General features: G+C 67.8%; 55 protein-coding genes, 1 tRNA gene, 1 rRNA gene and 1 pseudogene (1 of these 58 running past the window's edge). 33 read left to right on the top strand and 25 right to left on the bottom strand.

Annotated features, from left to right (window positions below; all coding sequences use genetic code 11):
- Positions 1-2,670: the 3' portion of a DUF4159 domain-containing protein gene (locus LOS8367_RS12060; RefSeq protein WP_085896775.1), read on the top strand. 162 nt of this gene lie to the left of the window's left edge; the window shows 2,670 of its 2,832 coding nt (coding positions 163-2,832); its start codon lies beyond the left edge, outside the window; the stop codon is at positions 2,668-2,670.
- Positions 2,667-4,742, top strand: coding sequence for a hypothetical protein (locus tag LOS8367_RS12055; RefSeq protein ID WP_085896774.1), 2,076 nt, complete (start codon positions 2,667-2,669; stop codon positions 4,740-4,742). The genes LOS8367_RS12060 and LOS8367_RS12055 overlap by 4 nt, the downstream gene beginning before the upstream one ends.
- 116 nt (positions 4,743-4,858) lie before the next feature.
- On the opposite strand, the gene LOS8367_RS12050 is transcribed toward LOS8367_RS12055, so the two are convergent.
- Positions 4,859-5,551: a DUF599 domain-containing protein gene (locus LOS8367_RS12050; RefSeq protein ID WP_085896773.1), complete on the bottom strand. Its 693-nt coding sequence runs from the start codon at positions 5,549-5,551 to the stop codon at positions 4,859-4,861.
- Positions 5,552-5,655: 104 nt separating this feature from the next.
- Between LOS8367_RS12050 and LOS8367_RS12045 the strand changes: the two genes are divergently transcribed.
- From LOS8367_RS12045 to LOS8367_RS12025, 5 genes are all read left to right on the top strand, one after another.
- Positions 5,656-7,086, top strand: coding sequence for an FAD-linked oxidase C-terminal domain-containing protein (locus LOS8367_RS12045; protein WP_085896772.1), 1,431 nt, complete (start codon positions 5,656-5,658; stop codon positions 7,084-7,086).
- Complete coding sequence (locus tag LOS8367_RS12040; RefSeq protein ID WP_085896771.1) at positions 7,083-8,192, top strand: FAD-binding protein; 1,110 nt, start codon at positions 7,083-7,085, stop codon at positions 8,190-8,192. The genes LOS8367_RS12045 and LOS8367_RS12040 overlap by 4 nt, the downstream gene beginning before the upstream one ends.
- A gap of 10 nt (positions 8,193-8,202) precedes the next feature.
- Positions 8,203-9,492 carry a glycolate oxidase subunit GlcF gene (glcF, locus tag LOS8367_RS12035; RefSeq protein WP_085896770.1) on the top strand — a complete coding sequence of 430 codons (1,290 nt, stop codon included), beginning with the start codon at positions 8,203-8,205 and terminating at the stop codon, positions 9,490-9,492.
- An 82-nt stretch (positions 9,493-9,574) separates the two neighbouring features.
- Positions 9,575-10,393 (top strand): trypsin-like serine peptidase, encoded by an 819-nt coding sequence (locus LOS8367_RS12030; RefSeq protein ID WP_085896769.1) that lies wholly within the window; start codon positions 9,575-9,577, stop codon positions 10,391-10,393.
- 146 nt (positions 10,394-10,539) lie between these two features.
- Entirely contained in the window at positions 10,540-11,010 is a 471-nt protein-coding gene (locus LOS8367_RS12025) for an Hsp20 family protein (RefSeq protein ID WP_085896899.1), read from the top strand.
- Positions 11,011-11,216: 206 nt separating this feature from the next.
- Here LOS8367_RS12025 and LOS8367_RS12020 read toward each other — a convergent pair whose 3' ends face one another.
- The 3 genes and pseudogenes from LOS8367_RS12020 to LOS8367_RS12010 form a co-directional block, all read right to left on the bottom strand.
- Positions 11,217-11,708: a pyridoxamine 5'-phosphate oxidase family protein gene (locus tag LOS8367_RS12020; protein WP_242665577.1), complete on the bottom strand. Its 492-nt coding sequence runs from the start codon at positions 11,706-11,708 to the stop codon at positions 11,217-11,219.
- An 84-nt stretch (positions 11,709-11,792) separates the two neighbouring features.
- On the bottom strand, positions 11,793-14,588 hold the full coding sequence (polA, locus tag LOS8367_RS12015; protein ID WP_085896768.1) for a DNA polymerase I: 2,796 nt from the start codon (positions 14,586-14,588) through the stop codon (positions 11,793-11,795).
- 167 nt (positions 14,589-14,755) lie between these two features.
- Positions 14,756-14,929: pseudogene (locus LOS8367_RS12010) on the bottom strand (zinc-finger domain-containing protein); the annotation flags it as partial.
- A gap of 108 nt (positions 14,930-15,037) precedes the next feature.
- Between LOS8367_RS12010 and LOS8367_RS12005 the strand changes: the two are divergent.
- Together LOS8367_RS12005 and LOS8367_RS12000 are read left to right on the top strand one after the other, a co-directional pair.
- On the top strand, positions 15,038-15,988 hold the full coding sequence (locus LOS8367_RS12005; RefSeq protein ID WP_085896766.1) for an ABC transporter ATP-binding protein: 951 nt from the start codon (positions 15,038-15,040) through the stop codon (positions 15,986-15,988).
- A gap of 30 nt (positions 15,989-16,018) precedes the next feature.
- The gene (locus tag LOS8367_RS12000) at positions 16,019-17,026 is read left to right on the top strand and encodes a mechanosensitive ion channel family protein (protein ID WP_085896765.1); all 1,008 of its coding nucleotides are present in this window, start codon (positions 16,019-16,021) and stop codon (positions 17,024-17,026) included.
- Positions 17,027-17,090: 64 nt separating this feature from the next.
- Here LOS8367_RS12000 and LOS8367_RS11995 read toward each other — a convergent pair whose 3' ends face one another.
- Positions 17,091-17,456 (bottom strand): HIT domain-containing protein, encoded by a 366-nt coding sequence (locus tag LOS8367_RS11995; protein WP_085896764.1) that lies wholly within the window; start codon positions 17,454-17,456, stop codon positions 17,091-17,093.
- A 10-nt stretch (positions 17,457-17,466) separates the two neighbouring features.
- Positions 17,467-19,038: a DUF5928 domain-containing protein gene (locus tag LOS8367_RS11990; RefSeq protein ID WP_085896763.1), complete on the bottom strand. Its 1,572-nt coding sequence runs from the start codon at positions 19,036-19,038 to the stop codon at positions 17,467-17,469.
- A 142-nt stretch (positions 19,039-19,180) separates the two neighbouring features.
- On the opposite strand from LOS8367_RS11990, the gene LOS8367_RS11985 reads away from it, so the two are divergent.
- Both LOS8367_RS11985 and LOS8367_RS11980 read left to right on the top strand, forming a co-directional pair.
- The gene (locus LOS8367_RS11985; RefSeq protein ID WP_085896762.1) at positions 19,181-19,999 is read left to right on the top strand and encodes a sulfotransferase family protein; all 819 of its coding nucleotides are present in this window, start codon (positions 19,181-19,183) and stop codon (positions 19,997-19,999) included.
- A 45-nt stretch (positions 20,000-20,044) separates the two neighbouring features.
- Positions 20,045-20,770, top strand: a complete 726-nt coding sequence (locus LOS8367_RS11980; protein WP_085896761.1) for a phosphatase PAP2 family protein — start codon at positions 20,045-20,047, stop codon at positions 20,768-20,770.
- On the opposite strand, the gene LOS8367_RS11975 is transcribed toward LOS8367_RS11980, so the two are convergent.
- Both LOS8367_RS11975 and nth read right to left on the bottom strand, forming a co-directional pair.
- On the bottom strand, positions 20,767-21,750 hold the full coding sequence (locus LOS8367_RS11975) for an adenosine kinase (RefSeq protein ID WP_085896760.1): 984 nt from the start codon (positions 21,748-21,750) through the stop codon (positions 20,767-20,769). The genes LOS8367_RS11980 and LOS8367_RS11975 overlap by 4 nt on opposite strands.
- Entirely contained in the window at positions 21,747-22,391 is a 645-nt protein-coding gene (nth, locus tag LOS8367_RS11970; RefSeq protein ID WP_085896759.1) for an endonuclease III, read from the bottom strand. The genes LOS8367_RS11975 and nth overlap by 4 nt, the downstream gene beginning before the upstream one ends.
- Positions 22,392-22,612: 221 nt before the next feature.
- Between nth and LOS8367_RS11965 the strand changes: the two genes are divergently transcribed.
- The 4 genes from LOS8367_RS11965 to LOS8367_RS11950 all read left to right on the top strand — a co-directional run bounded on the left by LOS8367_RS11965 (position 22,613) and on the right by LOS8367_RS11950 (position 25,440).
- Positions 22,613-23,443: a methylated-DNA--[protein]-cysteine S-methyltransferase gene (locus LOS8367_RS11965; RefSeq protein ID WP_085896758.1), complete on the top strand. Its 831-nt coding sequence runs from the start codon at positions 22,613-22,615 to the stop codon at positions 23,441-23,443.
- 152 nt (positions 23,444-23,595) lie between these two features.
- A complete protein-coding gene (locus LOS8367_RS11960) occupies positions 23,596-24,255 on the top strand; it encodes a YiaD family glycine zipper/OmpA-like lipoprotein (RefSeq protein ID WP_085896757.1) in 660 nt (219 codons plus the stop codon).
- A gap of 111 nt (positions 24,256-24,366) precedes the next feature.
- On the top strand, positions 24,367-25,140 hold the full coding sequence (locus LOS8367_RS11955) for a FadR/GntR family transcriptional regulator (protein ID WP_085896756.1): 774 nt from the start codon (positions 24,367-24,369) through the stop codon (positions 25,138-25,140).
- 60 nt (positions 25,141-25,200) lie between these two features.
- Positions 25,201-25,440, top strand: coding sequence for a hypothetical protein (locus tag LOS8367_RS11950; RefSeq protein ID WP_085896755.1), 240 nt, complete (start codon positions 25,201-25,203; stop codon positions 25,438-25,440).
- Between the two features lie 79 nt (positions 25,441-25,519).
- On the opposite strand, the gene LOS8367_RS11945 is transcribed toward LOS8367_RS11950, so the two are convergent.
- The 5 genes from LOS8367_RS11945 to LOS8367_RS11925 all read right to left on the bottom strand — a co-directional run bounded on the left by LOS8367_RS11945 (position 25,520) and on the right by LOS8367_RS11925 (position 28,138).
- Positions 25,520-26,080, bottom strand: coding sequence for a F0F1 ATP synthase subunit B (locus LOS8367_RS11945; RefSeq protein ID WP_085896754.1), 561 nt, complete (start codon positions 26,078-26,080; stop codon positions 25,520-25,522).
- Positions 26,077-26,634 carry a F0F1 ATP synthase subunit B' gene (locus LOS8367_RS11940; RefSeq protein ID WP_085896753.1) on the bottom strand — a complete coding sequence of 186 codons (558 nt, stop codon included), beginning with the start codon at positions 26,632-26,634 and terminating at the stop codon, positions 26,077-26,079. The genes LOS8367_RS11945 and LOS8367_RS11940 overlap by 4 nt, the downstream gene beginning before the upstream one ends.
- Before the next feature lie 76 nt (positions 26,635-26,710).
- Positions 26,711-26,947 carry a F0F1 ATP synthase subunit C gene (locus LOS8367_RS11935; RefSeq protein ID WP_085896752.1) on the bottom strand — a complete coding sequence of 79 codons (237 nt, stop codon included), beginning with the start codon at positions 26,945-26,947 and terminating at the stop codon, positions 26,711-26,713.
- Between the two features lie 71 nt (positions 26,948-27,018).
- Complete coding sequence (locus tag LOS8367_RS11930; RefSeq protein WP_085896751.1) at positions 27,019-27,795, bottom strand: F0F1 ATP synthase subunit A; 777 nt, start codon at positions 27,793-27,795, stop codon at positions 27,019-27,021.
- Positions 27,796-27,799: 4 nt separating this feature from the next.
- Entirely contained in the window at positions 27,800-28,138 is a 339-nt protein-coding gene (locus LOS8367_RS11925) for an AtpZ/AtpI family protein (protein WP_085896750.1), read from the bottom strand.
- A gap of 220 nt (positions 28,139-28,358) precedes the next feature.
- Between LOS8367_RS11925 and LOS8367_RS11920 the strand changes: the two genes are divergently transcribed.
- On the top strand, positions 28,359-28,724 hold the full coding sequence (locus LOS8367_RS11920) for an ArsR/SmtB family transcription factor (protein WP_085896749.1): 366 nt from the start codon (positions 28,359-28,361) through the stop codon (positions 28,722-28,724).
- A 148-nt stretch (positions 28,725-28,872) separates the two neighbouring features.
- Here LOS8367_RS11920 and LOS8367_RS11915 read toward each other — a convergent pair whose 3' ends face one another.
- Entirely contained in the window at positions 28,873-29,748 is an 876-nt protein-coding gene (locus LOS8367_RS11915; RefSeq protein WP_085896748.1) for a LysR family transcriptional regulator, read from the bottom strand.
- Between the two features lie 234 nt (positions 29,749-29,982).
- Between LOS8367_RS11915 and ffh the strand changes: the two genes are divergently transcribed.
- The 11 genes from ffh to LOS8367_RS11860 all read left to right on the top strand — a co-directional run bounded on the left by ffh (position 29,983) and on the right by LOS8367_RS11860 (position 36,496).
- Positions 29,983-31,479 (top strand): signal recognition particle protein, encoded by a 1,497-nt coding sequence (ffh, locus tag LOS8367_RS11910; protein WP_085896747.1) that lies wholly within the window; start codon positions 29,983-29,985, stop codon positions 31,477-31,479.
- Positions 31,476-31,994, top strand: a complete 519-nt coding sequence (locus LOS8367_RS11905) for a GNAT family N-acetyltransferase (RefSeq protein ID WP_085896746.1) — start codon at positions 31,476-31,478, stop codon at positions 31,992-31,994. Before ffh ends, LOS8367_RS11905 begins: the two co-directional genes overlap by 4 nt.
- Positions 31,991-32,287 carry a chorismate mutase gene (locus LOS8367_RS11900; RefSeq protein WP_085896745.1) on the top strand — a complete coding sequence of 99 codons (297 nt, stop codon included), beginning with the start codon at positions 31,991-31,993 and terminating at the stop codon, positions 32,285-32,287. Before LOS8367_RS11905 ends, LOS8367_RS11900 begins: the two co-directional genes overlap by 4 nt.
- A gap of 42 nt (positions 32,288-32,329) precedes the next feature.
- Positions 32,330-32,692, top strand: a complete 363-nt coding sequence (rpsP, locus tag LOS8367_RS11895) for a 30S ribosomal protein S16 (RefSeq protein ID WP_085896744.1) — start codon at positions 32,330-32,332, stop codon at positions 32,690-32,692.
- Complete coding sequence (bluB, locus tag LOS8367_RS11890; protein ID WP_106535069.1) at positions 32,692-33,342, top strand: 5,6-dimethylbenzimidazole synthase; 651 nt, start codon at positions 32,692-32,694, stop codon at positions 33,340-33,342. The genes rpsP and bluB overlap by 1 nt, the downstream gene beginning before the upstream one ends.
- Before the next feature lie 61 nt (positions 33,343-33,403).
- Positions 33,404-33,913 (top strand): ribosome maturation factor RimM, encoded by a 510-nt coding sequence (gene rimM / locus LOS8367_RS11885; RefSeq protein ID WP_085896742.1) that lies wholly within the window; start codon positions 33,404-33,406, stop codon positions 33,911-33,913.
- An 83-nt stretch (positions 33,914-33,996) separates the two neighbouring features.
- Positions 33,997-34,161, top strand: coding sequence for a DUF1328 family protein (locus tag LOS8367_RS11880; RefSeq protein ID WP_017929173.1), 165 nt, complete (start codon positions 33,997-33,999; stop codon positions 34,159-34,161).
- A gap of 66 nt (positions 34,162-34,227) precedes the next feature.
- Positions 34,228-35,058, top strand: a complete 831-nt coding sequence (trmD, locus tag LOS8367_RS11875) for a tRNA (guanosine(37)-N1)-methyltransferase TrmD (RefSeq protein WP_085896741.1) — start codon at positions 34,228-34,230, stop codon at positions 35,056-35,058.
- Between the two features lie 52 nt (positions 35,059-35,110).
- Complete coding sequence (rplS, locus tag LOS8367_RS11870) at positions 35,111-35,503, top strand: 50S ribosomal protein L19 (RefSeq protein ID WP_085896740.1); 393 nt, start codon at positions 35,111-35,113, stop codon at positions 35,501-35,503.
- An 11-nt stretch (positions 35,504-35,514) separates the two neighbouring features.
- Positions 35,515-35,736, top strand: a complete 222-nt coding sequence (gene rpmE, locus LOS8367_RS11865; protein WP_085896739.1) for a 50S ribosomal protein L31 — start codon at positions 35,515-35,517, stop codon at positions 35,734-35,736.
- Positions 35,737-35,983: 247 nt separating this feature from the next.
- Positions 35,984-36,496 carry a hypothetical protein gene (locus tag LOS8367_RS11860; protein ID WP_085896738.1) on the top strand — a complete coding sequence of 171 codons (513 nt, stop codon included), beginning with the start codon at positions 35,984-35,986 and terminating at the stop codon, positions 36,494-36,496.
- Between the two features lie 59 nt (positions 36,497-36,555).
- Here the strand turns inward: LOS8367_RS11860 and LOS8367_RS11855 are convergent, their stop codons facing one another.
- A complete protein-coding gene (locus LOS8367_RS11855) occupies positions 36,556-37,830 on the bottom strand; it encodes a DEAD/DEAH box helicase (protein ID WP_085896737.1) in 1,275 nt (424 codons plus the stop codon).
- 374 nt (positions 37,831-38,204) lie between these two features.
- On the opposite strand from LOS8367_RS11855, the gene LOS8367_RS11850 reads away from it, so the two are divergent.
- Both LOS8367_RS11850 and LOS8367_RS11845 read left to right on the top strand, forming a co-directional pair.
- Entirely contained in the window at positions 38,205-39,014 is an 810-nt protein-coding gene (locus tag LOS8367_RS11850) for a division plane positioning ATPase MipZ (protein ID WP_085896736.1), read from the top strand.
- Positions 39,014-39,514: a GNAT family N-acetyltransferase gene (locus LOS8367_RS11845; protein ID WP_085896735.1), complete on the top strand. Its 501-nt coding sequence runs from the start codon at positions 39,014-39,016 to the stop codon at positions 39,512-39,514. Before LOS8367_RS11850 ends, LOS8367_RS11845 begins: the two co-directional genes overlap by 1 nt.
- Before the next feature lie 45 nt (positions 39,515-39,559).
- Here the strand turns inward: LOS8367_RS11845 and LOS8367_RS11840 are convergent, their stop codons facing one another.
- Complete coding sequence (locus tag LOS8367_RS11840; RefSeq protein WP_085896734.1) at positions 39,560-40,414, bottom strand: SDR family oxidoreductase; 855 nt, start codon at positions 40,412-40,414, stop codon at positions 39,560-39,562.
- Between the two features lie 190 nt (positions 40,415-40,604).
- Between LOS8367_RS11840 and LOS8367_RS11835 the strand changes: the two genes are divergently transcribed.
- Positions 40,605-41,909, top strand: coding sequence for a dihydrolipoyl dehydrogenase family protein (locus LOS8367_RS11835; RefSeq protein WP_085896733.1), 1,305 nt, complete (start codon positions 40,605-40,607; stop codon positions 41,907-41,909).
- An 81-nt stretch (positions 41,910-41,990) separates the two neighbouring features.
- Here LOS8367_RS11835 and glgX read toward each other — a convergent pair whose 3' ends face one another.
- The 3 genes from glgX to treZ form a co-directional block, all read right to left on the bottom strand.
- The gene (gene glgX / locus LOS8367_RS11830) at positions 41,991-44,156 is read right to left on the bottom strand and encodes a glycogen debranching protein GlgX (RefSeq protein ID WP_085896732.1); all 2,166 of its coding nucleotides are present in this window, start codon (positions 44,154-44,156) and stop codon (positions 41,991-41,993) included.
- A gap of 177 nt (positions 44,157-44,333) precedes the next feature.
- The gene (treY, locus tag LOS8367_RS11825; protein ID WP_085896731.1) at positions 44,334-46,742 is read right to left on the bottom strand and encodes a malto-oligosyltrehalose synthase; all 2,409 of its coding nucleotides are present in this window, start codon (positions 46,740-46,742) and stop codon (positions 44,334-44,336) included.
- Positions 46,739-48,502 carry a malto-oligosyltrehalose trehalohydrolase gene (gene treZ / locus LOS8367_RS11820; protein ID WP_085896730.1) on the bottom strand — a complete coding sequence of 588 codons (1,764 nt, stop codon included), beginning with the start codon at positions 48,500-48,502 and terminating at the stop codon, positions 46,739-46,741. Before treZ ends, treY begins: the two co-directional genes overlap by 4 nt.
- Before the next feature lie 152 nt (positions 48,503-48,654).
- Here treZ and LOS8367_RS11815 point away from each other — a divergent pair, with 152 nt between their 5' ends.
- Positions 48,655-49,449 carry an SDR family NAD(P)-dependent oxidoreductase gene (locus LOS8367_RS11815; protein WP_085896729.1) on the top strand — a complete coding sequence of 265 codons (795 nt, stop codon included), beginning with the start codon at positions 48,655-48,657 and terminating at the stop codon, positions 49,447-49,449.
- 55 nt (positions 49,450-49,504) lie between these two features.
- Here the strand turns inward: LOS8367_RS11815 and LOS8367_RS11810 are convergent, their stop codons facing one another.
- Together LOS8367_RS11810 and LOS8367_RS11805 are read right to left on the bottom strand one after the other, a co-directional pair.
- Complete coding sequence (locus LOS8367_RS11810; protein ID WP_085896728.1) at positions 49,505-49,876, bottom strand: rhodanese-like domain-containing protein; 372 nt, start codon at positions 49,874-49,876, stop codon at positions 49,505-49,507.
- Between the two features lie 76 nt (positions 49,877-49,952).
- Positions 49,953-51,134 carry an ammonium transporter gene (locus tag LOS8367_RS11805; RefSeq protein WP_085896727.1) on the bottom strand — a complete coding sequence of 394 codons (1,182 nt, stop codon included), beginning with the start codon at positions 51,132-51,134 and terminating at the stop codon, positions 49,953-49,955.
- A gap of 244 nt (positions 51,135-51,378) precedes the next feature.
- Here LOS8367_RS11805 and LOS8367_RS11800 point away from each other — a divergent pair, with 244 nt between their 5' ends.
- Entirely contained in the window at positions 51,379-52,530 is a 1,152-nt protein-coding gene (locus LOS8367_RS11800; protein WP_085896726.1) for a THUMP domain-containing class I SAM-dependent RNA methyltransferase, read from the top strand.
- A gap of 6 nt (positions 52,531-52,536) precedes the next feature.
- On the opposite strand, the gene LOS8367_RS11795 is transcribed toward LOS8367_RS11800, so the two are convergent.
- Positions 52,537-52,926 (bottom strand): hypothetical protein, encoded by a 390-nt coding sequence (locus LOS8367_RS11795; RefSeq protein ID WP_085896725.1) that lies wholly within the window; start codon positions 52,924-52,926, stop codon positions 52,537-52,539.
- A gap of 254 nt (positions 52,927-53,180) precedes the next feature.
- Here LOS8367_RS11795 and LOS8367_RS11790 point away from each other — a divergent pair, with 254 nt between their 5' ends.
- On the top strand, positions 53,181-53,591 hold the full coding sequence (locus LOS8367_RS11790) for a hypothetical protein (protein WP_085896724.1): 411 nt from the start codon (positions 53,181-53,183) through the stop codon (positions 53,589-53,591).
- 11 nt (positions 53,592-53,602) lie between these two features.
- Here the strand turns inward: LOS8367_RS11790 and LOS8367_RS11785 are convergent, their stop codons facing one another.
- The 3 genes from LOS8367_RS11785 to rrf form a co-directional block, all read right to left on the bottom strand.
- The gene (locus tag LOS8367_RS11785) at positions 53,603-54,091 is read right to left on the bottom strand and encodes a putative pterin-binding protein (protein WP_085896723.1); all 489 of its coding nucleotides are present in this window, start codon (positions 54,089-54,091) and stop codon (positions 53,603-53,605) included.
- Positions 54,092-54,630: 539 nt separating this feature from the next.
- A tRNA-Met gene (locus tag LOS8367_RS11780) sits at positions 54,631-54,707 on the bottom strand.
- A 50-nt stretch (positions 54,708-54,757) separates the two neighbouring features.
- Positions 54,758-54,848: ribosomal RNA gene (gene rrf / locus LOS8367_RS11775) — 5S ribosomal RNA — on the bottom strand; the annotation flags it as partial.

The following is a 54,848-nucleotide window of genomic DNA, read 5'->3' as shown; positions in this document are numbered from 1 at the left end:
CAGTCCGACCGCACGCCGTGGTGGCTCCTGCTGCTGCGCATCCTTGCCGTCGCCGCCGCGATCATCGGTTTCGCGGGGCCGGTGCTGAACCCGTCCGAGCGCGCCGCGCCGGGCAGCGGTCCGCTGCTGATCCTCGCCGACGCCACATGGGCCGATGCGCGTGACTGGCCGGCCCGCGCGGCCCGGATCGAAGCGCTGCTGGGCGAGGCGCGCCGCGCCGGTCGCCCCGCCGCTTTGGTGGCGCTGACCGATCCGCCGCCCGAGACGCGATTCGATCCCGCGGAAGCGGTGCTGGCCAGCCTGCCCGGCGTCGCGCCGCGGCCATGGCAACCCGATCCGGCCGCGCTCGCTGACTGGGCCGAAACGCTGGAGGGGCGGTTCGAGACGGTCTGGCTCTCCGACGGTCTCGCCCGTGGCAGCCGCGACACCCTTCTGACCGTGCTTGAAACGCATGGCCCGGTCCGAGTGATCCAGACCCCGCGCCGGATCGCGGCGCTGCGGCCGCCGCAACTCGACGGCACCGCCATCGCGCTGGAGGCCGTGCGCACGCCAAGCGGCGGCGCCGAGAGCGTGACCGTCGCCGCGCATGGTCTCGACCCGGCCGGGATCGAGCGCCGCCTCGCCGCCGCTACGCTCGACTTCGCACCCGGCAATGCGGTGGCGCGAGCCGATCTGTCGCTGCCGCCGGAACTGCGCAACCGCGTCACCCGCTTCGAGATCGATGGCGCGCGCTCCGCCGCCGCGGTGGCGCTCACCGACGATGCGCTCCGGCGGCGCGAGATCGGCCTCGTCGAAAGCCGCGAGTCGCGCGAATCCACCGAGCTGATGTCGCCGCTGCATTACCTGCGCGTGGCCTTGGAGCCGCAGGCCGATCTTGTCTCGGGCGACCTGCCGGCGCTGATCCCCGCCAATCCGGACGTGATCGTCCTCGCGGATGCCGGCAGCCTGCCGCCCGCCGAGGCCGAGGCGCTGCAGGCATGGGTGGAGGATGGCGGGCTGCTGCTGCGCTTTGCCGGGCCTAGGCTCGCCGCCTCGGATGCGGGCCGCGACGGCGACGATCCCCTGATGCCGGTGCGGCTGCGCGCTGGCGGCCGCTCGGTCGGCGGCAGCATGAGCTGGGGCGAGCCCAAGACCATCGCCCCCTTCGCGGCCGACAGCCCGTTCCATGGCCTCGCCGTGCCCGACGACGTGACCGTACGCGCGCAGGTCGTTGCCCAGCCTGGCCCCGATCTGGCCGCCCGCGTCATCGCCCAGCTTTCGGACGGCACGCCACTGGTCACCCGCAAGCCGCTCGGCGACGGTCAGGTGGTGCTGATGCATGTCACCGCCAATGCCGAGTGGTCATCGCTGCCACTGTCGGGGCTGTTCGTGTCGATGCTCGAGCGGCTCGCCATCTCGGCCCGGGCCGATGCGGACGCCGGCGCGGACCTCGCGGGGACGACCTGGCAGCCGGTCGAGGTGATGGACGCCGAGGGCCGCCTGACCGGGACCGACACCCGCGCCGCCGTGGCGGGCGAGGATCTCGCGAAGGGCGATCTGGGTTCCGAATTGCCGCCGGGCCTCTACGAGGGCGAGGCTGGGCGCTACGCGCTCAACGTCACCCGTGCCGACACCACGCTCGCGCCGGCCCGCTGGCCCGCCCGCATCGCGGTCGAGGGGCTCGACCGCCCGGCCGAACGGCCGCTGGGCGGGCTGCTGCTGGCGCTGGCCGTGGCGCTGATGGCCATCGACGCCGTCGCCTCGCTGCTGGTCGGCGGCCGGCTGCGCGGCCTGCGGGCCGCATCCGTGGTGCTGGCACTGCTGCTGGCGCCGGTCCCGCCGGCCGAGGCACAGGAGGGCACCGCCCCCGCAACGCCGCCGGTCAACACGCCCCCTTCCGGCTCCGCCGCCGCCGAACCACCGATGGACCCGCAGGCCGAAGACTTTGCCCAAGCCGCCACCGGCTCCGTCGTGCTGGGGCACATCCTGTCCGGCGATCCGGCCGTGGACGATATTGCCCGCGCTGGGCTCGAAGGGCTCGGCCGAACGCTGTGGCAGCGCACCTCGGTCGAGCCCGCCGCCCCGATGGCGGTCGATCCCGAGACCGACGAGCTGGCCTTCTTCCCCCTACTCTACTGGCCGATCACTGCTACGACGCCCATTCCTTCGGGGGCTGCCTATGACAAGCTCAACGCCTATCTGCGCGGCGGCGGGATGATCGTCTTCGACACGCGCGACGCCGGAATCGCGGGGCTCGGCACGACCACGCCCGAGGGCCGCCGCCTCCAGGCCATCGCCCGCCCGCTCGACGTGCCGCCGCTCTCGCCGGTGCCAGAGGACCACGTGCTCACGCGCACCTTCTACCTGCTGCAGGATTTCCCGGGCCGCCATCAGGGCCGCGACGTCTGGGTCGAGGCGGCGCCGGACGAGGAGCCGACCCCCGGAATGCCGTTCCGCAACCTCAACGACAACGTGACCCCTGTGGTGATCGGTGGCAATGACTGGGCCTCGGCCTGGGCGATGGACGAGATCGGCATGCCGCTCTACCCGGTCGGGCGCGGCATGGCAGGCGAGCGCCAGCGCGAGATGGCCTATCGCTTCGGGGTGAACCTCGTGATGCATGTGCTCACCGGCAACTACAAATCCGATCAGGTCCACGTGCCGGCGCTGCTCGAGAGGCTTGGCCAGTGAACGGCACGGTGATCTTCGACCCGCTGCTGCCATGGCCTGCGCTTTGGGCGCTTGCGGCGCTGACCGTTCTCGTGGTCGCGCTGGCGCTGTGGCGCGGCCTGCCGGGATGGTGGCTGCGGGCGCTCGCCGGGCTCGCTCTGCTGGCGGGTCTCGCCAACCCGGCGCTGCAGCGCGAGGAGCGCCAGCCGCTCTCGGACATCGTGATCGCCGTCGTGGACGAAAGCGCGAGCCAGACCCTGTCGGATCGCGCCGAGCAGACCGAGGCCGCACTCGAGGCGCTGCAGGGCCGGATCGCGGCACGCGAGAACACCGAGCTGCGCGTGGTGCGCCTCGGCGACGCCCCGGAGGATGGCGGCACCAAGCTGATGACCGCGCTCTCCGAGGCCTTGGCCGAAGAGCCCGCGGGTCGGGTCGCGGGCATCGTCATGCTGACCGACGGGCGGCTGCACGACGCCGCCCGTGCCCCCGACCTGCCCGCCCCCGCGCATGTGCTGCTGTCGGGGCGCGACAGCGACTGGGACCGCCGCGTCGTGGTGCGCAACGCCCCGGCCTTCGCGATTCTCGGCGAGGAGGTGGAGCTGACCCTGCGGGTCGAGGATAGCGGCGCGGCGCCACAGAGCGCCGGGCCGGTGCCGCTCACCATCGCCATCGACGGCGGCGAGCCGATGCGTTTCGAAGTACCGCTCGGGCGCGACATCCGGCTTCCGGTCGCGCTGCCGCATGGCGGCATGAACGTGCTGCAATTCGCCACGCCGGAGGTCGAGGGCGAACTGACCGTGCGCAACAACGAAAGCGTCGTGCAGATCAACGGCGTGCGCGACCGGCTGCGCGTGCTTCTGGTCTCGGGCGAGCCCTATGCGGGCGAACGGACCTGGCGCAACCTTCTGAAATCCGACCCTTCGGTCGATCTGGTGCATTTCACCATCCTGCGCCCGCCCGAGAAACAGGACGGGGTGCCGGTCGAGGAGCTGTCGCTGATCGCCTTTCCGACCCGCGAGCTGTTCATCGAGAAGATCGACGAGTTCGACCTGATCGTCTTCGACCGCTACCGCAGACGCGGCATCCTGCCCTCCGACTACTTCGCCAACGTCGCGCGCTACGTCGAAGAGGGCGGCGCGGTGCTGGTCACCGCCGGGCCGGAATATGCGGGCGCCGACAGCATCTATCGCAGCCCGCTGGGCTTCGTCCTGCCCGGCATGCCCAGCGCCCGCGTGGTCGAGCGCGCCTTTCGCCCCGAGTTGACCGAGCTGGGTGCGCGCCATCCCGTCACCTCCGGCCTCGCCGACCCGTGGCTCGAGGCCGGGGCCGATCCGCTCGCCCCCGACTGGGGCCGCTGGTTCCGGCAGATCGAGATCGAGCCGACCCAGAGCGCCACCATCGCCCTGACCGGGCCGGGCGAGCGGCCGCTTCTGGCGCTTGATCGGGTCGGCGAGGGTCGCGTCGCGCTCCTGGCCTCGGATCAGGTTTGGCTCTGGGGGCGCGGCTATGATGGCGGCGGCCCGCAGCTCGACCTGCTGCGCCGTCTCGCGCACTGGATGATGAAGGAGCCCGAGCTCGAGGAAGAGGCGCTCTGGGCGGAGCCCTCGGGGCTCGTCATGCGCATCGTGCGCCGCTCGCTCGCCCAGGAGATCGGCCCCGTCACGGTGACCGCCCCGGATGGCAGCGAAACCGAGGTCGAGCTCGAGGAGGTCGAGCCAGGGCGTTTCGAGGCGCTGTGGGGCGCGCCGCGCATGGGGCTCTACCGCCTGTCGGAAGGCGAGCAGGAGGCGGTGATCGCGCTCGGTCCGGCCGCGCCGCGCGAGTTCGAGGACACCATCGCCAGCGCCGTGGCGCTGGAGGACACCGTGTCGAAAACGCGCGGCGGCATCGTGGCGATGGAGGACGGAATGCCGGCGCTGCGGGACGTGCGCCCCGGTCGACCGGCCGCGGGACGCGGATGGATCGGGCTGACCCCGCGCGGCGCCTACCGCACGCTTGATCTCACGGTGATCCCGCTCGTCCCCGCCTGGGCATTGCTGCTGCTGGCGGCGGCGCTGATGCTGGGCGCTTGGCTGCGCGAGGCGCGGCGCTAGTCCGAAAATTCGGGATTTGCGTATTTGGAGAAAGATGAGCCGGACTGGCGCACCCTCTGCTTCATCTTTCCCAAATACGCGCGAGGGGCCGCGCAGCGGCGGGGGCGGCAGCCCCCTCAGCTTTGTTCCAGAAGCACCGCGCGGGGAACCGAGGCGAACTCCCGGCTCCACAACACCCACAATACCGCCGCCATGGCGAGGATCAGCGCCCAGCCGCCCAGCAACCAGGCCAGCGCGCCGAGCGCGAAATACATGGCCCTCAAGCCGCGATTGAAGTTCCACGCCGCGCGGATGTTAAGCTCCGCCGCCTGCATCGCGCGTGGAAGGGCGCGCGGGTCCTCGGCGGCGTTGGGCACCGAAGCCATCAGCACCGAGCAATAGCCGAAGATCCGATGGGCCCAGACGAATTTCAGGAAGGCATGCGTCAGCAACAGTGCCACCGGCAGCAGCTTGATCTGCCATAGCACATCCGGCTGGCGGTCCTGGCCGAAGCCCTCTGCCACACCCTGCAATGGCTCGGTATTGCCGATCAGCGCCAACACGCCGCCCACCGCCAGAAGGCAGGTCGAGGCGAAGAAGGAGGTGCCCTGCCGCAAGCTGCCCATGATCGTCGCGTCGAAGATCCGGTTTCCGCGCAGCACGAATTCGCGCATCCACTCACGCCGGTGCTCGGCCATCAGCACCGTCACCGAGGGGCGCCGTCCCGGATGCTCGATGCGCCAGCCAATGAGCCAGTAGCCCACCAGCATAAGCGCGAGCCCGAGGGTATCGAACAAGGTGAGATGCGGCAGGCTGGCAAGCGGATCCATGCCGCGCAACCTAGCGACGCTGCAGGGCGCTTGCCATGGGGCAGTTTTGGTTATATTTCCTTACCAATCCCTGACAGACCCTTGCGAGATTGGAGGCGCGAGCCATGCAGATGCCATCTCCCGACGCCCGCATCATGGCCCGGAAGGCACAGGTCGTGCAGCGCCTGACCGAGGCGTTGGGCGAGAGGGGCGTGATTCACGATCCTTCCGAAACCCGCGCCTATGAATGCGATGCGCTCACCGCCTATCGCTGCCCGCCGCTTTGCGTGGTGCTGCCCTCGACCACCGAGGAGGTCTCGGCGGCGCTCAGGATCTGTCACGAGGAGAACGTGCCGGTGGTGCCGCGCGGCTCCGGCACCTCGCTCGCGGGGGGCGCGCTGCCGACCGCCGATTCCGTGATCCTGGGCGTGTCGCGGATGAACCGGGTGCTCGAAACCGATACCGCCGACCGGATCATCCGGGTGCAGACCGGGCGCACGAATCTGAGCGTTACCGGCGCGGTGGAGGAGTTGGGCTTCTTCTATGCCCCCGACCCCTCCTCGCAGCTTGCCTGCGCCATCGCCGGCAACATCGCGATGAATTCCGGCGGCGCGCATTGCCTGAAATACGGGGTGACCACCAACAACCTGCTCGGCGTCACCATGGTGCAGATGGACGGCACCGTGGTCGAGATCGGCGGCGCGCATATGGATGCGGGCGGGCTCGACCTCCTGGGCGTGATCTGCGGCTCCGAGGGACAGCTCGGCGTCGTCACCGAGGCGACGCTGCGCATCCTGCCCAAGCCCGAGGGCGCGCTGCCCGTGCTGATGGGCTACGACAGCGCCGAGGCGGCGGGCGCCTGCGTCGCCGACATCATCAAGGCGGGCGTTCTGCCGGTGGCGATCGAATACATGGACCGTCCCTGCATCCGCGCCTGCGAAGCCTTCGCCAAGGCGGGCTACCCCGATTGCGAGGCGCTTTTAATCGTCGAGGTCGAGGGCTCGGCCGATGAGATCAACCATCAGCTCGAGACGATCCTGAAGATCGCCCGCGACCACGACCCGGTCGAGATCCGCGCGGCGCAAGACGCCGACGAGGCGGCGCGGATCTGGCTGGGGCGCAAATCCGCCTTCGGCGCGATGGGCCAGATTAACGACTACATGTGCCTCGACGGCACGATCCCGGTCTCGGCCCTGCCCGAGGTGCTCAAGCGCATCGGCGAGTTGAGCGACCAGTACGGGCTTGGCGTCGCCAACGTGTTCCACGCGGGCGACGGCAACATGCATCCGCTGATCCTGTTCGACGCGAACAAGGAAGGCGATCTGGAGAAATGCGAGGAGATGGGCGCCGACATCCTGCGGCTTTGCGTCGAGGTCGGCGGCTGCCTGACCGGTGAGCACGGAGTCGGCGTGGAAAAGCGCGACCTGATGACGGTGCAGTTCGAACCGCAGGATCTCGAGGCGCAGATGAAGGTGAAGGACGTGTTCGACCCGAAATGGCTGCTGAACCCCGCCAAGGTGTTTCCGCTGGCGGCCAGCGAAGGACGCCGGGCATGATCCGCCCCGGATCAGAGGCCGAGTTGGCCGAAGCGCTGCGCGACGCGACCGGTCCGCTCTCGGTGCGCGGCGGCGGCACGCGCGGGCTGCTGCCCGATGGCACGCCTCTCTCCACCTCGGCCCTGTCGGGCATCACCCTGCACGACCCGGCGGCGCTGACGCTGGTGGCACTGGCGGGCACGCCGGTGGAGGAGATCGACGCGGCGCTGGCCAAGGCCAACCAGCGGCTTGCCTTCGAGCCGATGGATCATCGCGCGCTGCTGGGCACAACCGGCACCCCGACCATCGGCGGCGTCGTCGCGGCCAACGTGTCGGGTCCGCGCCGGATGCAGGTCGGTGCGGCGCGCGACCACTTGCTCGGGCTGCGCTTCGTCGATGGCGAGGGCACGGTGGTCAAGAATGGCGGCCGGGTGATGAAGAACGTTACCGGCTACGATCTCGCCCGCCTCGTCGCGGGCAGCCGCGGCGCGCTGGGCGTGATCACCGAGGTCGCGCTCAAGGTGCTGCCGGGGACCGAAACCGCTGCCAGCTTGGTGATCCGCGGCCTCGACGATGCCACGGCGGTTCGGGCGATGTCCGAGGCGCTGGGCACGCCCTTCGAGGTGTCGGGCGCCGCGCATGACCCGCAGGCGCAAGGCGGGGCGCGCACGGTGCTGCGGATCGAGGGCTTTGCTCCCTCGGTAGAATATCGTTGCCGGGCGCTGGCCGAGCGGCTGGCGTCGCACGGCGCCTGGGAGGTCGAGACCGACCGCGAGGCGGTGCGCGTCGATTGGCGCGGCATCCGCGACGTCGCCCCCTTCCACGGTACCGCCGGCGATGTCTGGCGCGTCTCGGTACGCCCGAGCCAAGCCGCCGAGCTCGTGGCCCGCGCCGGGGCCGAGCAAGCCTTCTACGACTGGGGCGGCGGTCTGATCTGGCTGCGCTGCGCCGAGGGAGACGACCTGCGGGCGCGGCTCGGCCGCTATGACGGCCATGCGACGCTGGTGCGCGCCGCCCCGGAAACCCACGCGAAGCTGCACACGCTGCAGCCCGAGCCGCTGGCGGTACAGGCGCTGACCCGCGGCCTGCGCGAGACATTCGACCCGCGCGGCATCCTCGCCGCCTGACGGAGACCACATGCAGACCAGTTTCACCCCCGAGCAGCTGCGCGATCCAAAGATCGCCGAGGCCAACGCGATCCTGCGATCCTGCGTGCATTGCGGCTTCTGCACGGCGACCTGCCCGACCTATCAGGTGCTGGGCGACGAGCTGGACAGCCCGCGCGGCCGGATCTACCTGATCAAGGACATGCTCGAAAACGAGCGCGTCCCCGACGACAAGACGGTCACCCATCTCGACCGCTGCCTCGGCTGCCTCGCCTGCATGACCACCTGTCCCTCGGGCGTGCATTACGGCCACCTGATCGACCAGGCCCGCGGCTATATCGAGAAGAATTACGAACGGCCGATGATGGACCGTTTCCTGCGCTGGGTGCTGGCGCGGATCCTACCCTATCCGGGCCGGTTCCGACTGGCGCTTCTGGCCGCGAAGCTCGGCAAGCCGTTCAAGGGGTTGATGCCCGACCGCCGGCTGCGCGCGATGCTGGAGATGGCTCCCGCAAAGATCCCCCCGGTGTCGCGCAACGACGATCCGCAGGTGTTCCCCGCCATGGGCGAGCGGCGGTTGCGCGTGGGTCTGTCGATCGGCTGCGCCCAGCGCGCGCTCGACACCGAGATCAACGACGCGACGATCCGGCTTCTCACCCGGCTGGGCTGCGAGGTGGTGATCCCCGAGGGCGTCGGCTGCTGCGGCGCGCTGACCGAGCACATGGGCAAGCATGGCGAGGCGCGCGGTACCGCAGCCAAGCTGATCCGGTCGATGGCGTCGATCGAGGGACTCGACGCCGTGGTGATCAACACCTCGGGCTGCGGCACCACGATGAAGGATTACGGCCACATGTTCGTGGGCCACGAGATGGAGGCCGAGGCCGCGCGGATCGGCGGGCTGTGCCGCGACGTGTCGGAGATCGTGGCCGAGCTGGGCCTGCCCGAAGGCGCGAAGGCCGCGCCCCTGCGCGTGGCCTATCACGCCGCCTGCTCACTGCAGCACGGCCAGAAGCTGAAGGCCGGACCGAAGAACCTGCTGAAGCAGGCGGGGTTCGAGGTGCTCGAGCCCGCCGACAGCCACCTGTGCTGCGGCTCGGCGGGCACCTACAACCTGATGCAGCCCGAGATTTCCGCCGAGTTGCGCGACCGCAAGGTCGAGACTCTGGAGGTGCTGAAGCCGCAGGTGATCGCCGCCGGCAACATCGGCTGCATGATGCAGATCGGCCGCGGTACCGGCGTGCCGGTGGTACATTCCGTGCAGCTTCTCGACTGGGCGACCGGCGGGCCGCAACCTCCCGCGATTTCGAAACAATCGGCTTGATTGCCCTTTGAAGCCATCGCCGTCTGGCCTAGTCTCGCCTGCGAACCGGGTGCTCCCTGCCCGGCGACCCGAAGGAGGGCAGATGCGGCAGGCCATCGCGGTCGCCTTGCTGGTTCTGGTGGCGCTGTCGCTGCCGGTGCGCGCGGATCGTCACGATCTCGTCGAGATGGTGACGGGCGATGACGCGCGCGGCTGGGAGGCTGTGGGGCGTCTCGATCTCGGAGGCCGCGGCTTCTGCACGGGGGCGCTGATCGCACCCGACCTCGTGCTCACCGCCGCGCATTGTCTTTACGACCGCGACAGCGGCGATCGGATCGATCCGTCCGAGATCGAGTTCAAGGCCGGGATGCGGGGCGGCCGGGCTCTGGCCTACCGCTCGGTGCGCCGGGCACTGGCCCCGGAAGGATACGCCTTCGTCGGCACCGGATCCGGCGCGGCCAGCGCCGAGGACGTGGCACTTCTCGAACTCGCGCAGCCGATCCGCTCGGCCCGCATCACCCCGTTCGAGACGTTGGAAGGGGTGGTCGCGGGCGCCGAGGTCGGCGTGGTCTCCTACGCGCATGACCGAGCCGAGGCACCGTCGCTGCAGGAGACCTGCGACGTGCTGGGCGAGGAGAACGGCCTTCTGGTGATGGGCTGCGATGTCGATTACGGCTCCTCGGGTTCGCCTGTCTTCAGCTTCGAGGGCGGCCGGGCGCGGATCGTTTCTGTGATCTCGGCCAAGGCCGAGATGGATGGCCGCAACGTTGCCATCGGCGTCGCGCTCGACCGGCCCCTGCCCGATCTGCGGGCCCGCATGGAGAGCGGCACCGGCGCCTTCGGCGGCCTGTCCACGGGTCAGGTCCGGGTGGTCGGCGCCGGCCAGAGAACCGAGATCGGCGCCCGCTTCATCCGCCCCTGAGATCGCGACCGCGGGGCTCTTGAAAGCCCGAAAATCCCCACCCACATTGCAGTTACGGAGCGCCAGACCGGGCTCCGGATCTCCGGCCCGTCCCCCGTCGGGAGGGCCATCACGACGTTATCGCTTTGAGACAGAGGATGACCATGATGCGTACGTTCGATCTTGCCCCGCTCTACCGTGCCACCGTGGGCTTCGATCAGGTTGCCGACCTGATGGACCGCGTGCTTGCCGGCGAGACCACGCAGAACAACTACCCGCCCTACAACATCGAGAAGACCGACGAGAGCGCCTGGCGCATCTCGATCGCCGTTGCCGGCTTTGGTGCCGACGACCTCGCCGTCGAGGTCCGCGAGAACGCCCTGATCGTGACCGCGCGCAAGGCCGAGGACGATCAGGAAGGCCGCACTTTCCTGCATCGCGGCATCGCGACGCGCGCCTTCGAGCGCCGCTTCCACCTTGCCGACCACGTGAAGGTGACGGGCGCCAGCCATCTCGACGGCATGTTGCATATCGACTTGGTCCGCGAGGTGCCCGAAGCGTTGAAGCCGCGCCGCATCGAGATCTCGAGCCAGAAGCCGCAGGACGCGAACCTGATCGAGGAGAAATCGGTCAACTGAGAATACGGTCGGGCACTCCAGCCGGCCGTGCGCGACGCGGTCGGTCGGTGAGGCGCCGGTCGTGACCGCACCGCGCGAGGGCGCGGGTCCGCAAGGGCCCGCGTCTTTTTCGTGGCGCGGTATACATCAGACAGAGCGCGTCCGGGCCGGCAAATAAAGGAAGGGCGGCCCCAAGGCCGCCCTTCCCGTATCATGGACGCCTTGTTTCAGAACGTCAGCGAATACTTGTCGCCCACGTCGGGCTTGTTCTCCGACAGGTTGCCCTTGGCGGTCTCGTAGAGGAACCGCGCGGCGGAGGTGGTCGAGGTCCAGACCTCGGCCGAGTTCAGCGTCAGGCATAGCAGCCGGATGTCGGGATCGCGGCGCCCATCCTCGAACCAGCTCGCGGCCACCTTCGACCACAGCTCGTCGAGCTTCTGCTCGTCATGGCTCAGCGTCAGCGTGCCGTGGACATGGGTGTAGATGCCATGTTCGTCGCTGGTCACCGCGAAGACCGCGTCCTGCGGACCGGTCTCGGCCCGCTCCGCCAGTTCGGTGCCGTCATGGCCGATGAACCACAGGCAGCCCGCTTCGGGGTCGGTGTAATGCGCCATCGGAATCAGCCGGTCGGTGCCCTTCAGCCCGATCAGCCCGGCATGCAGACCATCGATCCGCTTCCAGAACATTTCCACGCGCTTCTCTTGGCTGTGCTCGCCCATCATTGAATCCTCGTGCTGGACGGGCGGCCACGTTGCCGCCGCCCGCTTCGGCAAGGCAACGATGCGCGAGGGGCGCGGTTCCGTTCAGTGCGCCTCGGCCCAGGTCCGACCCTGCCCGCCCTCGGCCAGCAGCTGCACGTCGAGATGCACCGCGGGCCGCGCGGCGTTTTCCATCACCTCGCGGGCGATGGGGATCAGCGCATCGGCCTCGGCCTCGTCGACCTCAAACAGCAATTCGTCATGCACCTGCAACAGCATCCGCGCCGAAGGCACGGCGGCGATGGCATCGTCCATGCGGATCATCGCACGGCGGATGATGTCGGCCGCCGTGCCCTGGATCGGCGCGTTGATCGCGGCGCGCTTGGCGAACCCCGCCCCCGGCCCCTTGGCGTTGATCTCGGGCGTGTTGATGCGCCGCCCGAACAGCGTCTGGACATAGCCATTGGCCTTCGCGAAGGCGGTGGTCTCGTCCATGTAAGTGCGGATGCCTGGGAAACGCTCGAAGTAGCGGTCGATGAAGCCCTGCGCCTGCTCGCGCGGAATCCGCAGGTTGCGGGCGAGGCCGAAGCCCGAGATGCCGTAGATCACGCCGAAATTGATCGCCTTGGCCTGCCGCCGGATCTCGGGCGTCATCTCCTCGAGGGGCACGTTGAACATCTCCGACGCGGTGGCGGCGTGGATGTCCTGCCCCTCGCGGAACGCCTGTTTCAGCTCCTCGATCCCCGCCATGTGGGCAAGGATACGCAGCTCGATCTGGCTGTAGTCGAGCGAGACCAGCACCCGGCCCTTGGGCGCGACGAAGGCCTCGCGGATGCGGCGGCCTTCGTCGGTGCGGATCGGGATGTTCTGCAGATTCGGGTCGGTCGAAGCGAGGCGGCCGGTGTTGGCGCCCGCGATCGAATACGAGGTGTGCACCCGCCCGGTCTCGGGGTGGATGTGCTCCTGCAGGCTGTCGGTATAGGTCGATTTCAGCTTCGAGATCTGCCGCCAGTCGAGCACGAGGCGCGGTAGCTCGTGCTCGGTGGCGAGATCTTCGAGGATGTCGGCTCCCGTCGCATAGGCCCCGGTCTTGCCCTTCTTGCCGCCGGGCAGGCCGAGGTCGTCGAACAGGATCTCGCCCAGTTGCTTGGGGCTCCCGACATTGAAGGGGCGTCCGGCCTTCTCGTGGATTTCGGCCTCCAGCCCCGCCATCTTCTGCGCGAAGGCGTTGGACATGCGCGACAGCACCTCGCGGTCGACCTCGACGCCCGCCCGCTCCATCCGCGCCAGTACCGGCACCAGCGGGCGCTCCAGCGTCTCGTAGACGGTGGTGACGCGGTTGCGATGCAGTTCCGGCTTGAACCGCTTCCACAGGCGCAGCGTGATGTCGGCGTCCTCGGCCGCGTATTTCACCGCCTCGTCGATGCCGACCCGATCGAATGTCACCGCCGACTTGCCGGTGCCGATCACTTGCTTGATCGGGATCGGCAGATGGCCGAGATAGCGTTCGCTGAGCGTATCCATGCCGTGCCCATGCAGCCCCGCATGCATCGCGTAGCTCAGGAGCATCGTGTCGTCGAAGGGCGCCACGTCGATTCCGAGACCGGCGAATATCTTCAGGTCGTATTTCATGTTCTGGCCGATCTTGAGGATCGAGGTGTCCTCCAGCACCGGCTTCAGCATCGCCAGCGCCTCCTCCATCGGCATCTGCCCCGCGCAGAGCTGGGCACCCCCGAACAGATCGTCGCCGCCCTCGCTGTGGCACAGCGGGATGTAGCAGGCATGACCCGGTGTCAGCGCCAGCGAGATGCCGACGAGCTCGGCACGCATTTCGTCGAGGCTGGTGGTCTCGGTGTCGACCGCGACATGGCCCAGCTCGCGGATCGCGTCGATCCAGACCTGCAGCTCCTCGGCCGTCGTCACCTTCTGGTAGCCGGCATGATCGAAGGGGACCTCAGGCTCGGGCTCGACCGCCTCGGTCGCGGCCACCTCGGGCACCACCGGCGCCTCCTGCCCCAGTTTCTCGGCGACGCGGCGGGTGATGGTTCGGAACTCCATCTCGGCGAGAAAGCCCAACAGCGCCTCGGGGTCCGGCTCGCGGATCTCGAGATCGTCGAGCGTGAAGTCGAGCGGGCAGTCGCAATCCAGCGCCACCAGCTGCTTCGAGAGCCGGATTTGTTTTTCGTGCTCGATCAGCGTCTGGCGTCGCTTGGGCTGCTTGATTTCGCCGGCGCGCTCCAGAAGCGTCTCGAGATCGCCGAACTCGTTGATCAGGAGCGCCGCCGTCTTGATGCCGATGCCGGGCGCGCCCGGAACGTTATCGACCGAATCGCCCGCGAGCGCCTGCACGTCGACGACACGGTCGGGCCAGACGCCGAATTTCTCGAATACGCCGTCGCGGTCGATGCGGCGGCTCTTCATCGGGTCGAGCATTTCAACCCCGTCGCCGACGAGTTGCATCAGGTCCTTGTCGGATGAGATAATGGTGACGCGGCCGCCGGCGTCCCGGGCTTGGCAGGAAAGTGCTGCGATGATGTCGTCGGCCTCGAAGCCTTCCTTCTCCTTGCAGGCGATATTGAACGCCTCGGTGGCGCGACGCGTCAGCGGGATCTGCGGCCGCAGATCCTCGGGCATCGCCTCGCGATTGGCCTTGTAGAGGTCGTAGAGATCGTTGCGGAAGGTGTGGGAGCCCTTGTCGAAGATCACCGCGACATGGGTGGCGGCGTCGGGGCCAGTGTTGCCGTCGATATAGCGCTGCAGCATGTTGACGAAGCCCGACACCGCGCCGACCGGCAAACCGTCCGATTTGCGGGTCAGCGGTGGCAGCGCGTGATAGGCGCGGAAAATGAAGGCCGAGCCGTCGATCAGGTGCAGGTGGCACCCCTTGCCGAATTGCGTCATGCCCGCCCTCTTTCGCGATGTCGTGTCAATTCAAACCGAATTCTTGCAAGAATTCGGGCAATTTCCTTTGCAAGGAAATTGGGGCCGGAGCGCCCGCCTCAGCGGGTTTCGTTCTCCTGGCCCGAGCGATCCTGCCCGCGGGTGATGTCGTCCAGCCCCTCCGCGCCCTTCTCGGCGAAGTCACGGTGGATGTAGCGCGCGTCGCAATAGGAGCAGTCGACCCAGCCGGTATCGTGCGGGATCATCAGCCAGACGCGCGGATGGCCGAGCCCCGCGCTGCCGCCGTCGCAGGCGATGCGCCAGGTGTCGACGATCTTGGTCTCGGGCGCGGGAAGTGTCATGAGGGGCCTTGCCTTGCAAACGGGAGCGGCCGGGCATGGACCCGGCCCTGATCGCGCTACATTCTAGCCGCCCCGCCCGCAGGGACAAGACGCGAAAGGACACGAGCCATGACCGACGCCGCCATCGAGATCACCGGCCTGAAGAAGACCTATGCACCCAGCGCCAGATCTCCGGCCAAGCTGGCGCTCGACGGCGTCGACCTGTCGATCCCGGCGGGGTCGATCTTCGGCCTCCTGGGCCCCAACGGCGCCGGCAAGTCGACGATGATCAACATCATGGCCGGCTTGGTGCTCAAATCCGAAGGGCGGGTGAAGATCTGGGGCTTCGATCAGGATGTGAACCCGCGCCAGTCGCGCGCGGCGATCGGCGTGATGCCGCAGGAACTCGTCCTCGACCCGTTCTTCACACCGCGGGGCGCGCTCGACGTGCAGGCGGGGCTCTGGGGCGTGCCGAAATCCCAGCGTCGCACCATGGAGCTTCTCGACCTCGTGGGGCTTGCCGACAAGGCCGATGCCTATGCCCGTTCGCTCTCGGGCGGCATGCGGCGGCGGCTGCTGCTTGCCAAGGCGCTGGTGCACTCCCCCCGCGTGCTGGTGCTCGACGAGCCGACGGCGGGCGTCGACATCGAACTGCGCAACATGCTGTGGCGCAACGTCCGCAAGCTCAACGAGCAGGGCACGACGATCATCCTGACGACGCATTACCTCGAAGAGGCGCAGGAGATGTGCGACGAGATCGCGATCATCGACCAGGGCCGCGTCATCACCCGCGACACCACCGCGAACCTCGTGGGCCGGGTCAGCGGCAAGACGCTGGTGGTGACCCCCGAGGGCCCCGCCGCGATCCCGGCCCTGCCCGAGGGCGTCAGCGTTACCGAGCGGCCGGGCGGGGCGCTGGCCTTCAGCTATGACGCGTCGAAGATGGGCGCGGGCACGGTGCTCGACGCGATCCGCGCAGGCGGCATGCGGCTTTCGGACGTGAAGACCGAGGAGGCGGATCTGGAGGACGTGTTCCTGCAGCTGACCTCCAAGGCCAAGGAACCCGTCTCCGCCGCCTGAGGTTGCCCCTCCGCCGACAGGAGGGACCGCATGGAAGAAGAAACGCAGACCGCCCCGCGCGAGGACATCGACAGCTTCGCCGGTGTCGAGGCAGACACCGGCAACATATTCGAGAAGATCGACGCATGGGCCGACGGTTTCTTCCGGCTGCTGCCGAATATCGCCGTGGCGCTCGTGCTTCTGGTCCTCTTCTGGTTTCTCGCACGCGGCGCGGCGGCGCTGGTGCGCCGCTCCGGCAGGAAGCGCGGCCGCGACAACCTCGGGGACGTCGGTGCGAGCCTGCTGCGCTGGCTGGTGACGATCCTCGGCATCATGCTCGCCGTCACCATCGTCGCGCCCTCCATCTCGCCGGGCGATCTCTTCGCCGGCCTCGGGATCGGCTCGGTCGCGATCGGCTTCGCCTTCAAGGACATCCTGCAGAACATGCTGGCGGGCATCCTGATCCTGATCCGCCAGCCCTTCGAGGTGGGCGACCAGATCGTTTCAGGCGGGCACGAAGGCACGGTCGAGCGGATCGAGACCCGCGCCACGCTCATCAAGACCTATGACGGCCGCCGCGTGGTGATCCCGAACTCGGACATCTACACCGACGCGGTGGTGGTCAACACGGCCTTCGACAAGCGGCGCTCGCAGTACGACGTGCTGATCGGATGCTCCGACGATATCGACGGGGCCTGCGCGATCATGGTCGAGGCCGCGAGCCGCTGCGACGGCGTGCTGTCCGATCCCGCACCCGAGGCGATCCCGTGGGGCATGGACGCCGACGGCAACACGATCCGCCTGCGCTGGTGGACCGAACCCGCCCGTGCGAACGTGGTGCACGTCTGGGGCCGGGTGATCCGCGACACCTACAACGCGCTGAACGAGAAGGGCGTCGATCTGCCCTACCCGACCCGGATGGTGCTGTTCCACGACCAGACGGAGGCAACCGACGGCGACCGTACCGCCCAGCGCGAAGGCTGGCCCGCCAAGGGCGACAGCCCTGAGCCGCGCCGTATCGCCGATGCGATCCGCACTGCCGCCTCGCAGAAGCCCTGATCCCCTGCACCCCTCCCCGGTGACGGCGCAAACCCCCATGTCAGGGTCGCGCCGCCTGCCGGTCTCAGACGCGCTCCAGCATCCGGCCCAAGGGCCGACCGCCGAGGATGTGCACGTGGAAATGCGGCACCTCCTGCACGCCATGGGCACGGGCATTGGAGATCGCGCGGAAGCCGGCCTCGACATCCGCCTCCTCGCAGATCCGTGCCACCGCGCGGGTGAAGTCGAGGATCTCCGCGTCCGAGGCATCGCGCGCGAAGTGGTCGTAGCTGACATAGGCCCCCTTCGGGATCACCAGCACATGCACCGGCGCCTGCGGCGCGATGTCCTCGAAGGCGAGCGTGTGCTCGGTCTCGAGCACGGTCTTGTTGGGAATCTCACCGCGCAGGATCTTCGCGAAGATGTTCTGGTCGTCATAGTCGAAGCGCATCGCTTCCTCCTCAGTCGTCGAACAAGTGCGGCGTCCGCGCGATGCCCAGCGCAGTATCCGCCGGGATGTCGAGAAACGCCTGCAACGCCTTCGCGTTGTCCTCCGCGGGCGCGCCCTCGACAAGCCGGTAATGACGCGCGATGCCCGCCTCGCCCAAGGCGCGGCTCTCGCCATCGAACTGCCGGCGCAGCGTCGGCATCAGCAGATCGAGCCCCGCCTCGTCGGTATCCGCAAGCTTCAGGCGCTGCGCATGCAGGCGCAGATAGGCGTCGTCGATCCGCGTCGCGATCTCGAGAACGCGCAGATCGGTGCGGTCTTCCGTAAGCTCTTGGACCAGGTCGAGACGGCAGGGATCGATACAAATCGCCAGCCGCGCCAGGTCCTGTGCCTCGAACAGCACCCGCAGCATCGCCCGGGGGTGCCGCGATCGCTTGGCAAGGCCACGCTCGAAGCCGCCCAGCGGAGGCAACGCCGCCCCCTCCTCGTCGAAGACGTAGTCGAACACGGCGGGATCGCCCAGCTGCCTGATCATGCCCACCAGCCGCTTGGCCACGTGCCGCTTATGCGCGACGATCAGCAAAAGCTCGCGCCCGACCCCGACCCTGCCGCCGACCTCCCACGCCCGTGGCCCGTATCTTTCCCCGATCCGGCCGCGCCCGGTCAGGTAGTCATGCAGCCGCCGCCCGTCGCCGCCGCGTGGAAAATCGCGTCGCTGCGATGCCCACAGCTCCGAAAGCCGCGCCCGCAGCCGCGTCGCGCACGGGCTGATCTTGCGTGCAAAGAGCGCGTTCTGTGCCAGCAGCATCTCGTGATGGTCGTCGTGGAAGCTCGCGGGCATGCCGTAATCGGTGAAGGCGAGAAAGGTCGGGCTGCGCGATCGGATCTCTTCGCGGGGCACGAGGTGGCGCACCAGCGTCTGGAACAGCGTTTCGTCGGGGATCCAGCTCCAGCGGAACAGCCGCCGCAGATCGGGCCGTTCGTCCAGCAGACGCAGCACTGCCTCCACCGTGGCACGGCGCAGGCACCACCATTGCGAGCCGATCATCAGCCGGATGTCGGCGGGCAGCCGGCGGCGCAGCCCCAGCCGTCGCTGCAGGCCGAGACTGGCATAGAACAACCCCTTGCGCTCGCGCTCGTTGAAGAGATGCCAGCGCGTCAGCCGCTCCTCCTGCATGCCGGTCTTGATCCAGCCGCCGTCGAAGAAGTCGACGCTCTCGATCCAGTCGGCATCCTCGCGTGCCAACAGCTCATGCGCATGGGCCGCAGACTTGATTGCCATGCAGTCGCCCGACAGCAGGTAGAAGTGCGTGGCATCGGGAAACCGCGCGAGCGCGAGACGCAGCGCCGAGATGGTGGCGGCGACGAGGCTCCAGCCGCCCCAGCCGCAGCGCCGGCGCCGTTCGACCAGCACCACGCCGGGTTCGGCGCACAACCCATTCTGCAGGATCCGCCAGGCCTCGGCCGGGGCGCGGGCGTCGAGATGAACCGCCACCGCGTCACCCGAGGCGGCGAGCCCGCGCGCCTGTCGGACGACCGCCTCGGGGTCCTTGTGAACCAGCAGGATGAAGGCGATGCGCGTCATGTCCGTTTCCGCTGCGCCACGCGCCGGAACTGGCGGCGGTTTGCGCCTTGATAGCCCGTCCGACCCTCCCCTAAACAGGGCTGCGGGGATTTCGCCGTCCCTTGTGGCGCGGGCGCGTCAACGCAGGAATGGGAGAGCACGCATGGGGTTTCCGGGCACCTGGATGACCGAGAGCGAAAGCATGGTCTATCGGGTGGTGCCGAAATGCGCCTGCTCGACCATCGGCCAGATCATGTACCGCTCGGATCACGGCCGGTTCTTCGACGGCGACATCCACGACGCGCAGGAAGGGCTGCACAAATGGGGCCTCGACCACAGCCGGGGCCCCATTTCGGATAACGTCACCGCGCATAAGAGCCTCGTCTTCAGCTGCGTGCGCAATCCCTATGAGCGCATCCTGTCCTCCTTCTTCGACAAGATCTGCGGCATCCAGCGCAACGGGCGACGCTATCGCGGCAATCTCGTTCCGAAGCTGATGGAGACATACGGGGTCGAGGTGGGCGATCCCGATACCGGCTTCGAGTTCGACCAGATCCGCAGCTTTCGCCGGTTCCTGCTCTTTGTCCGCGACACGATCCGCTTCAACAGGCCGATGGATCCCGACATCCACTGGTCGGCGATGTCGGGCCATGTCTCGACCCTGATCAAGGGGGGCGGGCGTTACGATGTGATCCTGCATGTCGAGGATTTCGAGGCCGGCATGGCCGGGGTTCTGGCGTGCGCACCGCTGCGCCATCCGGTCGATCTCGGCGCGATGCCGCGTTTCAACGAAAGCGAGGGGCATGGGCCCAAGCGCGCCCACCCGGTCGAGGCGTTCTTCGACGACCTGTCGATGCATCTCGTGAGGGAGGTCTATGGCCGCGACTTCGAGCTGTTCGGCTATGACATCGACGACCCGTCGCGGCGCGCGCCGAGACGCGAGATCGATCTCGACGCTGTGCATGCGAAGCTCGGCGCATGAGGCGGCTCCGGAACCCTGCCCCGACCCCGTTGTTGAGGGAACGACATGCCTGATCCCGCTGCCACAGACATCCCCGCCCGGCTGCGGCGCCGTCCCGAACTGTGGATGGTGCTGCTGTTTCTCGTATCGCTGGCCGCGCTGGGCTTCTTCCTGCTCGCCGGCGAGGTGGTCGAGGGCGATACGGCGTCATTCGACGAAGCGATTCTGCTGGCGCTGCGCAACCCGGCCGATCTAAGCGACCCGATCGGCTCGCACTGGGTCGAGGAGATGGCACGCGACATGACGGCGCTGGGCGGCGTGGCTTGGCTGAGCCTGCTGACGGCCGGCGTGGCGGGCTACCTCGCGCTGTCGCGCCATACCCGCACCATGTGGTTCCTGCTGATCGCGATCGGCAGCGGCACGCTGCTCAGCCGCACCGCCAAGATCTTCTTCGAGCGCGCCCGCCCCGACCTCGTGCCGCATGGCTCCTATGTCTACACGGCGAGTTTTCCCTCCGGGCACACCATGCTTTCGGCGGTAACCTACCTGACGCTCGCGGTGATGCTGTCGCGGCTCGAGCCGCGCCGCATCATCAAGGTCTACATCATGACCTGTGCGATCATCCTGACCGGGCTCGTCGGTGCCAGCCGGGTCTATCTCGGGGTGCATTGGCCCACCGACGTGATCGCCGGCTGGACCGCGGGCGCGGGCTGGGCCGTGCTGTGCCTGCTGATCGCGCAATGGCTGCAGCGCCGGGGCCAGATCGAGCCTGCGGAAGACGCCAAGGACTAGAGCAGCCTGGCCTGAGCGAAGAGCGCCTTGAGATCCGTCTCGGGTCGCGCTCCGAAATGCGAGATCACCTCGGCGGCGGCGACGCAGCCCATGCGTCCCGCCGTCTCCAGATCCCGATCCGTGGCGATACCGTAAAGGAATCCGGCGGCGAACAGGTCGCCCGCCCCGGTAGCATCGACCGGTGTCACCTTGCGCACCGGGACCACGACCCGCTCCTCGCCCCGGATCAGCACCACGTCCGCGCCGGAACGGGTGCAGACCACGAGCCGGCACTCGGCGGCGGCGCGGGTCAGCGCCTCGTCAAGGCGGCATTCGTAGAGGCTTTCCCATTCATGCTCGTTGCCGATGACGAAATCGAGCTCGCGCACCAGCTTCTGGAAGTCGGCGCGGTGCCGGTCAGCGCAGAACGGGTCCGACAGCGCGATCCCGGCCATGCCGCCGCCCTTCTGGGTCAGCCGCGCCGCGCGTTCGAAGGCCTGTTTGCCTTTGGGCTTGTCGTAGAGATACCCCTCAAGATAAAGCAGCCCTGCCTGCCCCGCCACCGTATCGGAGACGTCGTCGGGGCCGAGCTCGGCGGAGATGCCGAGATAGGTGTTCATCGAACGCTCGCCATCCGGGCTCACGAAGATCATCGAGCGCGAGGTCGGCAGTTCGCCGCCCGAAACCGGCGGGTTGGGAAAGCGGGTACCGCCCTCCTCCATGCTCGCGGCATAGAAGCGCCCCAGCGCGTCGTCGCGCACCCGCCCGATGAAGCTCGTCTCGAGTCCGAGATTGCCCAAACCCGCCAACGTGTTGGCGACGGAGCCGCCGGGCGCCTGCCGCCGCTCCTCCATGGCGCCGTAGAGCATCTCGCCGCGCTCGCGCTCGACCAGCTGCATGATGCCCTTCTCGATGCCCATCAGGTCGAGAAAGCTGTCATCGGCCTGCGCGAAGACGTCGACGATGGCGTTGCCGATGCCGAGGATGCGGGGAATGCTCATGCGGTCTTCTCCTCGAAGAGACAGTATTCGCGGATCGGGCAGGCCGGGCATTTGGGCTTCCGCGCCACGCAGATGTAGCGCCCGTGCAGGATCAGCCAGTGATGCGCATGGCCCTGCCAGCGTGCGGGTACGTGGTCCTCGATGCCGCGCTCGACCGCGTCGACGTCCTTGCCGGGCGCGATGCCCGTGCGGTTGCAGACGCGGAAGATATGCGTGTCGACCGCCTGCGCCGGATGCTTCCACCACATGTTGAGCACGACATTGGCGGTCTTGCGGCCGACGCCCGGCAGCGACACCAGCGCGGCCCGCGACGAGGGCACCTCGCCGCCGAAACGCTCAACGAGGATCTCGCTCATCCGGATCACGTTCTTGGCCTTGTTGCGGTAAAGGCCGATCGTCTTGATATGCTCAATCAGCCCCTCCTCGCCGAGGTCGAGCATCTTCTGCGGCGTATCGGCGATTTCGAAGAGCTTCCGGGTGGCCTTGTTCACCCCCACATCGGTGGCTTGCGCCGAAAGCGCGACGGCGACGAGCAGCGTGTAGGCGTTGACATGCTCGAGCTCGCCCTTGGGCTCGGGCTCGGCGGCATGCAGGCGGGCGAAGATCGCGTCGATCTCATGATAGTCGAGCTGTCGGGTCATCACGCCTCTATGCCCGGCCAAAGGCGTGCTCACAAGGCCGCCGCCCCGAGGGTCGATCACGGGCGCCATGCGTATTTGAAGAAAGATGAACCAAGGACACGCGCCGCCCCGTTCATCTTTCCCTAAATACGCATGGCCTGCCGCTTCGGTGACGCGCGCGGTTTGCCCGGATGCGCAGCTTCCGGGTCGCACGGCCGTCGGCGGCGGCCTATTCTCGACCCATGGACCAGACCCATTCATATCATTACGGCGTCATGCGCCGCGCGATCGAGGCGATAGACGCCGCGCCCGCCCCGCTCGCGCTCGAGGATCTTGCGGCACGGATGGAGATGTCGCCCGCCCATTTCCAGCGGGTGTTTTCCGCATGGGTCGGCGTCTCGCCCAAGCGCTATCAGCAATATCTGGCGCTCGGACACGCCAAGGCGCTATTGCGGGCGCGGCGCACGACACTGGAGACGGCGCAGGAGGTGGGGCTATCCGGCACGGGCCGGCTGCACGACCTGTTCCTGCGCTGGGAAGCGATGAGCCCGGGCGATTATGGCGCCGGCGGTGCCGGCCTCGACATTCGTTATGGCAATTTCGACAGCCCGTTCGGTCCGGTCGTGGCCATGGGCACGGAGCGCGGCCTTTGCGGTCTCGGCTTCGCCGCCGAGACCGGGACGGATGCGACGCTCAGGGACCTGTGCGACCGCTGGCCCGCCGCGCGGTTCTCGGAGGCGCCTCATGCCATCGCGCCCTGGGTCGAGGCGGCCTTCGCAGGCCGGGGCGAGGCGCGGGTCGCGCTCATCGGCGCCCCCTTCGCGATCAAGGTCTGGCAGGCGCTGCTCGAGGTGCCTTCGGGCCATGTCACCACCTATTCCGACATCGCCGCGCGGATCGGCGCGCCCCGCGCCATCCGCGCCGCCGCCACGGCGGTCGGGCGCAACCCGGTTTCGTGGCTCATCCCCTGCCACCGGGCGCTGCGCAAATCGGGCGAGTTGGGGGGCTATCACTGGGGTCTGCCGGTGAAGCGGGCGATGCTGGCATGGGAGGCTGCGCGGGGCGAGGCATGATGCCCCCGCGCAACAGCCGGTTTGGTTCCCGAAAAGGCTGGAACCCGCCTATCAAGGCTACGTTATTGCATAGCAGCCGCACGCGGCCTCTATCAAACCGGGACAGGCGCGGGCATCACTTCCCGCGCGACTCGCAAGAATTGGATAAACCGATGATCACCAAGCTTCCCCTCGCGCTCGTCACCGTGTCGGCCCTTGCCGTGGCCGCCTGCCAGCCCGTCACCCCGAACAACCCCGACCCGAACGCCAACACCCGCCGCGGCGCCCTCGTCGGTGCCGGTCTCGGCGCGGCCGTGGGCGCGCTGACCGCCGATGACAGCGACGAGCGGCTGCAGCGCGCCGCCGTCGGCGCGGCGATCGGCGGTGCCGCCGGTGCCGGTACCGGTGCCCTGCTCGACCGTCAGGAAGCCGAACTGCGCAACCAGCTCGGCTCGAATGTGGGCATCGTCAACACCGGCGAACAGCTGGTCGTGACCCTGCCGCAGGACATCCTGTTCGCCACCGACAGCGCCCAGCTGACCGGATCGCTGCAAACCGACCTGCGCGCCATCGCCGGCTCGCTCAACAACTATCCCAACACCACGGTCAACGTGGTGGGTCATGCCGACAACACCGGCTCGGCCGCTTATAACCAGCAGCTCTCCGAGCGCCGCGCCCAGGCCGTCGCCTCGGTGCTGACCTCGGCCGGTGTGTCGCCGTCGCGCGTCCGCGCCATCGGCCGTGGCGAGGACCAGCCCATCGCCTCGAACCTGAGCCCCGAGGGTCGTCGCCAGAACCGTCGGGTCGAGATCATCATCACCCCGAACAGCTGATCCGGATCACATCGGACAGGATGGGGCCGCCCACGAAGGGCGGCCCTATTTTATTTTCGGTTGAGCCCCGCCGCACGTGGTAATAGAAATTTACCAATCGCGGAGCAAACCATGCCTTTCAAGCCGATCCAGCCCGAAAAGCTTTCGCATGGCGTGGTGCGCCAGATCGAGGAGCTGGTGCTGCGCGGCATATTGCGCCCCGGCGACCGGCTGCCGCCCGAGCGCGAGCTGGCCGAGCGACTGGGCGTGTCGCGACCGAGCCTTCGCGAAGCGCTGGCCGAGTTGCAGACACGGGGTCTGGTAGAGACTCGGGCCGGTGCCGGCGTCTATGTCTCGAACGTCATCGGCTCGGCTTTTTCCCCCGCCCTCGTACGGCTCTTCGCCACCCATGAGGAGGCGGTATCGGACATGGTCGCGTTCCGGCGCGACATCGAGGGGCTGGCGGCGGAGCGCGCGGCCAAGCTCGGCTCCGACAGCGACCTCGCGGTAATCGGCGCGGTCTTCGCACGGATGGAAGCGGCGCAGTCCAAGCCCACCGCCGATGCCGAGGCCGAGGCCGCGCTCGATGCCGAATTCCACCTCGCCATCGTCGAGGCGAGCCATAACGTCGTCATGCTGCACATGATGCGCTCGATCTACGACCTGCTGCGCGAGGGCGTGTTCTACAACCGCCAGGTCATGTTCCGCCAGCGCATCACGCGGGCCTCGGTGCTGGAACAGCACCGCGCGATCAACGAGGCGCTGCAGGCGCGCGATCCTGCCGCCGCCCGCGCCGCCGTTGCGGCGCATCTCGACTACGTGCAAGGCGCCCTCAGCGATCAGCGGCAGGCCGATCGCAACGAGGAGATCGCGCGGCGGAGGCTCAGCCGCGAAACCGGCCGCTGAGGCGCGACGGAAGACCCGATCCATGCTAGGATCGCGTATCGCACCACAGGAGGATACGCGATGACACGACTTCTGGCCGCGGCCTGCGCCGCGCTCCTGATGGCCTCCACGGCGATGGCCGGGCCCGGCGGCTGCGGTGATCGGCACAATGTCACCGCCGACGCCATGCAGGACCGCTCCCTCCCCGAAAGCAGCGAGATGGCATCGGCCTCCCCCGTCGAGACCCCCGCCCCCTCGATCGATCTCCTGGCGCTGCTGGATGGCGCGCTGCCGAGCGAGGCCGCGAGCACTCCCCGCTGAAGCGAATAATCCGAAAGTGGAAAGGCCCGGTCGCTGTCGCGGCCGGGCCTTTCGCATCGCTGTCGTCTCGACGATCCGATCAGTGCAGCTTGGCGCCCACCGTCTGGATCGACTCGTCGATCATCTTGTCGGCGCGCTGGGCGGTCATCTGCTCGGCGATGACCTGGCGCGCGGCGGCCACGGCCACGGCCACGGCTTGGTCGCGGACCTCCTTGACGGCCTTGTCCTGAGCCGACTGGATCTGCTCCTCGGCGGCGGTCAGGCGGCGCTGGATCGACTTCGCGATGTCGACCTTGGCCTGCTCGGCCGAGCGGTTGGCCTCTTCGCGCGCGTTCGACACGATGCGATCGGCCTGGGTCTGCACGTCCTTCTGCTTGCGCTCGTAGGAGGCCAGCAGCGATTGCGCTTCCTCGCGCAGCCCGCGGGCCTCGTCGAGTTCGGCACGGATGCCATCGGCCCGCTTGTCGAGCAGCTTGCCCACTTCGCGCGGGACGCGGAAGTAGAGCAGCACGCCGACGAAGAGCAGGAACGCCAGCAGCACGATGAAGTCGGTGTTGCGGAGCGAGAAGAACGGCCCGGTCGCGGCCATCGCCGGGGCGGCGGTCAGGCTCAGGGCCAGGGTTGCGAGAACGAGTTTCATGCGCGCTCTCCCAGCTTGGCGTCGACCGCGGCATCGACCTTCGCGGCATCGGCATCGGCGCCGAAGGCGGCGACGATCTCGCGGGCGACGTCGCGGGCGACCTCGCTCACGTTGCGCGCGGCACTTTCGCGGATCTCGTCGATCGCCGCCTGGCTTTCGGCGGTCTTCGCGGCGATCTGCGCATCGGCCTTTTCGATCTCGGTATCGAGATCAGCCTGGATCTGCGCCTTGGTCTCGGCGACGATCCGGTTGGCCTCGGCTCGCGCATCGGCCAGCGCCTTGTCATAGGCGGTCTCGGCCTCGCGGGCGCGATGCCGCAGCTCCTCGGCGGCGGCGATGTCGTTGGTGATCGTGCCCGCGCGCTCGGCCAGCACCGCGCCGATGCGCGGCAGGGCAAAGCGGGACAGGACGAAATAGATCACGCCGAGCGTGACCAGGAGCCAGAAAATCTGGTTCGGGAAGCTGGAGACGTCGAGCTGGGGCATGCCCGGCCCAGCGGCTTCGGCTCCGTGCACCGCCAGTGCTTCTTCGGCGGTAATGGTTTCGGTCGCCACGGCGTCCTCCATCGAGCCCTAAGGAAATGGCGGCGCGGGATTGCCCGCGCCGCCGGTCAGGAGATCGAGGTCTGGATCAGACCGCGAACATCAGCAGCAGGGCGACGAGGAACGAGAAGATCCCGAGCGCTTCGGCGAAGGCCAGGCCGATGAACAGCGTGGCGGTCTGCGAGGCAGCAGCCGAGGGGTTGCGCAGCGCGCCGCCCAGGTAGTTCGCCGCGACCGAGCCCACACCGATGGCCGCGAGGCCCGAGCCGATGGCCGCGAGGCCGGCGCCGATGAACTGACCGAATTGTGCGATATCGCCTTCCATGGGGGTATCTCCTGATTTGGAATTGCGTGTTTGGTGAAGGGTGAACCGACCTCGGCGGATCGCGCCCCGTCTCAGTGCGACGGGTGCAGCGCGTCCTTGAGGTAGATGCAGGTGAGGATGGTGAACACGTAGGCCTGAATGCCGGCCACGAGCACTTCGAGCCCGTAGATCGCGGTGATCGCCACGACCGAGAGCGGCGACAGCGCGGCGATGGCGGCAAAGCCCGCGAACACCTTGATCATCGCGTGACCGGCGACGAGGTTGCCGGCAAGACGGATGGAGTGGCTGACCGGGCGCACGAAATACGAGATCACCTCGATGATCGCGATGACCGGGCGCAGGAAGAGCGGCGCTTCCTTCATCCAGAACAGCCCGAGGAAAGCCATGCCGTTCTTCACGAAGCCGATCACGGTGACGGTGATGAACACGCCAAGCGCCAGCACCGCGGTGACGGCGATGTGCGAAGTGGGCGTGAAGGCCAGCGGCAGCAGTCCGAGATAGTTCGAGAACAGGATGAACAGGAACAGCGTCATGATCCAGGGGAAGTATTTGAGACCTTCCTTGCCGGTGACGTCCTCGACCATCTTGTAGACGAAGCCATATACCAGCTCGGCGGCCGACTGGACCCGGCTCGGGATCACGGCGCGGCCGCGGGTGCCGATCACCAGCAGCCCGATCACGCAAAGCGCGGCCATCGCCATCCAGAAGGTGGCATTGGAGATGGTGTACCAGGACACCGGGTCGCCGATCTCGCCGAAGAGCGGCTTGATCTCGAACTGGTCGAACGGGTGGAACACCAGACCGCCCGGCTCTTCACCCTCGACCAACGCCACCGCTTCTGTCGCCATTCTCTCAGCCCTCGTCGTCGCCGGCCTGATCGGCCTGCTGTTTAACCTGCAGCTCCTTGGCCGTGCGCAGCATCGTCTTCACGCCCGCCGCGAGGCCCAGGAATATGAACGGGATCAGGAATATCGGCATGGTCCCGAAGAGGGTGTCCAAGCCGTACCCGACCCCGAAGCCGATCCCGAGACCGGCCACAAGCTCGATCACCATCCGCCAGGCGACCTGTGCCTGGCTGTAATGGCTCTCCTGATGAGCGGCTTCCTCTGGCTTGCCCTTCAACTTGGCGAGACGCTCGTCCAGCGCGCGCAACCGCGCCTCGTGATCGTCGTCGTTGTTGCTGTCGGACACTCCGGGTCGGCCCCCTCATCGGTCGAGGAGGGTGCTATAGCGCGGGGCCGGATTGGTCAAGCAGGCGAAATCCACGAGGGATAGCGAGCCTACACCCTGTTATTGCTGGATATTTCCGGAAACGTGCCATGCAGGGCCCGGCGTTGGGGCCGTGGGAACAGTGGTTGCGACATTCAACCGCGCGGTTGACGTTTGCCCCGACCCGGGGTCAGGTCGCGCCATGGCCGCATCTCTCGATCTCGTCTTTTCCGCCCTTGCCGACCCGACCCGGCGCGCGATCCTCGCACTGCTGCTTGAGGATGACATGGCGGTGACCGACGTGGCGGAGCCGTTCGAGATGTCGCTCGCGGCGATCTCTAAGCATCTGGGGGTTCTGGCCGAGGCGGGGCTGATCTCGCGCGACCGCCGGGGCCGCGTGACCTGGTGCCAGCTGGAGCCCGACGGGCTGCGCGAGGCCTCGGTCTGGATGCAGGGGTTCGGGCAGATGGAAGGCATCGATCTCGACGCCTTCGAGAGGTTCCTCGCGCGGGAACTGGGGGCGTCCGCCGCGGAGGGTTCCGAAGACCCGGCAGCGGCGGAGGGTTGATCTCAGACCAGGCCGATCAGCGAGAGAACGGCGATGACGACGACGACGAGACCGATGATGTAGATGATGTTGCGCATGGCTGCCCTTCAAGATGAATTAAGTAAGAAGCTGTCGGGCCAACGCCGCGCTCACGAAATCGTTCCTCGACCTAGCTCCAGCTTTTCGCGCGGTCCTTCAAAGCCTTGAGAAAGGCCTGCACCTTGGGCGTCCGGTGCAGGTCCACATGGGTGACGACCCAGATCGGCACTTCCCATTCCGGCAGCGGCCCATGAACGATCTCCAGATCGTCGCGCGTCTGTGCCTCGTGCAGCGGCACGAAGCCTAAGCCCGCCCCGGCCAGCACCGCGTCGCGCTGGTTGCGCTCGCCGAAGGCGCGAAAGGCGATCCGGTCGAGCGGCACGGTCTCGCGCAGCCAGCGATAGAAGGGGGCCCGGCTTTCGAGATCGTCGGAGCACACGAAACGGTGCTCGGCCAGATCCTCGACCCCGCGTGGCAGGCCGTGGCGCGCGATATAGCTGCGCGAGGCCACCAGCACGACCTGCATCCGCAGCAGCGGCTGCACCACGTTGTCGGGCTGGTCCGGCGCGGCGCCCGCGCGGATCGCGACATGCGCCTCGCCATATTCGAGCCGGAACAGCCGGGTGCCGGTGAGCAGCCGCACGATCACGGATGGGTACTCGGTCTGGAAATCGATCAGCAGCGGCGTCACCAGATCGGCCAAGGTGTCGAGCGTGGTCACCGCCAGCTCGCCCTCGACCCCGTCGCCCTGCCCCTTGAGACGGCTGACCAGCTGCGCGAACTGGTCGTCCGTGGCCTGCGCCACCTGCAAGAGGTCGCGCCCCGCCTCGGTCGCGGTGTAGCCGCGCGGGTGGCGCTGGAACAGCTTCACCCCGAGCCGCGTCTCGAGCGCGTCGACATGGCGGATCACCGTCGCATGATGCACGCCCAGCACGTCGGCGGCACCCGAGACCGTGCCCATGCGGGCCACGTGAAAGGCGGTGCGGATTTCGTCCCAGTTGTCCATGCGGCTCTCCTCGGGGGTGGGACCCTCTTCTAGGATGCATTTCCGCCGCCTCCAAGCGACTCCCGCCTCTTGACCGGAAGCGCGATCCGCCGTAATTGCGAGCCCCAAACCCGGAAGCTCAGGCTTTCCGGTCCCCGGCCATTGCGGGGATCGCCGTCCGTCAGCGCGTTGCGCCCACGGGCGCGCAACCGCATGGGGCAACCGGGACTGACGCAACGGTCGGAAAGGACCGCCATGTTCGAATCGCTCTCAGACCGCCTCTCAGGCGTCTTCGACAGGCTCACCAAGCAGGGCGCCCTCTCCGACGAGGACGTGCGTACCGCGCTGCGCGAAGTGCGCGTGGCACTGCTGGAGGCCGACGTATCGCTCAGCGTGGCGCGCGATTTCGTCGCCGCCGTGCAGGAAAAGGCCACCGGCCAGGCGGTGACCAAGTCGATTACGCCGGGCCAGCAGGTCGTGAAGATCGTGCATGACGAGCTGGTCTCGGTGCTCACCGGCGACAGCGACCCGGGCAAGCTCAAGATCGACAGCCCGCCCGCGCCGATCCTGATGGTCGGCCTGCAGGGCTCGGGCAAGACCACCACCACCGCCAAGCTCGCCAAGCGGCTCACCGAGCGCGAGGGCAAGCGGGTGCTGATGGCCTCGCTCGACGTGAACCGCCCCGCCGCGATGGAGCAGCTGGAGATTCTCGGCCGCCAGATCGGCGTCGACACGCTGCCGATCGTCAGGGGCGAGGACCCGGTGGCCATTGCCAAGCGCGCCAAGACGCAGGCGTCCTTGGGTGGCTATGACGTCTACATGCTTGATACCGCCGGACGCCTGCATATCGATCAGGAACTGATCGCCCAGGCGGCGGCCGTGCGCGACGCGGTCACCCCGCGCGAGACGCTGCTCGTGGTCGACGGCCTGACCGGTCAGGACGCGGTCAACGTCGCCACCGAGTTCGACGACAAGATCGGCGTCTCGGGCGTCATTCTGACCCGGATGGACGGCGACGGGCGCGGCGGTGCGGCGCTGTCGATGCGCAAAGTGACCGGCAAGCCCATTCGCTTCGTCGGTCTCGGCGAGAAGATGGACGCGATCGAGACCTTCGAGGCCGAGCGCATCGCGGGCCGGATCCTTGGCATGGGCGACATCGTCGCCCTCGTGGAAAAGGCGCAGCAGACGATCGAGGCCGAACAGGCCGAGCGGATGATGAAGCGGTTCCAGAAGGGCCGCTTCAACATGAACGACCTGAAGATGCAGCTCGAGCAGATGCTCAAGATGGGCGGCATGGAAAGCCTGATGGGCATGCTGCCCGGCATGGGCAAGATGGCCAAGCAGGCTTCGGCCGCGGGCTTCGACGACACCATGCTCAAGCGGCAGATCGCGCTGATCAACTCCATGACCAAGAAGGAGCGCGCCAACCCCGACCTGCTTCAGGCCAGCCGCAAGAAGCGCATCGCCAAGGGCGCGGGGCTTGAGGTGTCGGAGCTGAACAAGCTGCTCAAGCAGCAAAAGCAGATGGCCGATGTCATGAAGAAAATGGGCAAGGGCGGCATGCTGAAACAGGCCATGAAGGGCATGTTCGGCAAGGGCGGCGAGATGCCCGACATGAACGACCCCGCGGCGATGGAAAAGGCCGCCAAGATGCTCGGCAAGCAACTGCCGCCGGGCATGGGCAAGATGCCGGGAATGGGCGGCGGCATGGGCCTGCCCTCGGGCCTCTCCGGTTTCGGCAAGAAGAAATGATCCCGTCGCTCGCCACGGACCGGCTGCACCTCGTGCCGCCTTCGCTGTCGGTGCTGCCGGCGGAGCGCGAGTTCTTCGCCTCCGAGCGGTCGAGCTTCGTCGGCGGCCCGGCACCCCGGCACAAGGCGTGGCGGGTGATCGCGCTGCATCTGGGCCACTGGCAGATCCTCGGCTACGGCATGTGGGCCGCGATCGAGCGCGATAGCGGCGCGCCGGTCGGGCTCGTCGGTCTCTGGGGTCCCGAACCCTGGCCGATGCCTGAGCTGGCCTACCACCTCTACGAGGAGGCCGAAGGCAAGGGCTATGCCACAGAGGCCGGGCGGGCGGTTCTCGATTTCGCGCGCGACCGGCTCGGGATGCGCGAGCTGGCCTCGATGATCGCGCCGGCAAACGCGGCGAGCCAGTCGGTCGCACGCCGCCTCGGCGCCGAGAACACGGGCCGCGAATTTCGCGCCGATCCCGACGGCCCCGCCGTCGAGATCTGGCGCCACGACCTGACGGGAGAGCGCCCATGACCGAGGCCAGCAACCGTGCCGCGCAGCTTCTGCGCGAACACCGCGAGAGCATCGACCGGCTCGACGCGATCCTCGTCTACACGCTGGGCGAAAGGTTCAAGCACACCCAGGCGGTCGGCCGGCTCAAGGCCGAGCACGACCTGCCCCCGGCCGATCCGATCCGCGAGGAAGCGCAGATCGCCCGGCTCACCGATCTTGCGAAGGAGGCCGATCTCGACCCCGAATTCGCCAAGAAATTCCTGGCCTTCATCATCCAGGAAGTCATCAAGCACCACGAAAAACATCAATCCTGACGGGACGTCCCCGTCACCAGCCATACCCAAGGAGATACTCCCATGGCCATGAAGATCCGGCTCGCCCGCGGCGGTTCCAAGAAGCGCCCCCACTACTCGATCGTCGCCACCGACTCGCGCATGCCGCGTGACGGCCGCTTCCTCGAGAAGCTCGGCACCTACAACCCGCTGCTCCCGAAGGACAGCGAGGACCGCGTGAAGATGGACATCGAGCGCATCCAGGAATGGATCGCCAAGGGCGCCCAGCCGACCGACCGCGTTGCGCGCATGCTCGAAGCCGCCGGCGTCTCCGAGAAGAAGACCCGCTCCAACCCCAAGAAGGGCGAGCCGGGCAAGGCCGCCAAGGAGCGTGCCGAGAAGCGCGCTGCCCGCGAGGCCGCCCCGGCCGAAGAGAGCGCCGAGTGATCGGCGATGGCCCGGAACGCCCCGGCGCCTTCGCGCCGGAGTTCCGGGCCGAACTGGCCCGGCTGATGGACCGCCGGCGCGACGTGCGCCGGTTCCGCACCGATCCGGTGGACGAGGCAGCGCTGACGCGCTGCCTCGATTCGTTTCTAACCGCCCCCTCGGTCGGGCTGTCGGAGCCGTGGCGGGTGATCCGGGTCGAAAGCGAGAGTGCCCGCGCCGCGGCGCTCGCCAATTTCGAGACGGCCAATGCCGAAGCCCTCGCGGGGCAGCCGCGCGACCGCGCTACGCTCTATGCGCGGCTCAAGCTGTCGGGTATGCGCGACGCGCCGGTGCAGCTTGCCGTCTATTGCGACGAGACCACTGGCAAGGGCCACGGCCTCGGTGCGGCCACCATGCCCGAGATGCGGCGCTACTCGGTCGTCGCCGCGATCACCCAGTTCTGGCTCACCGCGCGCGCCGAGGGGCTGGGCACCGGCTGGGTTTCGATCATCGACCCCGAGCGGCTGGCGCGGGACCTGGACATCCCGCCCGGCTGGGCGCTGGTGGGCTATCTCTGCGTCGGTTACGCCCGTGCGCTCGACCGGGTGCCCGAACTCGAGGCCGAGGGCTGGGAAGTCCGGCGCGGCCACCTGCCCATCGAGACGCGCTGAGCCTTGCCTTCGGGGCCGGGCTGTTGTTCCAACGCGCGAGAACAGGCTTGGAGGACATGACATGCGCGACATGATCTGCGTGGGGCGGCTGGCGGGCGCCTTCGGGGTGCGCGGCGAGGTGCGGCTCAAGAGCTTCTGCGCCGACCCCGAGGCGATCGTCGACTACGTGCCGCTCAGCACCGCCAATGGCCGCGAATTCCGGCAGATCGTGCTGACCGGTCAGGGCTCGGGCGCCTATACCGCCCGGGTCGACGGCATCACCACCAAGGAGGAGGCCGACGCGCTCAAGGGCGCCGATCTCTTCGCGCCGCGCGACCGGCTGCCGGCCCTGCCCGACGACGAATACTACCACGCCGACCTGATCGGTCTCGCGGTGCACGACACCGGCGGCGCGCTCTTGGGCACGGTGCGCGCGGTGCTCAACCACGGGGCCGGCGACCTGCTGGAGGTGCTGCCACCGCAGGGTCAGGCCACGGTTCTGCTGCCCTTCACGCTCGCCGCCGTGCCGACCGTCGATCTCGCGGCGGGGCGCATCGTGGCCGATCCGCCGGAGGGCCTGTTCGAGGGTTGAACGCCCCGGAACCCGCCTTACCCATCCGTGTTGAGCCCTTGAAGCACCGGAGTTTTTCCGGGCGCAGACCGAAAGGCTATGACATGATCGAATGGATTCTGATCCTCCTCGCCATCGCCGCCGTCGCCGGTCTTCTGGGCATGGGCCGGATCTCCGGCGCCGCGCTTACCGGGGCCAAGTGGCTCGCCATCATCGCGCTGGTGCTGTTCCTGCTGGTGCTGTTCGGGATCATCGGCCTCGCGGCCTGATCGCGCAGCAAGCTCCGGGCCGCCGGGATCTTTCCCGGCGGCCCGTGATCCGCTAGAGCCGTCGCCATGAGCGATACCCCTCCCCCCTCCCGCGCCGCAGGTCGGCTGAGCGCCCGCCCCTCGGCGCAGCCGCGCGAGCTGATGACCGACACTCCGGACCTGGCCGGGGCCTGGACCGCGCAGGTCGTCACCCTGTTTCCGCAGGCCTTCCCCGGTGTGCTGGGCGAAAGCCTGACCGGCAAGGCGCTGAAGGACGGGCTGTGGCAGCTACAGCCGATCGACCTGCGCCCCTACGGCGAGGGCAAGCATCGCAATGTCGACGACACGCCCGCGGGCGGCGGTGCCGGCATGGTGCTGCGCCCCGACATCGTCGGCCGCGCCATCGACGACGCCAAGGCGCGCGCCAAGGGCGTGACGCCGGTGATCTACCTTTCGCCGCGCGGTCGCCGCTTCGATCAGGCACTGGCGCGGGAACTGGCGCAGGCGGACGGGGTGATCCTGCTTTGCGGCCGCTTCGAGGGGGTGGACGAGCGGGTGATCGAGGAACACAGCATCCTCGAGGTTTCGCTCGGAGATTTCGTGTTGACCGGCGGCGAGATCGCGGCGCAGGCCTTGATCGACGCGACGGTCCGCCTTATACCCCGCGTGCTCGGGAATCAGGCGTCCACGGAGGAGGAATCCTTCTCCCACGGCCTCCTCGAACACCCGCAGTACACCAAGCCCGCGCTCTGGAAGGGTCGTGCGATCCCCGAGGTTCTTCTCTCGGGCCATCACGCGAAGATCACCGACTGGCGCCGGGAAATGGCCGAGAGGCTGACGAAAGAACGGCGACCTGATCTCTGGCGGGCATATTGCGCGGCGCGCGGTATGGACCCGGATGAAGACCGAGAGCTCTGAGGTTGCGAGCAACTTCGCGGAGATAACCGCGAGCAATCAAGGAGTGACAGGCATGGACCTGATCGCACAGCTCGAAGCGGAGCAGATCGCTTCGCTGGGAAAGACCATTCCCGACTTCAAGGCCGGTGACACCGTGCGCGTCGGCTACAAGGTGACCGAGGGCACCCGGACCCGCGTCCAGATGTACGAAGGCGTCTGCATCAGCCGCAAGAACGGCTCCGGCATCGCCGGCTCGTTCACCGTGCGCAAGATCTCGTTCGGCGAGGGCGTCGAGCGCGTCTTCCCGCTCTATGCGACCAACATCGATTCGATCGAGGTGGTGCGTCGTGGCCGCGTGCGCCGCGCGAAGCTCTACTACCTGCGTTCGCGTCGCGGCAAGTCGGCCCGTATCGCCGAAGTCAGCAACTACAAGCCCAAGGCCGACACGGCCGCGGCCCAGGCCTGAGGAGCGCCGACATGAAAGCGGACATCCACCCCGACTACCACGTCATCGACGTCAAGATGACCGACGGCACCGTCGTCAAGATGAAGTCGACCTGGGGCAAGGAAGGCGACCAGCTGTCGCTCGACATCGACCCCTCCGTGCACCCGGCCTGGACCGGCGGCTCCTCGCGCCTGATGGATGCCGGCGGCCGCGTCTCGAAGTTCAAGAACAAGTACGCCGGCCTCGGCTTCTGATAGCCCCGGCCTCTGCGAATCGGAAACGCCGCCCTTCGGGGCGGCGTTTTGCATTTGTGGCGCAATTGCGGCGACGCTGCGCCCGTCCTGACCCGAAAACCCGCCCGATTTGCCCCTGCATCGCACAACAATGGCGAGGCGATGTCGAAATATGGCGTTTTGCGGGCAACAATCGGCACCTAATTGTGTCGCAATGCGTTCGACCCTGCTAGACCATGACAAATATGTCATTTCAGGGGCTTTTTCGATGCAACATTCCGGCGCCCGTTCCTTCGCCGACAAGGCCCACCTGATCGATCATCATGAAATGATGCGTATCCTCGGCCGGGTGCCCCCGATCGAGCCGCGCGGGCGCCACGAAAAAGCCACGATGGGCCGGGCCGCCTATGGCATGCACAAGGCCGCCGCGCGTCCCCGTGCCATGCGGTGGGAGGAGGCGAGCCCGATCCGCCAAACCCGCCGCGAGGTCTGGATGCTGGTGCCCAATGCCCGGCTGGTCTCCGATGCGCTCGCCCAAGGTCGCGGCCCTGCGCTGGTGGCACAGTGGGACGAGCTGAGCCGCATCGCGCCTTGGTCGGAGATCGCGGCCGCATTCGGCGCGGCGCACGCCGCCCGGCCGCATGGCGCGCTGGCCGAGAAACACCGCGCACGGGCGGCCTCGGGCGGCTTCGACATCGTCACTGCCGAGCAGTGCGCCGCGCTCCGGGCGCGGCTTCTGGGCGCGACCCAACCACGGGCGCGCGTCGATCTCGACGTCTGATCGCTTCCAACAGCTTCCGGAAATGAAAAACGCCGCCCCGAGGGGCGGCGTTTTCGTCTTCAGGCGGCCTTGCGTGCGGGCCTGCGACGCCGGGCCGGGCGACCGCCCGGCTTGGCCACGCCCTCGGGCTTGGGCGCGCCGCCGCCGAACCGGCGACCACCCCCGCCGCCACCACCGCGACGGCCCTTCTTCTCGGGCTCGACCGGGTCCCAGCGGGTGCCAGAGGCGACCGGGATCGCCGCCTTCATCGCCTTTTCGATGTCCTTCAGCTCACCCATCTCGTCGGGCGCGCAGAGCGCCACGGCGCGGCCATCGGCACCGGCACGCGCGGTGCGGCCGATCCGGTGAACATAGTTCTCTGCCACGTTCGGCAGCTCGTAGTTATAGACGTGCCGCACGCCCGGGATGTCGATGCCGCGCGCGGCGACATCGGTGGCGACCAGCACCCGGATCTTGCCTTCGCGGAAATCGCGGATCGCCCGTTCGCGCTGGCCCTGGCTCTTGTTGCCATGGATCGCCGAGGCGGCGAAGCCAGCGGCAGCGAGCTGCTTGGAAAGCTTTTCCATGCCATGCTTGGTGCGGCCGAAGACCAGCGCAAGTTCGTCGCGGTGCTGGTCGAGAAGCTCGACCAGTACCTCGGTCTTGGCAGCCTTGGCGACGAAATGGATCGACTGGTCGATCTTGTCGGCGGCCTTACCCGGGGGGTTCACCTGCACCCGCACCGCATCGGTGAGATAGGCCGAGGCCAGCTCTTCCATCTGCTTGGGCATGGTGGCCGAGAACAGCATCGTCTGACGCTCCTTCGGCAGCAAGGGCGCGATCCGGCGCAGCGCATGAATGAAGCCCATGTCGAGCATCTGGTCGGCCTCGTCGAGCACCAGGAACTCGGTCTGGCTCAGGTTCACGGCGCGGCGGTCGAGAAGGTCAATCAGGCGGCCCGGCGTGGCGACAAGCAGGCTGCAGCCGCCTTCCATGCGCTTGATCTGGCCATTGATGCCAGCACCACCCACGACCAGAACGGTCTTGAGATGGCTGCCGGCGGTATAGGCGGTCAGGTTGTCGGCGATCTGCTTGGCCAGCTCGCGCGTCGGCGCGAGCACCAGCGCGCGGGCCGATTTCGGCGCGGGCTTGCCGCCCGATTTCATCAGCCGGTCGATCATCGGCAGGCCAAAGGCCGCGGTCTTGCCGGTGCCGGTCTGGGCGAGGCCCATCACGTCGCGGCCGTTCATGGCGTGCGGGATCGCCTGGGTCTGAATGGGGGTCGGATCGGTGATGCCCTGCTCGGCGAGGGCGGTAACGAGACGGGGCGCCAGCCCCAGCATGTCGAAATCCATGTGCATCCTTGTAAGCGGCGCGAAACGCACCGCGGCATGGGCGCAGACCCGCGGCATGCGGGTCGACGGTCGGGTTGCGCCCTTGCACTCACGCGGGGCCGAATGCCCACGCGCCGACAGGACGCGGCCCCTTGCGTGAAATGGGAACCTGAGATCCGAAGCGGTGCGGGCGCCAGCGCAGATCCTGCGGGGGCGGCGCGGCTGCTCACGCGGGCCAAGCGCTTCGGTCTTGGACTGGCAGATGGACCCGAAAGCCGCACAAGTCAATGGGCAGGGCCCTCGCGCGCCGCGTGGGACTTGCGCGGTAAGGCGCCATCCCCTACCCCGGAAAGCAGTGCGGGAACGGCCCCTTGCGGCCGGAGGGGACGGAACACGTGGCGCATATCATCGTCGTCGGCAACGAGAAGGGCGGAGCCGGAAAATCCACCGTGGCGATGCATGTCGCGACCGCGCTCGCGCGAATGGGCCACAAGATCGGCACGCTCGACCTCGATCTGCGGCAGAAATCGCTGGGGCGCTATATCGAGAACCGCCGCCGCTACTGCGAACGCGCGGGGCTGGAGTTGCCCTCGCCCGCCCATGTCGAACTGCCCGAGATCGACGCCTCGGCCTTGCAGCCGGGCGAGAACGCCTCGGATCACCGGCTCTCGGCCGCGGTGGCACAGCTCGAGGACGACAGCGATTTCATCCTGATCGACTGCCCCGGCAGCCATACCCGTCTCAGCCAAGTGGCGCATTCGCTAGCCGATACGCTGCTCACCCCGCTTAATGACAGCTTCATCGACTTCGACCTGCTGGCTAAGATCGACAATGACGGGGAGACGATCCTCGGGCCTTCGGTCTATTCCGAAATGGTCTGGAGCGCGCGGCAGCTGCGTGCGCAAGCCGGTCTCGACCCGATCGACTGGGTGGTGCTGCGCAACCGGCTCGGTGCGCAGCAGATGGTCAACAAGCAGAAGATGGAAAGCGCGCTGTCGCGGCTATCGGAGCGGATCGGCTTCCGCTCGGCCCCGGGCTTCAACGAACGGGTGATCTTCCGTGAACTGTTCCCGCGCGGGCTGACGCTTCTGGACCTGCGCGATGTCGGGGTGAGCAATCTCAACATCTCCAACGTCGCGGCGCGCCAGGAACTGCGCGACCTGATGCGCGCGCTCGACCTGCCCGGTGTCGAGGTGGAGTTCTGATGGCGCCATCGATCCGCCCGGCGCGGCCCGATGATGCCGATGCCATGTGCGCCATCCTCAACCCGCTGATCGCAGCGGGCGGCAGTACCGCGCATCGCCGGCCCTTCGACGCGACGCGGATGCTGCATCACTATCTTGCCCCCGACGAACTGGTCAGCTGCGTGGTGGCCGAACTCGATGGGCGCGTGGTGGGGTTCCAGTCCCTCGTATGGGCGGACGATCCCGAGGACCCGCTTCCGGAGGGCTGGGCGGTGATCGCCAGCTTCGTGCAGCGGGGATTGACCGGTCTAGGTATCGGACGGGCGATGTTCGAGGCGACGCGGGTGGCGGCGAAAGCCGCCAGGGTCGTCGCGATGGATGCCACGATCCGCGCCGACAACCCGGCTGGGCTGCGCTACTACGCGGCGATGGGCTTCGACGACTGGGACCTGCTGAGCGCCGTGCCGCTCTCGGACGGCACGCCGGTGGACAGGATCCGCAAGCGCTACGACTCGATCTGAACAGGGGCACCCGCCGGCGCCCCTGTCCGTGTCGATCGCCGATCCTCAGGCCCCGACGATCTTGCCGCCATTGGGGTGCAGCGTCTGGCCGGTGAAGTAGTTGCCGTCGGACGAGGCGAGGAACAGGTAGGAGGTGGCCACCTCCCAAGGCTGCCCGGGCCGGCCCAAGGGCGTGTTCTTGCCAAAGCCCTCGACTTTGTCGGGCGGCATCGAACCCGGGATGAAGGGGGTCCAGATCGGCCCCGGTGCCACGGCGTTCACGCGGATGCCCTTCTCGGCCAGTGCCGAGGACATGGAGCGCGACAGCGCCAACGTCGCGCCGCGCGTGGTCGAATAGGTGACGAGACCGGCATTGCCTTTGAAGGCGTTGACGGAGGTCGTGTAGACCACCGCGTCGCCCTCCTTCAGATGCGGCAGCGCGGCCTGGGTGATGAACATCGGGTGCATGATGTTGCTGTCGATGGTGCGGCGCAGCCGCTCCTCCGAGATGTCCTCGAGCCCGTCATCGAGCCATTGCTGCGCGGCGTTGACGATCAGCACGTCGAGCTGGCCGTATCGCTCCACAGTTTTGGCGACGGCGCTTTCGCAATGCCCCTTCTGGCCCAGATCGCCGCGGATCAGCAGCGCCTCGGAGCCCTCTTCCTCGACCAGCCGCTTGGTTTCCTCGGCGTCCCGGTCCTCTTCGAGATAGGCGATGGCGAGCCTCGCGCCCTCGCGCGCGAAGAGCACCGAGACGGCGCGGCCAATACCGCTGTCGCCACCGGTCACGAGGGCGACCTTGCCCTTGAGCTTGCCGACGCCGGGATGGCGCGGGCGGTAGTCGGGGGCGGGATGCATCTCGTGCTCGTCGCCCGGCATGTGATCCTGGCTCTGCGCGGGCATGTCCTTGGGTTCGGTCATGATCGATCTCCCGGTTCGGAGTGTCGTTTTCGGGGTGGGGGGTATTCATGTCGACAACGGCAGCGGGAAGACGGGGTTCCCGGTCGGGGGACGTCCTCGGGGCCGTCGCGCGGCGATCCGCCGCCCTTGCCGATCCGGAACCCGCGCCCCTGCCCTTCGGTTGCCAACCTGACCCGCAGGAGGAGCGCCCATGGATACGGACTACGACGCGATCGTCATCGGAGGCGGCTCCGCCGGGCTGTCCTTTGCGCGCCACGCGGCGGGGCACGGGCGCAAGATCGCGCTGATCGAGCGCGACAAGCTGGGCGGCACCTGCGTCAATCGCGGCTGCGTGCCAAAGAAGATGCTCTGGACCGTGGCCGACTCGCTGCACCGGGGCACCGGGCTGACCCGCGCCGGGCTTCTTGGTCCGACCCCGCAAGTCGACATGCCGCGGCTCTGCGCCGCGCGTGCCGCCAAGCTCGAAGACATCCGCCAGAGCTACCGCGACAAGCTGCACGAGGCGGGTGTCACGCTGATCGAGGAGACGGCGGAGTTGACCGCGCCGGGCGAGGTCACGATCCAGGGCCAGCGTCTGCGGGCACCCCGCATCGTGCTGGCAACGGGCGGCCACCCGATCAAGCCCGACATGCCCGGCGCCGAGCTGGCCTGCGACAGCGACGAAGTGCTGAACTGGACCGAGCTGCCGCGCGCCATGGCGATCATCGGCGGCGGCTATATCGGCTGCGAGATGGCGGCGATCCATGCCGCGATGGGGGTGCGCGTGACGCTGGTGACGGATACCGAGCGCGTGCTGACCGAGTTCTCTGAGAAAGCCGCTCTGGTCGGTCAGGCCAACATGCAGGCGCAGGGGATCCGGATCGTCACCTCCTGCACGCCCGAGGCGGTGCGGCGCGGCGATGACGGGCTGGAGCTCGTGCTCGATGCCGATAGCGTGCTGTCGGTCGACAAGGTCGTGGCCGCCACCGGGCGGGCGCCGAACCTCGAGGCGCTGGGCGATCTGAAGGCGCGCGTGGCGCTTACCGAAAAAGGGGTGATCCGGATCGACGAGCGGTTCGAGACCTCGCTCCCCGGCCTGCATGCGGTGGGCGACTGTGCCGACCGGTTGCCGCTGACGCCGGTCGCCTCAAGCGATGGCGAGACGCTGGCGCTGCAGCTCTTCGGGGACTACCGCTCCCCGGTCGATCTGCGCCATGTCGCTACGTCCGCCTATGTGCTGCCGCCGGTGGCCGAGGTCGGACAGCCCTCGAAGGAAGATATCTTCGAGGAGAACACGCTGTCTCCGCTATCGGCGGCGCTGCGCTCGGATGCAGCGCAGGACTATTGGGGGCTGGGCGGCTCCGAAGCGGCGGTCACCTCGGTCTCGCTCGTGGCCGAGGGCGCGCATGAAGCGATCGGTTGGGCCGCGCAGATGTTGCTGCACCGTCCCGACCGCGCGACGATACGCCGGGCGCTGGGCGTGCACCCCTCGACCTCCGAGGAAGCCATGGGCTGAGGCCCCTTTGCTGGTACATTGAGAAAACGCCCTCGTGTCTCGCGACACGGGGGCGTTCCTTTACAGGGTCTCGTCTGGGGATCAGCCCTTTTCGGCGCTGGCGGCCTTGCTCTCGCCAGCGGCATCAGCCTCCGCGACCTCGTCCTCGTCCTCGGCTTCGATCTCCGCCTCGGGATCAGGCACCCAGACCACCACCGATTGCCAGCCGACGCCGACCACGCCTTGCTCGGGCGTGTCGCAGCTCACCGGGTCCAGCGTGGTGTCGATGGCGCGACGCCAGCCGCCCTTGGGTAGCTTGAACTCGCAATTATCGCCCGAGTTCAGCACCACCATCACCTCGCGCCCCTCGCTATGCGGCACCAGCCGCATGCCGAAGCAGCTCAGTTCGGGATTCTCCCAATCGCCGGACTCCATCCGGCGCCCCTCGGGGTGGCGCCAAGTGACGGTCGGGCCGCCATCGGGGGCATCCTCGGGCGCGCGGGCAAAGCGCAGCCGCGCCAGGCCGCCCTCGCCCTTGCGGAACGCCATGAGGTCGGCCACCGCGCGGGTGATCTCGTCGCGCTTGTTCTCCCAGTCGAGCCAGGTGATCTCGTTGTCCTGACAATAGGCGTTGTTGTTGCCGTTTTGGGTCTGGCCGAAATCGTCACCGGCGAGGATCATCGGCACGCCCTGGCTCATCAGCAGCGTGGCGAGCATCGCCTTCACACGACGGACGCGGCTTTCGTTGACGGTCTCGTCGTCGGTCGCGCCCTCGACTCCCATATTGTCGGAGAGGTTGTTGGAGTGGCCGTCCTTGCCGTCCTCGCCATTCGCATCGTTGTGCTTCTCGTTGTAGGAGACGGTGTCCCACAGCGTGAAGCCGTCATGCGCGGCGATGAAGTTGATCGAGGACGTGGCCGGGCGGTGCGAGTGGTTGAACTGCACCGGCGAGCCCAAGAGCCGCTCCGCCATGGCTGGCACCAGCCCCTGATCGCGGCGCCAGAAGGCGCGGATGTCGTCACGCGCCTTGTCGTTCCACTCGCGGAACGGCCAGGGAAAGCCGCCGACCTGATAGCCGCCATCGCCAATGTCCCAAGGCTCGGCGATCAACTTGACCTTGGAGAGCACGGGGTCCTGACGGATCGCCGCGAAGAACGACCCCTCGCGCTCGAAGCCCTGCGCCTCGCGGCCCAGCGTCGAGGCAAGGTCGAAGCGGAAGCCGTCGACATGCATCACCTGCACCCAGTAGCGCAGGCTGTCGAGCACCATGCGCAGCACCATCGGATGCGCCACGTTGAGCGTGTTGCCGGTGCCGGTGGTGTCGAAGCTGTGGCGCGGGTTCTCGGGCGACAGCAGATAGTATGAGGCGTTGTCGATGCCGCGGAACGACAGGGTCGGCCCCATCTCGTTGCCTTCGCAGGTGTGGTTGTAGACCACGTCGAGGATCACCTCGAGGCCGGCGGCGTGGAACTTCTTCACCGCCTGCTTCACCTCGCGGTAGAAGCCCGATTTCAAGTAGGGCTTGTGCGGCGCGAAGAAGGACAGCGTGTTGTAGCCCCAGTAGTTCGACAGCCCCTTGTCGACGAGATGACCGTCATTGGCGAAGGCATGGATCGGTAGCAGTTCGACCGCGCTGGCGCCGATCCGGGTCAGGTGATCGATGAAGGCGTCCGAGGCAAGACCCGCGAAGGTGCCGCGATCCTCCACGGGCACGTCCGGATGGCGCATCGTCGCACCCTTGACGTGGGTCTCGTAGATCAGCCCGTTCTGCCAGCGGCGACGCAGCGCGCTGTCGGCCTCCCAGTCGAAATCGGTGTCGACCACCACGCCCTTGGGCATAAAGGGCGCGGAATCGCGCGGATCGGGCCCCTGAAGGTCATCGCCCGGCTGAGTGTAGCCGAACAGCGCCGGGTCCCACTTGATGTCGCCCTTGAGCTCGCGGGCATAGGGGTCGAGCAGCAGCTTGTTGGGATTGAAGCGGTGCCCCTCTTCCGGCGCCCATGGCCCGTGCACCCGGTAGCCATAGACCTGGCCCGGTCCGATATCGGGCAGGTAGCCATGCCAGATCCCGCCCTCCATGCGCGGCATGTCGAGGCAGGCGATCTGCTCTTCGCCCTCGTCGTCGAAGAGGCAGAGCTGCACCCGGGTCGCGTTCTCGGACCAGAGCGCGAAATTGGTGCCGTAGCCGTCGTAATTCGCGCCCAGCTCATCCGAGCGCGAGGCTGCGAGATCGAAGCTGGGCAGGTTCGGTTGGATGTCCTTGGCCATCGGGATGTCTGAACTCCGTGGCGGCGCTCGGAGACGAGCGGCGCGGCTGACCGGCGCGAGGGCATGCGCCGGAGGGGGTGGAACTTGGAGATGCGGGGCACGCGTGAACGGCCCCCGCACGGATTGGAGGCTGCCGCAGCAACGCGGCAACGGCAGCCCGGTTCCGTGGGCCGGGGATCAGCCCGCCGCCGCGATCCAATCGATGCAGACCGGTGCGTCGAGATCGGCCTCGTGCCGCGGCCAGATCCGCTCGGCTTCGCGCGCCGCTTCGGGCAGGCCGTGGCCTTGGCGGTCGATGCGCAGCTCCAACCGACCCTCGCCGCTTTGCCGGGTCAGCACCAGATGGCCATCGCCGAAGGTTTCGAGCCGGGTTTCGGCCTGCTCGAAGAAGCCCGGCATCCGGCGGCGCAGCGCCAACCCGTGACAGATCAGCCGCGCCTTGCGGCCCGCGAAGCTGTCGAGATCGGGGGCCGGCTCGGGATCCGGCCCGTCGGAATCGGCCGCACCGGGGATCTCGTCGAGCGTCAGCTCCCCTTCGAAGCAGTCGGGCGCGCCCCGGATCGCGAGATCCGCGACGGCACGGAAATCCACGGCCATGCGGTTGTCCGGATCGGTCAGCTGGAACGCCCCCAGCTCGGTGCCCTGATAGATGTCGGGGATGCCCGGCATGACGAGCTTGAGCCCGGCCTGTGCCAGTGACAGCGCCTCGCCGCGTGCCATCAGCTGGCCCGCACCGGCGGGCAGCTCACCCTCCCAGCTCAGCGCCAGCGCCTTGGCAAAGCGCTGAGCATCGGCCTCGGCCTCCTGGTTCTGATGCGTCCAGGTCGTGACTTCCTTGGCCTCGCGCATCGCCTTCTCGACATGCTGACCCAGCCGCTCGGCGATGTCGCCGCGCCCCGCCTCCCACATCGCCAGCAGCGTCTGCAGGATATACCAGCGCAGGTTCGGATCGATGTCATGTGCACCGTCGACATCCTCGCTGTGCTCCCAAAGCGCCAGAAACGCCTCGGGCAAATGGCTGATTGCTACAAGCCGCATCCGCGCATCTTCGGAACGCTTGGTGTCGTGGGTCGAAGTCAGCGTCATCTCGGAGGGCGCGCGGCGCTGCAGCCAACCAGAAAGCTCTTCCGGCGTGATGGTCGGCTCGTCGGGATCGGCGCCGACCTCGTTGGCGGCGATGTAGCGGTTCCAACGGAAACCCGCCGTGTCCTCATGCGCCTTTGCCAGAAGCGCGCCGGTCACCTGCTGGAAACGCACCTGCAGGGCCCGCTCCTCGGGGGTTTCAGGATCGGTGATGAGGCCCGCGATCCGTTTGACCGTGGCGTCCGTGCGCAGCCCCTCGCCCGCCTCGGCGGTCACGCTGTCCATCAGCGCGCGCTCTTCGTCGGAGGGCGCTTCGCCTTCGGCGAAATAGGTGCGGTAGCGCGGAAAGGCCACGAGCAGCGCGATGATCGCCTCGCGCAGCGCCTCGTCGCCGATTTCCAGCGCATCCTCGGGACCCACGGCGGTGCGCGCCATGTCGATCAACTGGTGCAGCTCGGCTGCCAGCTCCTGCCGGATCACCTCGTGCTTGGCGGTCTTGAGCGCGTCGTGAAAGCTGCCCTCGCGCCCGGTCTCGCGGCGCCAGCTTTCGTCGAGCCGCGCCAGCCCATCGGCATCGGTGAGGATGCGCGAGATCGCCCGCGCCGCCTCGTAGCCGGTGGTGCCCTGGATCGGCCATGAGGCCGGCACGGTCTCGTCGCCGGTGAGGATCTTCTCGATCCAGATCGGTGTATCGCCGACGCGCTCGCGCAGGCGGCGCAGATAGGCCGCCGGATCGGCGAGCCCGTCGATGTGATCGAGCCGGATGCCCTGCACCAGATCCTTTTCGAGCAGTTCGAACAGCAGCGCGTGCATCTCCTCGAACACCGCCTCGTCCTCGACCCGCATGCCGATCAGCCCGGTGACGTTGAAGAAGCGGCGATGCGTGACGCCGTCGCGCTCGTACTCCCAATGAGTCAGCCGCCACGGCTGGGCGGCATGGGCGTCGCGGATCGCCTCGGGATCGCGGCGCATCTCCTCCGAGGGCAGCGTGCCCTGCGACATCGGCACCGCGAAATGCTCGGTGGCGAGCTGCGGCCCCTCATCGCCTTCCTCGAGGCGGAAGGCGCCCGCCTCCAGCATCTCGTCGAAGGGCTGGCCGAGGAAGGGCAGCACCAGCCGCCCCTTGCCCCAGTCGATGTCGAAATGGCGCGCGTAGCGGCTGTCCTGGCCGTGACGCAGCACGTCGCGCAGCCACGGGTTCTCGAGATGGAAGGCGGTGTGGTTGGGCACGATGTCGAGGATGATCCCGAGCCCCGCCGCCCGGGCTGCCTCGGCCAGCGCCTCGAAGCCCGCGCGGCCTCCGATGCAGGGATCTATCTCGGCCGGGTTGGTCACGTCGTAGCCATGGGTCGACCCCGAGGCCGCGGTGAAAATCGGCGAAAGGTAGAGATGGCTGATGCCGAGCCCGGCCAGATAGGGCACGAGCCGCCGCGCGGTATCGAAATCGACGCCCTCGCGCAGCTGCAGACGATAAGTGGCGCGGGGAAGCGGGGCAGCGTTCATTTATGCGGGCTCACGATCAGGGAAAAGGCAAAGGGATCGGCGGCGGGATCGCCGATGGTGAAATCCTCGGGCTCGGCGGTGGGCGGGGTGTCGGGTGGTGAACCGAGATTGATACGCGCCACGACGAGCCCCTCTGCGAAGGGCCAGCAGGCGGAGATCGCGCGCGGCCCGGTGCGGGTGACGCGCGCGGGCCCTGCCCGGCCCGATTTCATCAAGGGTACGATGCGCTCGGCGCGCAGCGACAGCAAGCGCCGCGTGAGATCGCGCCAATGCTCCATATGCGCAGGATCGCCTCGGAACGGGCGCGAGCGTTCGAAGGTTTCCGGAGCGTTCGGGTCCGGCACCTCTTCACCAAAGCTCAGGAAATCCTTGAACTCCCTCTGCCGCCCCTCGCGGGTAAGCCGCGCCAGTTCGCCATCGTGGTCGCAAAAGAACAGGAAGGGGGCGGTCTCGCCCACCTCTTCGCCCATGAACAGCATCGGGATGAATGGCGCGGTCAGCAGCATCGCATGCGCCACCTCGACCCCGCGCGGATCGGCGAGCGAGATCAGCCGTTCGCCCAAGGCCCGGTTGCCGACCTGATCATGGGTCTGGTTGGAATTGACGAAACCGGTCCACGGCAAATGCGATGCCGGACGGCCCCGGCGGGTTTCCTTGCCGTGGCGGGGCTGGCCTTCTTCGACGTGGCCCCGGGACAGCGCCAGGACCAGATCGCCGATCGGATCATGCGCGAACGGGGCGTAATACCCCTCGGACTCGCCGGTGAGCGCGGTGTGTACCGAATGGTGGTAGTCGTCGTTCCAGCTTGCGACGTAGCAGCCGGTGTCGCGCAGTTCGGGCTCATTGCGCTCGTCCTCGGTAATCAGATGCAGCGGCCGATCGAGATCGAGCGCCTGCACGCGCTCGCCCAGTTCGACGAGGAAATGATGCGGCGAGGGGTCGATGATCTGGTGCACCGCGTCGAGCCTGAGCCCGTCGAGCCGGTAGTCGCGCAGCCAGTAGATCGCGTTCTCGATGAAGTACTCGCGCACGGCCGGTTCGGTGAAGTCGATCGCGGCACCCCAGGGCGTGTGGCGCTCTTCCTCGAAGAACTCGGGCGCATAGGCATGGAGATAGGCGCCGTCGGGGCCGAAGTGGTTGTAGACCACGTCGAGGATCACCATCATCCCGGCGGCCTGCGCCGCCTCGACGAATTTCTGCATGTCCTCGGGGGTGCCATAGGCCGGGTGCGGCGCGTAAGGCAGCACGCCGTCATATCCCCAGCCGCGCGCGCCCTGCCACTGGCTAACGGGCATCAGCTCGATCGCGGTGATGCCGAGATCGGCCAGCTCCTGCATCCGTTTCGCGGCGGCGGCGAATGTGCCTTCCTCGGTGAAGGTGCCGACATGCATCTCGTAGATCACCGCCTCGTCCCAAGCGCGTCCGCTCCATTCCGAGCGCCACTTCCGGGCTGCGGTATCGACCAGCAGTGAGGGGCCATGCACGTCGCCCGCCTGCTGCCGCGCGGCCGGATCGGGACGGCGTTCGCCGTCGATGACGAAGGCGTATTCGAGACCCGGATCGGCTTTGGCCGCGAGGCTCCAGAAGCCGTCATCGTCTTGGGTCATGGGTGTTTCGGAGCCGTCGAGCCAGAGTGCGACCTTCTCGGCCGCGGGAGCCCATAGGCCGAATTGCCACTGACCCTTCCCTTCGGGCCGCGCGCCCCAGCGATTGCGAGATGCGGCCGCCCCTGCCGCCGGCGGCGTGTCGTTCTTGGTCATGATGGTCCTCTTTGCCCCTGTAGCGCGAACAGGCCGGCGCCCCTGCCGGTTCCATCCGGCGCGACATCCTGTCGGGGAACCAGCCGGGTTTCGCGGCTCTTGGGCCAGCAACGGGTCCATGGGCCCGATCCCAGCAATGAACGGAACATGGCATGGATCTCGGCATCAAGGGCAAGCGCGCCCTCATCACCGGCGGCTCTGGCGGCATGGGCATCGAAGTGGCCAAACTACTGATACAGGAAGGCGCACATCCCTTCCTCACCGATATCGACGAGGACGCGCTCGCCGAGGCGGACAGGCAGATCGGCGGCACCGCGGGCTACATGGCGGCCGACCTCACCGACACCGCCCAGATCTCGGCGCTTAAGGACAAGCTCGCGGAACAAGGCAGCTGCGACATCCTCGTCCATGCCGCCGGCGTCACCGGCGCCAAGGGCGATCCGCTCGAGATGACCGATGATGACTGGATGGAGGCCTGGGAGATCGACTTCATGTCCGCCGTCCGTCTCAGCCGCGCGCTGGTGCCGGGTATGGTCGAGAAGGGCTGGGGCCGGGTCGTCTTCGTGACGTCGGAAAACGCGGTGCAGCCCTATGCCGACGAGGCGGTCTACAACGCCGCCAAGGCGGCACTTCTGAACTTTACCAAATGCGTGTCGATGCCCTATGCGCCCAAGGGCGTGCTATTCAACACCGTCTCGCCCGCCTTCATCGAAACGCCGATGACCGACGGCATGATGGAAAAGCGCGCCAAGGAGCTGGGCGTGTCCAAGGAGGAGGCGATCGAGAGCTTCCTCAAGGAGGAGCGCCCGTTCCTGACGCTGGGCCGTCGCGGCAAGGTGGAGGAGGTCGCCCCGGTCATCGCGCTGCTGTGCTCGGATCGTGCCAGCTTCACCGTGGGTTCGGCCTACCGGGTCGACGGCGGCTCCGTCGGCACGATGAACATTTGACGCGCGAAGGGGCCGCGGCTTCGGCGCGGCCCCTGCTCCTCGACCGAGGAAGGGTTCAGTCCTCCATCGGGCCGCCGGCTTCCTTCCAGTCGCCGATGCCGCCGATATTGGTGACCTTCTCGAAGCCCATCTCCTTGAGCGTTTTGCCCGCCAGTGCGGCCTGCCCGCCAGCGCCACAGACGAGATGGATATCGGCATCCTTGCGGAATTTCGGCTCGTGGAACTGGCTGTTCTCGTCGGCCATGAACTCGATGAAGCCACGCGGCGCCCGCAGCGCGCCCTTGATGGTGCCGGTCTTGGCGATGGCGCCCGAGTCGCGCACATCTACGAACAGCGCGTCGCCGCCGTGCTTGCCGATGGCTTCCTTGGCCGGAATGCGCGTGACCTGCGCATTGGCCTCGTCGAGATAGTCCTTGGCGGTCTTCATGGATGCCCCCTGAGTTGAAAACGGCGCGACTCCCGAGGGTGCCGCGCCGCGAAATCTAGCCTGTCCCGAGCCGCCCTCAAGAGGCGGCGTCGTAGGCCCGTTCGCCGTGCACCGCGAGGTCGAGCCCCTCGGTCTCGATGTCGCGGCTGACCCTGAGCGGCGTCACGAAACCCACCAACTTGATCAGCACCACCGTCGCCACCACGGTCCAGAGACCGACCACGGCTAGGCCGCCGAGCTGCGCGGCCCACGTGCCCGCGCCGAAGACCGCGATCATGATCGTGCCGAAGATGCCGCCCACGCCATGGACCGCGAAGACGTCGAGCGAGTCGTCGATCTTCAGCTTCACCCGGAACAGGTGCACGGCCTCCTGGCACAGAACGCCCGCCACCGCGCCGATGATCAGCGCCTCGACCGGGCCCACGAAGCCCGAGGCCGGGGTGATCGAGGCGAGCCCCGCGATGGTGCCGGTGACGAGGCCGACGAGAGAGGCCTTGCCGAACTTGAACTTCTCCCACAATGCCCAAGTGAGTGAAGCGGTGGCGGCCGACAGATGGGTGACGGTGATCGCCATCGCGGCACCGCCGTCGGCGGCGAGCTGGCTGCCGCCGTTGAAGCCGAACCAGCCGACCCAGAGCATCGCCGCCCCGATCATCACGTAGCCGGGGTTGTGCGGCGGCGTGGTGGTGCTGCGGCGCGGGCCGAGAAACAGCGCTAACAGCAGCGCCGCGAGACCGGCGGTCTCGTGCACCACGATGCCGCCCGCGAAATCGCGCACGCCGATTTCGCCGAAGATGCCGCCATCGGTCAGCATGCCGCCGCCCCAGATCCAATGCACCACGGGCGCATAGACAATGAGCATCCACAGGGCGGAGAACAGCAGCACGAAGCCGAAGCCCGCCCGCTCCACATAGGCACCGACGATCAGCGCCGGGGTGATGATCGCGAAGGTCATCTGGAAAGCGAAGAACAGGATCTCGGGCAGCGTTCCCGACAGGCTGTTCGCGTCGACACCCGCAAGGAACGCCTTGCCGAGGCCGCCCCAGAGCCCGCCCGTGTCGGGGCCGAAGGCGATGGAATAGCCGAAGGCGAACCAAAGCACGCTCATCAGGCAGGCGATGGCGTAGCAATGCATGAAGACGCTCAGCACGTTGCGGGCGCGCACCAGCCCGCCATAGAACAGCGCCAGCCCGGGCAGGGTCATGAACAGCACAAGCGCCGTGGCAGTGATGATCCACGCCGTATCCGCTCCATTCATTCGATGATTCCTTTCGACGATCCACGAGAGGGGAAGTTGCCGTGAGAAAGCTGACGGAAGCGGCCAAATAAACGGCATCGCCCCGTGACGCTGCGCAATTCGGGGGCAGTACGGGCTTTGCCCGATATTTGTGCGCTTCTGCGGGCAAGTGTCCCGAATATCCGCTTCGAAGGAATTCCCCGCTCTGCTGCGCCAGAGTGAGAAACCCGTCGCGGCAGCCGCCCGATACAGCTATGGGACGCGCATGACCGACAGCACATTCGAGATCTTCTTGCAGGCTCCGCCGGGGCTGGAGCCGCTACTGGCCGAGGAGGCCCGCGAGAAGGGGTTCTTGACGCCCACACCCGTACCCGGTGGCGTCACCACGCGCGGCGGATGGGAGGACGTCTGGCGCGCCAATCTCGAACTGCGCGGTGCGGGCCGGGTGTTGGTGCGGATCGGCTCCTTCATGGCCTTCCACCTCGCGCAGCTCGACAAGCGGGCGCACAAGTTTCCATGGGCCGAACTGCTGCGCCCCGGCGAGACGGTGCGCGTCGATGTGAGCTGCCGCCGCTCCAAGATCTACCACGCGGGTGCCGCGAAGCAGCGGATCGAGACGGCGCTCGAAGCCTTCGGCGCGCGGATCGCCGGCGACACGGTGCAGGACGAGGAGAGCGACGCCGAGGCCGGGATCGAGGCGCTGACGCTCAAGGTGCGGATCGAGGACAACGAGGTGATCTTCAGCCTCGACAGCTCCGGCGCGCCGCTGCACCGGCGCGGCACCAAGCAGTTCGTCGGCAAGGCGCCTATGCGCGAGACCTTGGCGGCGCTGTTCCTGCGCGCCTGTGGCTATGACGGCCGCGAGCCGGTCTATGACCCGATGTGCGGCTCGGGCACCTTCGTGCTCGAAGCGGCGTCGATCGCCGCCGGACGCGCCCCCGGCCTGTCGCGCGGCTTCGCCTTCGAGCGGCTGGCGAGCTTTGATGCGACGCGCTGGCAGGCCCTTCGCGACGCCGCGAGCGGCTCCGCGACGCCGGAACTGCGCTTTGCAGGTTCGGACCGCGACGCCGGCGCGGTCGCGGGCGCCAACGCTAATGCCGCCCGCGCCAGGCTCGGCGATCTTGCCACGTTCCACCACGCGGCGGTGAGCGACGCTGCACCGCTCGAGGGGCCGCCTGGCCTTGTGATCGTCAACCCGCCCTATGGCGGGCGGATCGGCAACAAGAAGCTGCTGTACGGGCTGCATGGCGCGCTGGGCGAGACGCTGCGCCGCAATTTCCGGGGCTGGCGCGTCGGCATCGTCACCAGCGAGGCGGGGCTCGCCCGTGCCACGGGCCTTCCGGTGACCCCGTGGGGACCGCCGGTGCCGCATGGCGGGTTGAAGATTACGCTCTTCACCGCGCCGCCGATCACCTGACACCGATCAGGCGGCGGCGGGCGCCCGCCCTGTCGCCATGAGACGCGCCGCATCCAGCACCGCATCGGGTCGGACCGGCAACAGCTCGGCGGGTCGTGCCTCCTGCAATGCTGGGCAGTCCGTGCCGAGCCAGCACAGGATGGCCGCGTCCGACATGCCCGGGCGCAGCACCAGGATCAGGTCGCGCATCACCGGCAGAGGCAGGCCCACCGCGTCGAACTGGCAGGCCGGGTAGAGCCGCCTCGCGCCCTGCGTCACCCCGACGATCCGCCCGGCTTCGGCCCAGGACCGCGCCAGGCTTGCGCCGAGCGGAACCCACCGGCCGAGCCGAGCCGCGACCTCGCCCGCGTCGAGCATCTCGATCCTCGCAAGGGAACTCCCCGTGTCCACCGTCATGACATATTCCTCCCTGCGGGCGGAGATAGCGGGCAGCCGCACCGCGAAAAGAGAGCAATACCGTACAGACAACAACTCTCGGATGCGTGCGGCCGCTCGCTCGGCCCGTGGGCGATCAAATCGCCCCCAACGGTGATATCCAGTCCCTACATGTGTTAAGTTTCAGTTAATGCCCGAGCCAAACTGACCGGCAGCCTATGCAGCGGGCCTTTGAAGGTGTTCAATGAGAGCGCCCCTTTCCGAGGGAGGCGATGATGGGCCGCCTACGAAGATGGCTGGACCAGCTCTCCGATGACCGGTGGCGCCGTTTCGTCGGTGACCGACTGGAGACCGCCGCCACCGAGACCTTCACCGTGCTGCGCTGGGGGCTTCTCGTCGGATTGGCGCGACTGATCGCGCTGGAGACCGGGCTATGGGGCTTCAAGGCGCTGCACTGGGTCCTGTCGGCGCTTCTCTTCGCCTATCTCGCCTCGATCTTCCTGCTGCGTCCCGAAATTCCGATCTTCGCCCGCGCCGATACGCGTCGAAAGCGGCTGATCCAGACGGGTGTGAACCATGCCGTATGCATGGCCGCCTTCATGGCGGCCATGATGGCAATAAATGCGCTGGCCGACGCCGCGGCCGAGATGCGCTTCGTCGAGAAACTCGGCCTTTCGCCAAGCTGAGCCTGGAAGGCTCAGTCGGTTAGGGTCAGGGATTTCAGCTGCCAGATGCTGCGATCCTCGAACTCCTTGGCCTTGTAGGCCTCGTCGCTGTCATAGGGATAGATGATCCAGTAGGGCCCCATCATCTCAACGTCCAAGGGCTCGCCATCCATCTGGTAGGCGACGATCGGGCCGCCCGGCACGGCGTCGGTTACGGGAATCTCGACCGCATAGCCGTCGCGGGCCATGGCGCGGATCACCGTGCCCTCGGCATCGGCATCCTCCAGCAGGTCCGCGAGCGCCACGCCGGTAAAGCGGATCACCCCGTCGGTCCAGACGGTGCTGGTCTCGAACTCTGTCACCGGCATTGCCTTGAGCGCCTCGAGATCGAAGGTCGCAGGCTCCCCGCCCTCGGCCTGCAAAACCAGCTCATCGGCAGCTTCGGGTGTTTCCTGAGCCAAGCTAGGAGTTGCGAGCGCCAGCGACAGGCACAGCGCGGTGAGCAGATGCGATCGGATCATGAGGAGCCTTCGGGGTTGGAATTTTCTGAGCGGATTGAACATCAGACGCCAGACGCCGCCAAACTTTCGCCGCCACGGCCCGCAGTTTTATCACGATCGTGTCAGCCGAGCCTCAACCCCAACGCGTGACGTCGGCATGACCCGCTGCCGCAGGACGTATGGTTGGCTCAGGCGAGCTACACCGACCTCTTCGGCCTGCCACCAGGCGCCCTGCCCAGCTAGCGGTGTCGCAGTGTCGGAGCATACTGGCAGGTCGTCGAGTTGGCAGATCAGCCTCGACAACAAAGTTCCGAGTGCTTGGCCATACGGTCGAGCTTCAGGGCAAGCTGGCTTCGATGCTGGGAGCCGCCGAAAGCAAAAACGCCGCGAGCTATGAGGCTGCGGCGTGTTCGCTGAAGTTGGTTGCGGGGGCAGGATTTGAACCTGCGCCTGGGCTCCGCCCGCCACGGCCTGAAACGCTCCAGTGGAGCGTTTCCGAGGCGGCCTTGGCCCTTCAGGTCATGCGCCTGACGCACGGTTTGTCTCTATGCTGGTGGATCTGGTTGCGGGAGCAGGATTTGAACCTGCGACCTTCAGGTTATGAGCCTGACGAGCTACCGGGCTGCTCCATCCCGCGACAGGATGTTTTGCATCGTTCAGAGAGAATGTTTTGATGTTCTTTACTAGGTCTGGCGGTGACTTACTCTCCCACGTCTTGAGACGCAGTACCATCAGCGCGACGGCACTTAACGGCCGAGTTCGGAATGGGATCGGGTGT

This window comes from Limimaricola soesokkakensis (assembly GCF_900172345.1).
GTDB lineage: Bacteria > Pseudomonadota > Alphaproteobacteria > Rhodobacterales > Rhodobacteraceae > Limimaricola > Limimaricola soesokkakensis.
This window is presented reverse-complemented; position numbering and strand designations above follow the sequence as displayed.

Coding starts and splice junctions, on each gene's coding strand:
- LOS8367_RS11810 (WP_085896728.1), bottom strand. CDS start 49,876: ATGAAGACCGCCAAGGACTATCTCGACGAGGCCAATGCGCAGGTCACG.
- LOS8367_RS11960 (WP_085896757.1), top strand. CDS start 23,596: ATGATCACCAAGCTTCCCCTCGCGCTCGTCACCGTGTCGGCCCTTGCC.
- LOS8367_RS11920 (WP_085896749.1), top strand. CDS start 28,359: ATGGCCGCATCTCTCGATCTCGTCTTTTCCGCCCTTGCCGACCCGACC.
- polA (WP_085896768.1), bottom strand. CDS start 14,588: ATGACGCAATTCGGCAAGGGGTGCCACCTGCACCTGATCGACGGCTCG.
- LOS8367_RS12020 (WP_242665577.1), bottom strand. CDS start 11,708: ATGGGCGAGCACAGCCAAGAGAAGCGCGTGGAAATGTTCTGGAAGCGG.
- LOS8367_RS11930 (WP_085896751.1), bottom strand. CDS start 27,795: ATGGCGACAGAAGCGGTGGCGTTGGTCGAGGGTGAAGAGCCGGGCGGT.
- LOS8367_RS11860 (WP_085896738.1), top strand. CDS start 35,984: ATGCAACATTCCGGCGCCCGTTCCTTCGCCGACAAGGCCCACCTGATC.
- glgX (WP_085896732.1), bottom strand. CDS start 44,156: ATGGCCAAGGACATCCAACCGAACCTGCCCAGCTTCGATCTCGCAGCC.
- LOS8367_RS11955 (WP_085896756.1), top strand. CDS start 24,367: ATGCCTTTCAAGCCGATCCAGCCCGAAAAGCTTTCGCATGGCGTGGTG.
- ffh (WP_085896747.1), top strand. CDS start 29,983: ATGTTCGAATCGCTCTCAGACCGCCTCTCAGGCGTCTTCGACAGGCTC.
- LOS8367_RS11905 (WP_085896746.1), top strand. CDS start 31,476: ATGATCCCGTCGCTCGCCACGGACCGGCTGCACCTCGTGCCGCCTTCG.
- LOS8367_RS11980 (WP_085896761.1), top strand. CDS start 20,045: ATGCCTGATCCCGCTGCCACAGACATCCCCGCCCGGCTGCGGCGCCGT.
- treZ (WP_085896730.1), bottom strand. CDS start 48,502: ATGACCAAGAACGACACGCCGCCGGCGGCAGGGGCGGCCGCATCTCGC.
- LOS8367_RS12005 (WP_085896766.1), top strand. CDS start 15,038: ATGACCGACGCCGCCATCGAGATCACCGGCCTGAAGAAGACCTATGCA.
- LOS8367_RS11990 (WP_085896763.1), bottom strand. CDS start 19,038: ATGACGCGCATCGCCTTCATCCTGCTGGTTCACAAGGACCCCGAGGCG.
- LOS8367_RS11790 (WP_085896724.1), top strand. CDS start 53,181: ATGGGCCGCCTACGAAGATGGCTGGACCAGCTCTCCGATGACCGGTGG.
- LOS8367_RS11845 (WP_085896735.1), top strand. CDS start 39,014: ATGGCGCCATCGATCCGCCCGGCGCGGCCCGATGATGCCGATGCCATG.
- rplS (WP_085896740.1), top strand. CDS start 35,111: ATGGACCTGATCGCACAGCTCGAAGCGGAGCAGATCGCTTCGCTGGGA.
- treY (WP_085896731.1), bottom strand. CDS start 46,742: ATGAACGCTGCCCCGCTTCCCCGCGCCACTTATCGTCTGCAGCTGCGC.
- LOS8367_RS11950 (WP_085896755.1), top strand. CDS start 25,201: ATGACACGACTTCTGGCCGCGGCCTGCGCCGCGCTCCTGATGGCCTCC.
- glcF (WP_085896770.1), top strand. CDS start 8,203: ATGCAGACCAGTTTCACCCCCGAGCAGCTGCGCGATCCAAAGATCGCC.
- LOS8367_RS11915 (WP_085896748.1), bottom strand. CDS start 29,748: ATGGACAACTGGGACGAAATCCGCACCGCCTTTCACGTGGCCCGCATG.
- LOS8367_RS11880 (WP_017929173.1), top strand. CDS start 33,997: ATGATCGAATGGATTCTGATCCTCCTCGCCATCGCCGCCGTCGCCGGT.
- nth (WP_085896759.1), bottom strand. CDS start 22,391: ATGACCCGACAGCTCGACTATCATGAGATCGACGCGATCTTCGCCCGC.
- LOS8367_RS12050 (WP_085896773.1), bottom strand. CDS start 5,551: ATGGATCCGCTTGCCAGCCTGCCGCATCTCACCTTGTTCGATACCCTC.
- LOS8367_RS11985 (WP_085896762.1), top strand. CDS start 19,181: ATGGGGTTTCCGGGCACCTGGATGACCGAGAGCGAAAGCATGGTCTAT.
- LOS8367_RS11840 (WP_085896734.1), bottom strand. CDS start 40,414: ATGACCGAACCCAAGGACATGCCCGCGCAGAGCCAGGATCACATGCCG.
- LOS8367_RS11855 (WP_085896737.1), bottom strand. CDS start 37,830: ATGGATTTCGACATGCTGGGGCTGGCGCCCCGTCTCGTTACCGCCCTC.
- trmD (WP_085896741.1), top strand. CDS start 34,228: ATGAGCGATACCCCTCCCCCCTCCCGCGCCGCAGGTCGGCTGAGCGCC.
- LOS8367_RS11785 (WP_085896723.1), bottom strand. CDS start 54,091: ATGATCCGATCGCATCTGCTCACCGCGCTGTGCCTGTCGCTGGCGCTC.
- LOS8367_RS11815 (WP_085896729.1), top strand. CDS start 48,655: ATGGATCTCGGCATCAAGGGCAAGCGCGCCCTCATCACCGGCGGCTCT.
- LOS8367_RS11835 (WP_085896733.1), top strand. CDS start 40,605: ATGGATACGGACTACGACGCGATCGTCATCGGAGGCGGCTCCGCCGGG.
- LOS8367_RS11945 (WP_085896754.1), bottom strand. CDS start 26,080: ATGAAACTCGTTCTCGCAACCCTGGCCCTGAGCCTGACCGCCGCCCCG.
- LOS8367_RS11975 (WP_085896760.1), bottom strand. CDS start 21,750: ATGAGCATTCCCCGCATCCTCGGCATCGGCAACGCCATCGTCGACGTC.
- LOS8367_RS12030 (WP_085896769.1), top strand. CDS start 9,575: ATGCGGCAGGCCATCGCGGTCGCCTTGCTGGTTCTGGTGGCGCTGTCG.
- LOS8367_RS11935 (WP_085896752.1), bottom strand. CDS start 26,947: ATGGAAGGCGATATCGCACAATTCGGTCAGTTCATCGGCGCCGGCCTC.
- LOS8367_RS12040 (WP_085896771.1), top strand. CDS start 7,083: ATGATCCGCCCCGGATCAGAGGCCGAGTTGGCCGAAGCGCTGCGCGAC.
- rpsP (WP_085896744.1), top strand. CDS start 32,330: ATGGCCATGAAGATCCGGCTCGCCCGCGGCGGTTCCAAGAAGCGCCCC.
- rpmE (WP_085896739.1), top strand. CDS start 35,515: ATGAAAGCGGACATCCACCCCGACTACCACGTCATCGACGTCAAGATG.
- rimM (WP_085896742.1), top strand. CDS start 33,404: ATGCGCGACATGATCTGCGTGGGGCGGCTGGCGGGCGCCTTCGGGGTG.
- LOS8367_RS11805 (WP_085896727.1), bottom strand. CDS start 51,134: ATGAATGGAGCGGATACGGCGTGGATCATCACTGCCACGGCGCTTGTG.
- LOS8367_RS11995 (WP_085896764.1), bottom strand. CDS start 17,456: ATGCGCTTCGACTATGACGACCAGAACATCTTCGCGAAGATCCTGCGC.
- LOS8367_RS11965 (WP_085896758.1), top strand. CDS start 22,613: ATGGACCAGACCCATTCATATCATTACGGCGTCATGCGCCGCGCGATC.
- LOS8367_RS11800 (WP_085896726.1), top strand. CDS start 51,379: ATGACCGACAGCACATTCGAGATCTTCTTGCAGGCTCCGCCGGGGCTG.
- LOS8367_RS11900 (WP_085896745.1), top strand. CDS start 31,991: ATGACCGAGGCCAGCAACCGTGCCGCGCAGCTTCTGCGCGAACACCGC.
- LOS8367_RS12000 (WP_085896765.1), top strand. CDS start 16,019: ATGGAAGAAGAAACGCAGACCGCCCCGCGCGAGGACATCGACAGCTTC.
- LOS8367_RS12045 (WP_085896772.1), top strand. CDS start 5,656: ATGCAGATGCCATCTCCCGACGCCCGCATCATGGCCCGGAAGGCACAG.
- LOS8367_RS12025 (WP_085896899.1), top strand. CDS start 10,540: ATGCGTACGTTCGATCTTGCCCCGCTCTACCGTGCCACCGTGGGCTTC.
- LOS8367_RS11795 (WP_085896725.1), bottom strand. CDS start 52,926: ATGACGGTGGACACGGGGAGTTCCCTTGCGAGGATCGAGATGCTCGAC.